Genomic DNA, 57298 nt, shown 5'->3' with positions numbered 1-57298 from the left:
CGACCGCCGGGTGGCCGGCCAGCACGCCCTCGATCTCAAGTGCCGAGATGTTCTCTGCGTTTCGGATGATCGCGTCTTTGATCCGCCCGGTGACGACGATGTTGCCGTCGTCATCGACGTGACCGAGATCGCCTGTGCGGAACCATCCGTCGGCGTCGAACGCGCCGGCGTCCAGCGCGGTGTCCACATACCCGAGGAAGCACTGCGGACCTTTGAGCCGCAGCTCCCCAACCTCGCCGCGCTTGACCGGCCGCTCCGCTTCGTCGACAACCCGTACCGTCACACCTGGCACCGGTTTGCCGACCGTGTAATCCAGGAGCTCCGCCGGGCCGTTCGGGGCCTGTGAAGTGGCCACCGGGAATTCCGTCAGGCCCCACGCGTTGGCCACACCGTCCACTGAAAAGGCTTGCCGCACTTGATTCCCCAGCTCCGCAGTGATCGGGGCGCCGCCACCGACGCAACCTCGTAGGGCGGGATACAGCGGCGTGTCGCCGTGCTCGGCCTGCGCGGCCATGAAAGCGACGAAAAACGGGGTTGCGCTGCCCAGCAAGGTGGGCCGGTGCGCCGCAATCGCGAAAGGTGTTGCGACAGGGTCGAACGAGTCGAAGAGCACCAGTCGCATGCCGGTGTGCAGTCCAGCGGCGAGCATGGCGGCACCCCCGATATGTGACACCGGAAACGCAATCGGATTGACGTCGCTGCTGGACGCGCCGACGATGCCGATGACCCCTGCCGAACCGGCCAGGACCGAGCGGTCGCAGTGCCGCGCGCCTTTCGGCGCTGCGGTCGTGCCCGACGAGTAGTAAATCCAGCGGGGGTCCTCGCCGCTGGTCGGCGCCGGCGGCAGCGCGGCCGGATCGCCCACGGGCAGCCGAAGACCGTCGCCGATCGGCGCATCGTGGTCGATGACGATGACTGACATCGGCCGCTCGCCGACGAGCTGATGCGCGAGCGCGGTATAGTCAAAATTTCGCCACAGTCCCGGCACGATGAGGACCTCGGTGTCGAGTTGCGTTGTCACATAACGTAACTCACTTTCACGCCAAATCGGCAGCACTGGGTTTTGAACCGCGCCGAGTCGAGTCAGCGCAACCATGACCACCATCGTCTCCAACGTGGTGGGAAGTTGCCAGGACACTACGGTGCCCGCACCGATCCCCTGCGCCGCCAACGCTGCAGCACACGTCAGCGCCGCTGTCCGCAGTTGCTCGCAGGACAGGCTGCGCCCGTAGTCATCGGCGAGGACAACACGGTCCGGATGCGCCCGCGCCGCGGTCTCGACCAAAGACCAATAGGTGGGCGCCAAACGCAGCTGACTCATCTGGTGGGCAAATGCAGTCGGCGTTTGGCAAGGATATTGCGCATCATCTCCGAGCTACCGCCCGAGATCGTGTAGGCGCGTGACCACAGCCAGCATTCACGTAGACGCTGTTTGGCCTCCTGCACGGCGGGTGCGGTATCGCCTACCGCTGTCGCGCACGCCGCCAGTTCCGCGCCATACGCCGCGACCTGATGATAGGTCTCGGCGAAGCTCAGCTTCGCGATCGAACCGTCACCGGGTTGTTCGTCACCCGATGTCAACCGCTCCACATGATCGTCGATGAAGGCCTTTGCCACTTCGACCTCGACTGCCAACTCGGCCACTTTCTGGCGGATGTCGGCGGACTCCAGCGCAGGCACGTCGTCAATGTACGCGTGGCGGGCAACCGCGACTAGATCGTCGATCAGAAGCTCCAGCAGAATCACGTTGCCGCCGATGCCGAATCGTTCAAAATCCAGGCCCGCCATGATGATCGACCAGCCTTGGCCTACCTCGCCGATCAGATTCTCGGGTCCGAGCCGGACTCCGGTGAGGAAGACCTCGTTGACTTCGATCGCATCGCCGATCGTGCGGATCGGTCGAACCTCGACACCGTCTGCATCGAGCGGCACCGTGAACACCGACAGGCCGTGGTGACGCGAGGATGCTGGGTCGGTACGGATCAAGGCAAGCCCCATGTCGGCCCAGTGGCCGTCGGTAATCCACGTCTTCTGCCCGTCGATGAGCCAGTCGCCATCGTCCTGCCTAACGCCACGACTGCGTATCGCTGCGATGTCACTGCCGGCATCGGGCTCGCTGAGCAATTGGCACCAAACGTGCTCACTGGCGCGGATCAGCGGCAGCAGCGTGCGCTTCTGCTCGTCGGAACCGAAGTGCAGCAGCACGTGTGCGGCCAGGTTGACCTGGTCGACAGGCCGCGGCGCGCGAGCACGCAAGATCTCCTCGCTCACAATTCGGTCGTGTAGCGGATGGTGGTCGGCGCGGCCGCCGTACTCGACCGGCCAGTCGGCGCCTATCAGGCCCGCCTCGAACAGACCCGCGAACCACCTGCGCAGCAAGGCTTCCTGTGCTGGCGTTTCCGGCGCCCGGTGTCCTTCGCGCGCCTCGATCGCAGGGGCATGCTCGGCGATGTGAGCCTTGACCCGATTCCTGAACTCGACCAGCTCCGTTTCTGAAGGTCGGTGACCGAAAGTGCTCACCAGCCCGACTCATTCGCCAGCAGCGCTCGACTAGAACGCGCGGTGCCCATCAGATGGGAGTTGGTGAACACCCGTCGCAGTTCGTAGTGCAGTGGGTACTCCCAGGTGAATCCGATTCCGCCAGACAACTGCATGCACTCATCCACGGCGGCTGTGGATTTCGCTGCGACGAACGCGTGTGCCGCGGCCGTGAGGGCAGTCGCTCTGACGTCGGCGACCGCGATCGCGCGAGCCGCCCTCATGACAACGGCTCGCGCTTTGACCACGAAAACCACTAGCTCGACCAGCCGATGCTGGATTGCCTGAAAACTGGCTATCGGGGCCCCGAAAGCCACGCGCTCCCTCAGGTACGCCGTCAGCCGCTCCACGGTCATCGACACCGCCCCAATGGAATCGGCAGAGATGAGCAGCTGAGCGACCCGGAGTAACTCCTGGGCCCGGTCGGGCGACCCGATCAACTCGCCGGGAGCGAGGTCGAAATCGGTGCGCCACACTGTTCTGTTGACGTCCAGCAGATCGTCATCCAGCACGAACTGCCCCGAAGCTAGCTCACTGAGAAGATGAATTCCGTTGGGATCCAACAGAAAAAGGAAATCGAGCTGATCAGCGCGGACGACCCGCGCATAGTCGTCAGCGATCGCGAAGCCCGCCGACGAACTGCCGGCCAGCAGGCCTGGCAACAGTTGCTCCCTGACCTGCTCCGGCGCCGAGGCAAGCGCAGCGGCGCCCATCGTGGTTCCAAACCATGCAGAGGCATCTTGCGCGCGCCCCAATTCCTCAGCCACGACGCATGTCTCGACCGGACGCCAGCCGGCACCGCCGAGCTCCTCGTCGACGAGCAAACCGGTCCAGTCCATCGCGGCGAGGTCCTTGACGGTGCCGCGCTCTCCCCGTTCGGCAAGAAATTCGCGCGCCGACAACCTCAAGAGTTCGAGGTCGACGTCGAGTGAGCCCTCGCCCGCCATGCAGCCGTCAGCCTCGGAAGAGCAACTGCTCGGCGTTATCGCGCATGATCCGCCGCTTCGCGGCGTCGTCTAGTGGATCGAGCAGCTTCACGAAGTCCGCGGGCTCGGCCATGCCTTCGGCGTGTGGGTAATCCGAGCCCATGACCAGGCAGTCGTCGTATCCCATGCTGGCGACGATCGCAGGGATGTCGTCCTCGGGATAGGGCACCACGCGAACGTGACGGCGGAAAATTGTCGACGGTCGCTCGGTCAGCTTCCCGCCGATCCACGGACCGTTGCGGCCCATGCCGCGGCTTTTGTCCATGTGTCTGACAAAGAACGGCACCCATTCCGCGCCGTGCTCAGCGACCAGGACGCTGAGGTTCGGGAAACGACCGAAGAGGTTGTCGAAGATCAGCGCCGACAACGTGTCCTCGATCGGCCGCTGTCCATAGATGTTCATCCACTGCCACGCCGACATGTGCCACGATGCGGGGTCGGAGTTTTGGCCCCACGCGGGCGAAATGGCGTCGAAATACCAGAACGGCATGATGTGGTAGACCAGCACGCAGCCAGCCTCCTGCAAGCGCGCGTAGATGGGGTCGAAGTACGGATCGCCAGGTGATCGACCGTACGCCGGACCGGTCGGCAACATGACAAACTTCGCGCCTTGGGCGATGATCGCCTCCGTCTCGGCGATCGCAGAATCCAAGTCGCGCAGCGACAACAGCGCCGTCGCGAAGATCTTGTCGTCGAAATTGAAGCCCCACTCCTCGTCGAACCACCGATTGAACGAACGCAGGTTCGCGTATAGCGCCTCGGTGTCGTCGACATAGTGTTCAGCCGCCAAGGCCATGCCGCTGGGATAGATGACCATCCGGTCGATGTTCTGCTCCGCCATGACCGATAGACGCGGGACGCGCGACACGAATTCCGGTTGCATGGGCTGCGGCTCGTAGGACTCCTCCGGGTTGCCCGAACCCATCTGTCGCAGCATCTCCTTGAGCGAACCGGGCCGGTAGGCGACATCCAATCCCAGACCGCCTTCACTGTTGAAGGTAGCCACGCGATGCCCCGCAAGGATCACCTCGACCCCGTCGGCACCGCGCACCGTCGTGATCGCCCGATCCCGAAACTTCTCCGGCAGATAGCGCGTGAATGCGTCCCGCGGTTCGTAGCAGTGGGTATCGCAGTCAAAGATGCCATAATCGAGTTTCGTCGTCACCACGTCGCTCCTTTGCGAGAATGCTTATTCTCTATTTCCAGAAAAGATACTATCCTCAACCGGCAATGACCATCCCGGGCCTACGGTGCCAGGAATACCCCGGCGGCGGCGTAAGCCGCCGACACCGGGACGCCCACGACAACATTGGCTCCCACAACGACCGTCGACTGAAAGGCCCAGAGCCATCAAAGCCATTGACGGACAACGGGATCAACGGATAGATGACTGAGTCCGACGACCTTCGCGGCGTGGTGCGCGAGTACCTGGCCGAGACGTCACCGAGCGAGACCGTCCGCAAGCTGATGCTGACCGAAACCGGCTACGACGAGGCCGCGTGGCTGCAGATGGCCCGTGAGTTGGGACTGCATGGCATCGCCGTTCCGGAGCGTTGGGGCGGCGCCGGCGCCGGCGTGGCCGAGTTGGCGGTGGTTTTCGAGGAAATGGGGCGCGCCCTGCTGTGCTCGCCCTTTTACGCCACCGTAGGCCTGGCCACGCAGGCGATCCTCGCCAGCGGCGACGACGAGGCCGCCGAACGGTTCATTCCCGGGTTCGTGGACGGCTCGACAACGGCAACGCTGATCCTGAACGGTCGACTGGACGTCTGGGATCCGGCGGCCGTGACGTTGCGGGCCGACCGGGACGGCGCCGGTCACCGGATCCAAGGTGAGGCTCCGCTGGTCATCGACGGCCATACCGCCGATGTCGTTCTGGCCGCAGCGAATACCGCCGCCGGGCTCTCGTTGTTCGCGGTGAACGCCCGATCAGCGGGGGTCACGCGCACGACACTTGCCGGGATCGACCGCACCCGCAAGCTCGCTCGGGTGCAGTTCGACAACGCGAGCGCGCAACTGATCGGAAGCGACGGCGGTGCAGCAGACTTCCTGACGCGCGCCTCGGACCTTGGCATCGTGGCGCTGGCGGCCGAACAGGTCGGCGCGGCGCAACGCTGCCTCGACATGGCTGTCGAATACGCGAAGAGCCGGATTCAGTTCGGTCGACCGATCGGAAGCTTTCAGGCGGTCAAGCATCGCTGCGCGGACATGCTGGTTCAGGTGGAGGGTGCCCGCTCAGCCGCGTCGCACGCCGCAGATATCGCCGACTCGGCCGGAGCCGACGACTTTGCGACGGCCGCGTCGGTCGCGAAACTGGCTTGTTCGGAAGCCCTGCTGCAGGCGGCGCTCGACAACATGCGCATCCACGGCGGCATCGGCTTCACCTGGGAACACGATGCCCACCTGTTCGTCCGGCGCGCCAAGGCCAGCCAGCTGATGTACGGCAGCCCCGATACCCATGCCGAGCGCCTGGCCATGCTCGTCTCCGAAGTGAAAGGACCCTTATGACCATTTCGTTTTCCCTCGAATTGCCCACTCAGCGCGTCGAGGCGGTCGAGGAATTCGTCACCGCCGACGCCATCGCGGACGTCGCGCGCGTGGCCGAAGAGGCCGGGTTCGCCGCGGTTCATGTGACCGACCACCCCGCGCCTGACGCGAAGTGGCTCGACCACGGCGGCCATCACGCCCTCGATCCGTTCGTCGCGCTGTCGTTCGCCGCCGCGGCCACCGCCGACATCAAGCTGCTGACGAACGTCTACATTGCCGCTTACCGCAACCCCTTTCTCGGGGCGAAGTCAGTGCAAAGTCTTGCCGCCCTGTCGAACGGGCGGCTCATCCTGGGTACTGCTGCGGGATACCTCAAACCCGAGTTCAAGGCGCTGGGAGTCGATTTCGACAACCGTGGCGCCCTGCTCGACGAGGCGCTCGACGTGCTGGATCAAGTACTCACTGGCGCCGATATCGCCTACGAGGGAACGTCGTTCGCGGCGCGCGGGGTTCGTCTGCGACCTCTGCCGGCCAGCCCCCCGCCCGTCTGGGTCGGCGGAAACAGCAAGCCCGCCGTTCGCCGGGCAGTGTCGCGTGCTCAGGGATGGGCGCCCTTCAACACGTTCGGCTATGCCACGGCCTCGCGTACCGCGGAGATCTCCACGATCGAGGACCTAGAACTCGCGATCGACTGGGCGCGGCGCTATGCGACCGAGATTGGCCGCACCGAGCCGCTGGACATCTGCTTTTCCGCCGGAAATCTGTTGGACGACAGCAGATCGGCCGACGAACGCCATGAGACCATTTCCAGGCTGGCCGCCGCCGGAGTGACCTGGCTGACCATCGCGCCACCGGGGGCGGACCGCGCCGAGCTGATCGAGCGTTCCCGCGCTTTCGCCAAGGAATTCATCACGGCGTGACCCGCCGTCAGCCCATCAGGCTGTCAGCGGCGAATGCGTCCACTCCGATCCGGCGATGGGCGAACAGCCACCGGCCTTGCACCGGGACGAGGACGTCTCGGTAGCGGCCCCAATGGTCGAGCCCGATGTCGGTGTGCACAGCGAAGTAGCTACTGACCTCGACCCTGTCGCGATCCACAGTCCCGAACCGGACGCTCGACACGTGATGCCGGACATGCGTCGGCGCGCGGCGCCCCGAGTTCGCGGGCCGGGTGACTGCGGCGCCGAGACCCGCCTCGATCTCAGCCGGACCCGTCAACGGCTCGCCACCGCCAGTGAATTCCAGCACGCCCGCGGCGTCGAAACACCCTGCCAGCGCATGGAGATCGAAGCGGTCCGTGGCCGCGGTGTAGTCGGCCAGGGTTTGACGCACCGACTCCCGCACCTCGAGCTCCCATGCCTCCACCCGGCCTCCTCACGCAAAGACTCAATCGGAACCAGCTTTTGAGTCACACGATAACGTGTGTTCTCATGCCGCAACCAAGCTTGCAAGACCTGCTCGACCCCGCCACCACCGCGCTCGTGACCCAGGAGTGCCAGGGCGGGGTGATTGGCCCCCAGGCCGGCCTGCCGTTCCTAGCCGAAGAGGCTCGGCGCGAAGCGATTCCCAACATTGCGAAGTTGATCGAGGCCGCCAGGGCGGCCGGAGTCGCCGTCGTGCATTGCCTCATCGAGAAACGCCCCGACAATCGCGGGTCCAACACCAATGCACGGCTGTTCATGGCCGGCACGTCGTTTGCCGCGGACTTGGCGCCTGGCAGCCCCGGCGCGTCAGTTCTGCCCGAGTTGGGACCCGCGCCGTCCGACCTCGTGCTCACTCGGACTCACGGTGTCGGACCCATGACCGGGACCGATCTCGACTCCGTGTTGAGGAATATGAACATCAAGACGATTGTGGGCGTTGGTGTTTCGGTTAATATCGCCATCCAGAACTTCGTGATGGACGCGGTCAACCGCAGCTATCAGTTCGTGCTGCCACGCGATGCGGTAAGCGGGTATCCGCGGGAGTACGCCGACTCCATCATCGACAACACCCTGGCACTGCTGGCCACCGTGACCACCACCGATGCCGTGGTCGGAGCGTGGCGACAGCCCGATGCCCCGTAACCCGATCTGGATGTTGCAAAGCGATGATGATAATGTCGTTCTCAATTAGCGTAAATGATCATATTCGCTGCTCAGGAGGAAAGTTCAATGTCTTCCCGTTCGTTACCGTACCCGGTCTTCGACATCGACAACCACATGTACGAGACCGAGGATGCGCTCACGAAGTACCTGCCGAAGGAGCATCGCGGAAAGGTCGGCTACGTCGAGGTAAACGGCAGGCCCAAACTGGTCGTCAAGGACCACATCAGCCACATGATTCCCAACCCGACGTTCGCGCGGGTTGCACGGCCGGGCAGTGCCGAAGACTACTTCCTGGGCAACAATCCCGATGGTCTGAACTTCCGTGAATTCATCGGTGAGGCAATGGATGTCATTCCGGCTTACCAGGAGCCCGCACCCCGCCTGGAGCTGATGGACGAACTGGGCATCGACCAGTGCGTGATGTACCCGACCCTCGCGAGCCTCATCGAGGAACGCACCACCGACGACGTCGTCCTCACCCACGCGATCATCCACGCACTCAACGAATGGATGCTCGAGCACTGGACGTTCAACTATCAGGACCGGATCTTTCCGACTCCGGTCATCTGCCTGCCGTTGGTGGACGAGGCCATCAAGGAACTGCATTGGTGCCGCGAGAACGGCATGAAGACGTTCCTGGTCCGTCCCGCACCGGTACCCAGCCGATTTGGTGGTTCGCGCTCGATGGGTCTGCCTGAGTTCGATCCGTTCTGGGAAGAAGTCGTCAACTCCGGCATGCCGGTCACCATGCACGCCTCCGACAGCGGCTACCAGAAGCACCTGATGGAGTGGGAGGGCGGCGACGAATACCTGTCGTTCAAGCCAAGTGCGCTCCGCGAGGTCGTGATGGGCCACCGGGCCATCGAGGACACCCTGGCCGCGATGATCTGCCACGGCGCGCTGTCGCGCTTCCCTGACCTGAAGATCTTTTGCGTCGAAAACGGCAGCGGCTGGGTGCGCAACCTACTCGAGCAGCTCAACACCGCGTACAAGATCATGCCCAAGGAGTTCGACGAGCATCCCGTCGAGGTGTTCAAGCGCAACATCTACATTCACCCGTTCCTCGAAGACGACGTCAAGAGCATCGTCGACATCATGGGCGAAGATCACGTGATGTTCGGCTCCGACTTCCCGCACCCCGAAGGCATCGGAGACCCGTTGAGTTTCGTCGACCGGCTCGACGGCATCTCGGAATCCGCCAAGGCAAAAATTATGGGTGGCAACGCGATTGAGCATCTGAAGCTCAAGGTCCCGGCATGACACAGGCCCCCGTGTCTCCGACAGAGTATGACGGGATCGCCGGCTTCGAGGCGCATGTCGGCCAACACCTTGGCTACAGCGACTGGCGTCAGATCACGCAGAAGGAAATCGATTTGTTCGCCGAGGCAACCGGCGACCACCAATGGATCCACGTCGATCCGGAGAAGGCCGCCAACGGCCCCTACGGCGCTACCATCGCGCACGGCTATCTCACCTTGTCGCTGGTACCTATTCTCGTGCAACAGATCTACCGGGTGACCGGTTTGTCGATGCAGGTGAACTACGGCTCGGACAAACTGCGCTTTCCCGCACCGGTGCCTGTCGACTCCCGCATCCGTGCAGGGGCGGAGCTCGTGAAGGTGGAGCGCAACGACAAGGGCGGACGCGCCACGGTACGGGTCACGGTTGAAGTCGAAGGAAGCGACCGGCCGGCGTGTGTCGTGGACACCATCGCCGCGATGATCGACGCCTGAAGACGCGGCTTGCTAGCCGTTGAGCAGCCGCTCGCCGATTACTCGCTCTTCGCGCAACTTCGCCAGTTCGTCAGCCGATAGCCCGAGAGCGCCGAGCACCTCGTCATTGTGTTGGCCGAGTGTCGGCGATGCCGTGCGGTGATGGTGCACCGGCCCGGGGCTGACCCGAAAAGGCCAGCCGGGGAATCTTTGTCGACCTGACAGCGGATGCTCGAGCTCCTCGTAGAAGCCACGAGCCTCGAGCTGGTCGACGTCATACATCCGATCCGCGGCAAGCAATCGCTCGGCGGACACACCCCGGCCGCGAAGGGTGTCGGCGACGTCATCCGGCGCACGCGTACCAGTCCACCGGGTGAGCACCTCGTCCAGCGCGTCGTGGTTGTCGAGGCGTGCCTCTTGCGAGGAGAACAACGGGTCGTCCTTCAGTTCCGGGCGGCCGATCAGATCGGTGACGGCCGCCCAGTCGGCGTCGTCGCGAACCGAAATGGCAACCCACTCGTCGTCGCTGGCCGGGTAGACCCCCTGCGCATAGGCGCGGTGCCGATTCCCCTCCCGCTCACGCACGCGATGTGTCAGCGAGTACTCGATAACGGGCTCCGCGGTCACGGCGGCACCGACTTCGATCTGAGCGGCCTCGATCAACTGCCCCTCGCCAGTGGTGCGCCGATGCTCGAGGGCGGCCAGCAGCGCAACACAGGCGTGCACGCCGGCGATCGGGTCGGCGGGTCCCTGCAGATTGCACGGCGGCCCGTCGGCGTACCCGGTCGACGCTGACATGCCCGACACCTGTTCAATGTTCAAGGCCCAGCCCACATAGTCGCGCCAAGGACCCCCGAGCCCGAAACCTGGCATCCGCACCATGATCACGTCGGGGTTGATGCGTGCGATGGATTCGTAGTCCAGTCCGAACTGCTCGACCACGCGCGGCGAGAAGTTCTCCACCACCACATCGGCTTCAGCGGCCAGTCGCAGCGCCAATTCGCGACCCGGCGCAGATGTGAGGTCCAGCGTGATGTCGCGCTTGTTGAGATTGGTTCCCTGCCATAGCGGCCCACACTCGTACCAGTCGTCGCCCGCACGCAACAGCGAACCCGAATAGCGATGCCCGTCGGGCCGCTGAATGGACTCGACCTTCACCACGTCCGCACCAAACGCGCCGAGGTAGCACGTCAGATACGCGCCGGCCCAGAAGGTGCTCAGGTCAAACACTTTCAGGCCGGTGAATGGCAGGGCGACGTCAACAGCGCCGTCCTTCGCGCGGGGCGCCGCGCGGTCGGACCATCCGGCGGGACGCGCGTCGGTGTGGATGGCGGGCGCGGGCAACGGCGGGGGGACCGGTGTTTTCGACAACCGGAACGGCGCGCCGGGCCTAGTGAATTGCCAAGCCTGCGACCCAGATTGGATGAAGAAGCCGCGCTCGGCGTACTGCGGACAATCCAGGATGGTGTCACCGTCGCAAATCGGTGCCGCTGGTATTCGCATCGCTTGGCTCAACTCGACCAATTCGGCCACCGGCATCGATTCGAGGAAGGGCTGGGCCTTGGCGAAAAACTCGTCGCGCTCCGGCCCGCCGAGCATGATCGCAAGCTGATGTTCGCCGAACTCGGGCAACCCGACCATTGCGCACACGTCCAGCCAGTGTTGACCGGTCAAGCAATTGATACCGATCCAGCCATCGGCCGCATGCACGATGCCCAGCATGGGCGCAGCTTTCGAATTAGTCGGCAGATCAAGGCTTTTCAGCCGCGCGGCCATCAGCATCGGATACGGCAGCGTCGACAGCAATGACTCGAACATCGAGACGTCTACCTCGACGGGTCGGTTCGTTCCCCCGGCAGCGACACGCAGCGCCGTGAGCGCGCCCAGCGCGGCGTATCCGCCGGCGATGTATTCCGGGATGCGGGCGCCGGCCTGCACCGGGGCCCGACCGGGTTCGCGCACGTTGATCCAGCCCGCCGCAGCCTGGAGAGTCAGTGGGGTCGTCACCCGGTCGCGCAGCGGCCCCTCCTGGCCAAAGCTCGAAATCCTGGTTACGACCAGATTCGGGTTGATCTGCTCAAGGGCGTCGGTGTCGAGCCCCCACTCGTGCCGCTCAGCTCCCCCGGCGGGTAGGTCCTCGATGAGAACATCTGCCTCGGAGATGAGGTGGTGGGCGGCCGCGAGGTCACTGTCGTCTGCGAAATTCAATATGAGTCCGCGTTTTCCAGCGTTCAGGTACTCAAACAACCCACTTTTGTCCGGATCGGGACCCCCTGGGGGAAATGGACCCCAGCGACGGAGCGGGTCACGGAGTGGTGGCTCGATCTTGTACACGTCGGCACCCAGGTCGACAAGAAGCTTTGCGCAGTAGGGCCCCGCTATTTCAGATGCCAGCTCGACGACCCGCAGACCCCGCAGGGGCCCGTTCACGCCGGTACCCCGATGGCCTTGGGCTCCATGTAGGCCCGCAATCCCATCACACCGCCCTCCCGGCCGATCCCGCTCTGTTTGAAGCCCCCGAACGGCGCGTCGCCGGGGATCGTGCCGTTGATCGATATCTGTCCGGTCCTGATCCGTCGGGCGATGGCGACCGCGCGCTCGACATCGCTCCCCCACACCGCTCCACCGAGACCGTAGGCCGAGTTGTTGGCAATGGCCACCGCGTGGTCGTCGTCGCGATACCGCAAGACCGTCAGCACGGGCCCGAACACCTCTTCCTGCGCGATGTAAGCATCGGCTGACGAACCCGTGAGAATGGTCGGCTCGAAGTAGAAGCCGCTGCTCAGATCTTTCGGGCGTTTTCCTCCAGCCACCACCGTCGCGCCGTCGGCTTCGGCTCGTTTGACGAATCCTTCGACCCGCTCGAGGTGTTCGCGGCTGATCAACGGCCCCATGGTGACCGCCGGATCGACCGGGTCACCGAGCACCACCCCGCGGGCCAACTCGGCGAGACGGCCCACAACGTCGTCGTGGATCGCGTCGGGCAGCAGCAACCTGCTGTTGAGAATGCACGCCTGTCCGGCATGCATCGTGCATCCCTCGAACAGCAGCCGCTGCAGCAGTTCGTCGGTGACGTCGACGTCAGGCAACAACACGGTCGCCGACTTGCCACCGCATTCCAGCAGCACCCGCTTCATGGTGGTTGCCGCGCCGGCCATGACATCGCGGCCCACTGCGGAGCTGCCAGTGAAGCTGACCATGTCGATCCTGGGATCCAGGGTCAGACTTCTACTGGCTTCGACGCCCGCCGGCGTCACGACGTTGACCACGCCAGGCGGGATGTCGGTATCTTCGTCGATGATGCGGGCCAGTGCCAGCCCTGCCAGAGGCGTCAGCGGTGAAGGCTTGAGCACCAGCGTATTTCCCGCCGCGAGTGCTGCGCCCAGCTTCATGACATTGAGCGTGTGGGGGAAGTTCCACGGTGTCATCGCCGCCACCACGCCGAGCGGTTCGTATCGCAGCAACGTGGTGCCCGCCGCACCCCACGCATCCATTGGCGCCTCGGCAGGCTCCACAGCGAGTTCGGCAGCATGACCGACCATGAACGCCGGACCGTCAACGTGAATCAGACGCTCGTTTGCTGCGCAACCCCATTCGGCTTGTGCCAGAGCGTAAATCTCCTCGCCCCGAGCCAGCAGAGCATCGCTAAGCTGTTGCAGGCATCGGGCCCGTTCGGCCGGTTCGGCCGCGGGCCATGGGCCAGTATCGAAAGCGGACCTCGCCGCCGCGACCGCGTCCTCGACCTGGGCGACGCTTGCATCGGGCGCCGTTCCGATCACTGCTTCGGTGGCGGGGTTGACCACGTCATATCGCCCACTGTCCGGGTCGGTCCAGTGGCCGTTGATGTAATGCCCGTACGCGTCGATAAGAGAAGCCGACCCGGCCATCGCCTACCTGCCTTCCTGATCGTGGTACGGCGCAGACAGACCGCAGTGAGAACTTACATACTCAGATTGTGTGTACACCGATTACCGTGGGGCCGTCAACGGAGTATTCACCATATCTTTAGCAGTTCGAGCGTGATTGACAGACTCATTCCGCGTCCTGTAGACACCATGGAAACGGACATTCTTACTTCATCTGTTCGACCGCCCTCGGCGGTTTCAAGGAAGGCATGCGGTGCCGATTACAACTGTTCCTTTACACTCCCCGGACTTCTACGCCGGGGATCCCTACCCGGTCTACCGGGAACTTCGCAACACAACGCCTGTCGTGTGGAACGACGTCACGAACTTCTGGGCGCTGTTGAAGTACGAGGACGTCCGCTACGTGTCGGGCCACCCCCTGACCTTCTCGTCGACCAAGGGCATTTCGATTCCCGACCCCAGCCAGCCCGAACCCGTTCAGGAGGGGAACCTGATCTTCACGGATCCTCCACGCCACCGGCAGCTCCGCAAGCTCATCAACTCCGGGTTCACCCGGCGGCAGGTGCAGTTGCTCGAGCCCAAGGTGCGCCAGATCGTGAAGGGCATTGTCGACGGCGTCGACACGTCACGGGAGTACGAGTTCGCCGAGGAGATCGCCGCACCGCTGCCCACCCGGCTGATCGCCGAAATGCTGGGCGCCCCACCGGAAGACTGGGAGCAATTCCGCGCCTGGTCCGATGCCGCAGTCGGTACCGCTGATCCCGACATCGAATTGGACTCGGTGGTCGCGCTTGGCGAGCTGTACGAATACTTCACCAAGCTCATTGCCGCCCGGCGATCCGGTGCGGTCAGCGGCCAAGACGATCTGCTGAGCATCCTGGCCGCCGCAGAAGTCGACGGCGAGCAACTCACCGACGCCGATCTGCTCAACTTCTCCTTTTTGCTGCTGGTCGCCGGCAACGAGACGACCCGCAACCTGATCGCATTGGGCACGCTCGCGCTGCTCGACCACCCCGAACAGCTGGCGCTGCTGCGCTCCGACCCGTCGTTGCTACCGAGCGCCGTTGAGGAGATGCTGCGATTCACCAGCCCGGTGACGCACATGGCCCGCTGCGCTACCTCGGATGTCGAGATCCGCGGCCAGCAGATCAAGGCCGGCGACACCGTCGTGATGCTCTACGGAGCCGCCAACCGCGACGAAGAGGTTTTCGGGCCTACGGCAGAAGAGTTCGACATTACCCGTAACCCCAACCCGCACATAGCATTCGGGGCCGGGGAACACGCCTGCCTGGGTGCACAGCTCGCGCGGCTGGAAGCGCGGGTGATGTTCGAGGTGCTGCTAGGCACCTATCCCACGATCGAGCTCACCGGTGACGTCACACGATTGCGCGCCACCATGGTGCCCGGCGTGAAGCGTATGCCGATTCGACTCGGAACGGGCAACTAATGGACTTTGACTACACACCCGAACAGGAGCAGCTCCGCAAGGACTACCGCACGCGCCTCGAGGCGGTGATGACTCCGGAGCGCCGCGCTGCTGTCGCCAAACTCACCGAGGGTGGCGAAGCGATGGCCGAGTGCCGGCGTGCGCTCGGCGACGCCGGGCTTCTCGGCGTCGCCTGGCCGGTCGAGTTCGGTGGTGGCGGGCTCACTGCGCTGGAGCAGTACATCTTCTCGGAGGAAGCCCGGAGAGTCAATGCGCCGCTGCCGATGATCACCCTGAACACGGTGGGCCCCACACTTATTCAGTACGGCACCGAGGAGCAGAAGGCCAAATTTCTCCCGGCAATCCTCAAGGGCACGGTCGACTTCGCAATCGGCTACTCCGAGCCTGGCGCGGGCAGCGACCTTGCATCGTTGCGCACCACCGCGGTTCGCGACGGGGACGAGTTCGTCATCAACGGCTCGAAGATGTTCACCAGCGGCGCCGAGTTCGCCGACTACATCTGGCTGGCGGCACGCACCGATGCAACCGCCAAGAAACACAAGGGGATCACCCTTTTCATCGTGCCGACCGACTCCCCCGGATTCTCCTGGAAGCCGCTGCACACTATGCCGGGCGTCTCGACCTACTACACGTTCTACGACGACGTCCGGGTCCCGGAGAGCGCGATTGTGCTCGGTGAGAATCAAGGCTGGACCCTGGTGACCAACCAGCTCAACTTGGAACGCGCCGCGCTCGGCAATCTCGGCGCTTTGGAGCCGCTGTTCCGCAAGACGCTCGAATGGGCGTCGACCACCCCGCTGGACGACGGCCTGGTGATCCAAAAGCCGTGGGTTCAACAGGCGCTGGCTCGAGTGGAAGCACAAGTCGCCGCATACCGTCTGCTGAATCTGCGGGTGAACGTGACCATGAGTTCCGGCGCGCTCGGCATGGGCGAGGCGTCCGCAGCCAAAGTGTTCGGCACCGAGCTCACCCAGCAGGTCGCCCGCGAACTTCTCGAAGTCGTAGGACAAGCCGGTGTACGCAACGACTCAGCGGCGCCGCTCAAAGGCGAGCTGGAAAGCGCATACCGCATGGCGGTCATCAACACATTCGGCGGCGGAGCCAACGAGCTTCAACGCGACATCATCGCGATGGCCGGTCTCGGGATGCCACGCGCACCCCGGGATATGCGGGCCAGCGCATCGGAGAAAGGAAACTCCAACCCGTGACCGAGACAAAGAAGGACGACCTTCGCGAACGCCTCGACGCGCTCATCGGGCAACCCATCAGCACCGGGGGGCCGGCCAAGGCTCCAGATCCGGTGAACGCGGCCATGATCCGACACTGGGCATACGCGTTGGACGACATGAACCCGGCATATCTGGACCCCGAGTTTGCCGCATCCTCTCGTTACGGCGGCCTCGTCTCGCCTCCTGTCATGCTGCAGTCCTGGACGATGGCGCCACCCAAGCTGGTCGGCATTCACGAGCGGGGCGGAGTTCCCGTCGTGCTCAAGGAGAACCCGCTGCAGTTCCTCACCGACGCGGGCTACACCGGGACGGTCGCCACAAACTCCGAGTTCGAAATGGAGCGCTACCCACGGATCGGCGACGACATCACGGCCGAGACGGTATTCGAGACGATCTCCGACGAGAAGAACACCGCAATAGGGAAAGGCTACTTCGTCACCTGGATCACCACCTACCGCGATCAGAACGGTGAAGTGATCGGCCGCCAGCGTTTTCGCACACTCCGATTCAAGACAGGAAGCTGATGGCCACCCGACTCGCGCCGTCGATCAGCCCGGACACCGAATTCTTCTGGTCGGGGCTCAAGGACCACAAGCTATTGATCCAGCGGTGCACTGACTGCAAGACCTTGCGAGTCCCGCCGCGTCCGATGTGCGGCAACTGCCAGTCGCTCGACTGGGATTCCGTCGAATCAACCGGGCGCGGAACAGTTTACAGCTTCGTGATGCCGCAGTACCCCCCGCTGCCCTTCCTCCAGTATCCCTATGTCGTGGCCCTCATCGAGCTGGACGAGGGCGTTCGCATCGTGTCAAACCTCTGCGATATCGACCCCTCGGACATCAAGGTCGGTATGCCCGTCGAAGTCTTTTACGAAAAATTCGAAGCGATCCCGAGCGGGGACGAGCTGGTGCTGCATCAGTTCCGCCCTGCCAGTTGACAAGCGAGGCATCGATCCAGCATGGACTTCTCCTTCACCGAAGAACAAGAAACCGTCGGCAAGGTCGCTCGCCAGCTCTTTGAACATCGCGCCACCCCCGAACATCTCAGCGACCTGGAGGCGGCAGAGATCCGCCACGACGCCGCCCTGTGGCGCGAGTTGGCCACATCGGATTTGCTGGGTATCGCGTTGCCCGAATCAGTCGGTGGCAGCGGGGGCGACTTCCTCGAACTGTGCGTGCTGCTCACCGAGGTCGGCTGGAGTGTCGCGCCCGTCCCCGTGTATGCCACTTTGGCACTCGGGGCGGATACCATTGCGCGGCACGGTGACTCGGCCCTCCAGCAGAGGTACCTTCCGAAGGTGGTCAGCGGCGACACAATCCTGACTGCCGCACTCGCCGAGCCGCATAACTCCGACCCGACAGCGCCGCGTACCACCGCACGCGCCGATGGCGACACCTGGATCCTGCACGGCAGCAAGGAGCTGGTGCCGGCAGCGCAACTCGCCGACGCCATCGTGGTGTCGGCGCGCGCCGACGACGGACCGGGTCTATTCATCGTCGACACAACGGCCGACGGCGTCACTGTGATCCCGGCAGGAACCACCAACGGTGAGCCCTACGCCGACGTCGAGCTCACCGGAGCCGTCGGATCCCGGCTCGAGGCCGGGGGGTCCGACGCCGTCGCCGAGCTGCACAACAGGGCACTCGTCGGACTGTGCGCCATCCAGGTCGGCGTGACCGAACGTGCGCTGAAACTCGCCGCCTCCTATACCAGCGAGCGCGAGCAATTCGGCAGGCCCATCGGTTCATTCCAGGCTGTCCAGCAACGGCTGGCCGACGCGTTCATCGACGTCGAGGCGATTCGCTGGACCACCTGGCACGCGGCGTGGCTCATCGCAGAAGGCCGGCCCGCGACCCGGGAATCGGCCATCGCCAAGTTCTGGGCGGCTGAGGCCGGGGCACGCGTCGTCGCATCCGCCCAACAGGTACACGGCGGCATGGGCATCGACGTCACGTACCCGTTGCACCGGTACTTCCTGTGGGCCAAGCAAATCGAGCTCGCACTCGGTTCTGCGCCCCAACAACTTGCAACCCTCGGCGCCGCTTACTCGGAAGGAATCCAATGACCTCCACTGTCGACCGCACGACTACCCTCGCCTGGAACACAATCGAGGTGGGAGACGAAGTCACCCCCTTGGACGTCCCGGTCACCACCACGCTGATCGTCGCCGGCGCCATCGCATCTCGTGACTACATGCCGGTACACCACGACCGCGACTTCGCCAATTCCCAAGGATCCAAGGACATTTTCCTCAACATCCTGACGACCAACGGGCTGTGCGTGAAATTCCTGCACGACTGGGCGGGCCCCGAGGCGATGGTCAAGAAGCTGGCCATTCGGCTGGGCGTACCGGCCTATCCGAACGATCCGCTGCGGTTCACCGGCTCGGTGACAGACAAGTCGTCGACCGGTGAAGAAGGCCTAGTCGAGGTTACCTTCAAGGGCACCAACAGCCTTGGCGACCACGTCTCGGGGACCGCGATACTCAGCCTGCTCGAAGGTGTGGATGCGTGAGCGACGGCATCGGCGGCAAAGCCGCCCTAGTCGGAATCGGCCAGACCGAGTTCTCCAAGGAGTCGGGCCGCAGCGAGATGCAGCTGGCGTGCGAGGCCGTCAAAGCCGCGATCGCTGACGCCGGCCTACGCCCCGCCGACATCGACGGCATGGTCACCTTCAGCGTCGACGACAACGAGGAGATCGAGGTCGCCCGCAACGTCGGCATCGGCGATCTGACGTTCTTCACCAGGGTTCCGCACGGAGGTGGGGCGGCCGCGGGGACGGTGATGCAGGCCGCGATGGCGGTGGCGACGGGGGTGGCAGAGGCAGTCGTGTGCTACCGCGCGTTCAACGAACGCTCCGGCTTTCGGTTCGGCGGAGCCGGCCGCCAGCCCGGTGTCACCCCGCTGTGGATGGCGCCTTATGCCCCGTTCGGTTTCATGACACCGGCCGCGTGGGTTGCCCTGCACGCGCAGCGTTACATGACGACCTACGGTGTGACGAACGCTGACTTCGGCAAGATCTCGGTGATCGATCGCAAGCACGCCGCCAAGAACCCCGACGCCTGGTTCTACGGCAAGCCGATAACCCTTGAGCAGCACCAACAATCGCGATGGATCATCGATCCCGTGCTGAGGTTGCTCGACTGCTGTCAGGAAAGCGACGGTGGCGTCGCGATGGTGGTTACCAGTGTGGAACGGGCGCGGGACCTGGCCAAGCCGCCCGCGGTTATCACCGCCGCCGCTCAGGGTGCAGCATACGACGGTGAGGTGATGACCAGTTACTACCGCGAGAGCATCACGGGACTGCCTGAGATGGGTGTTGTCGGAGACAAGCTATGGCGGGACTCCGGCCTGAAACCGCAGGACATTTCGACGGCGTTCCTCTACGACCACTTCACTCCTTTCGTGTTCACCCAGCTGGAGGAATTAGGGTTCTGCGGCCGCGGGGAAGCCAAAGACTTTGTCTCGGTGGAGGAGTTGTCGCTGGGCGGCAGGCTACCGATCAATACCAACGGCGGGTTGCTCGGTGAGGCGTACATCCACGGTATGAACGGCATCACCGAGGGCGTCCGGCAGGTACGCGGCACATCACATAATCAGGTCGACAACGTCGAGCACGTACTGGTCACATCGGGCACGGGAGTTCCGACGAGCGGTTTGATTCTCGCGCCCGATCACTGAGTATCGAGAGCGAGGCCCGATGACATACGCGACCGCGGTCGACACACACGCGGCGCTTATTTCGGCCGCTTTCAACTGTTTTCGCACGCACGGATTACAGAAGACGACCATCGTCGACATCGCACGCGCGGCCGAGGTGTCCCGGAGTACCTTCTACGAGTACTTCCGGGACAAGGAGACAATCCTCGAAGCTTGCGCGGAAGCGGCATCACAGAGCTTCTATCGCAAACTCGGCCGTGCGATCGACCGCCACGGCGGCAGCTCCCTCGAGGACAAGCTGGTTCGGGCCGGCGTCTTCGTGGCTCAGGCCCGGCGGGTTGTCGAGCCCGAACTGTATTTCGACCAAGAAGAGGTCAACCTGATGCTGACCAAGAACGCGTCGACACTGCTGCAGGAGTGCGGCGAATTCCTCGCGCCGTACGTGGCGGCTGCCAAGAGGACAGGAGAGATACGCAGCGACGTCGACATCCTCTCGGCAACGGAGTGGATCGCACGAATGTTGTTCTCGCTGTTCACGACTCCGTCGCCGAACATCGACATGACCGACGACGACATGGTGGCTGAGTTTGTCCGTTCCTATGTGGTGCGGGGCCTAGTCGCCGACCGAATCAAGCGGCGTTAGAAAGCCAGGCTGCCGTTGCGGAGAAAATTCACGGTGTAGGCCTCATACGTCAGGCCGCCGGGATCGAGGCCGATCAGCTCGAGGAACGGATACCACTGCCGGGAATCGACAAACCAGTCCCAGCGAACGATGTGGCCGTCTTCGTTTGTCCATACGTAATCCCACTCGTGAAGAGTGAGCACAGTCCCATCGGCCAGTGTTCCCGCGTAGGTGTCGCGGACTGCAAAGCCCCATTCGGCGGCAATGCAGTCGAACGGGGTGACGATACGAAAGTCGGGCATGTGCTTCCACCACATACGGAACTCGCAGGTAAGCATGTCTCCGTCGGGCGCGAACTTTTGCATCGCCGCCAAGACGTCATCGGAAGCCAAGTCGGCCATGCGGCTCTCGGAACCATCGTTGAACAGCGGGCACATCATGACGGCGTCGGGAGCGTAGATCCACTCGTCGCCGTAGCTGATCTTCTTGGCCTCCGGCGCCTTTGCATAGGTTTCCCATTTGGCGTGGGCGAGCCTGCGGTGCAGAGCAATTCGATCAGCAGGCATTGTCAGCAGCCTTGCGTATCGGCACGTTCGACCATCCGGATACGTTGGTCATCGCCACTCGCCGCAGCCCGCTGCGGTCGACTTCGAACTCGGGAACGAGATCGAGCAGCGCCTCCAGCGCGATGCGGCTCTCCATCCTGGCAAGCGCGGCCCCAAGACAGCTGTGGATGCCGTACCCGAACGCCAGGTTGAAACCCATCTTGCGCTCCCGGTCTATGTCCAGCCGATCCGGATCTGGGAACATCCGCTCGTCGCGCGTCGCCGAGCCCGTGACAAGCAAGACGGCGCTGCCCTCGGGAATCGTTCTGCCATGCAACGTGATATCTCGGGTAGCGGTGCGAACCTGGTACTGCGATGGCGCCTCGTAACGCAACAATTCTTCGATCGCGGCGGGAATCTTGCTGCGGTCGTCACGCAACTTTTGCCACTGGTCGGGAAAGTCGGCGAAGGCGACCATCGCATTGCCGACCAGCTTGGTCACGGTCTCCGCACCCGCTCCGCCAAGCATGGTTGCGAATCCGGTGATATCGACGTCGGTGAGCTTCTCAATCTGGCCGTCGCGCTCCACCTCGGTCTCGATGAGGCGGCTGATCATATCGTCGCGGGGTTCGGCGCGGCGCTGCTGCACGAGATCGTAGTAGTACAGCCCGGTCTTGATGGACGCATCGCGACCTGCGGCGGTGGTGGCGATCTCACCGGGATGGCGTTCGACCAGCAGATCAAGCCAACGACGAATCTGGTCGCGGTCTTGCTTCGGCACTCCCAGCATGGTCGTGATGACCTCGTTGGGGAACAGCGCCGAGAAATCGGCCACCACATCGAAGGAGGACGGGTCGAGCGCATCGATCCGTTCGTAGATCTTCTCGCGGACCATGTCTTCGAGCGCGGCGATGGCTCGCGGGGTGAAAACGTTACTCACGAGTCTGCGCATCTTCTGATGCTCGGGTGGATCCATCGAGATGATCACTTTGGGCAGCGGTATCGCGTCGTCGTGGGCCTGAACCATGTCCAGTGTCGCGCCCTTGGCCGACGAAAACAGTTCGTGGTCCTTGGTTGCCGGGGCGACGTCGTCGTAGCGGGTGAGGGCCCAGAAATCCCACTTCTCGCTGTAATACACCGGGGCCGTGTCGCGCAGGCGTCGGTAGGTGCCGTACGCGCCGTTGAAGAAATCTTCCGAGAAGGGGTCGAATTCCAGGGATTCTCCGGAGACAGTCTGCGGTGCAGCAGGACTCACAGTATCGCCCCGGTCTCTTTGTAATTCATGATGGTGTCCCAATCCAAGCCGGCGTCCATCAATACCTCCTCGGTATGCTGACCGTGCTCTGGTGCCCCCGGAGGGACGACCGCCCGTTCGTCGAACTGGACGGGATTGGTGGGCAACGCATACGGCGCACCGTTCATCGTGGTTGTGCTTGCGACATAGCCGTTCGCGGCGACAGCCGGGTCGTGACACAGCTCTGCCGGCGTCTGCACCACGCCCCAGGCGCCAGATATCCCCGCCAACTGTTCGCGCCATTCGGCAAGCGTGCGTTGGGCGAACACATCGTCCATGCGAGCGATGAGCTCGGCGCGATTGGCGAATCGCGCTGCCGGATCCGCGAATCGCGCGTCTTCGATCAGCTCGGAGAGGCCGATGGCGTGCATCGTCTCCGGGTAGAACTTGTCGAGTTGCAGCATCATCAACTGCACGTAACGGTCGTCCTTGGTTCGGTAGGTCCCAACGAGAGGATTGGGCGCATCGGCATGCCCGTACTTCGGGATCGAGCTGCCGCCATGGATCTGGCTGACCGCGACATCGGGGCTGAGGTTCCACGCGGCCAGGCCCAGCAGGGAGACGTCCACGACCGACCCCTCTCCGGTCGTGGCCTTCTTGTACAGCGCGGCCGCGATACCACCCGCAATCGTCATGCCCCCGAGCAAGTCTCCGAATGCGGGCCGCGACCGCACCAGCTCGTCGGCGTCCTCGGTGAGCATGGTCGCGATGCCGCCGCGGGCCCAGTAGGAGACACCGTCATAGCCCGGTTTGTCGGAGTCGGGGCCCTTCGGCCCGTGGCCCGACCCACGCACATAGACGATGCTCGGGTTCGCAGCCCTGATGTCGTCGACATCGATGCGCATCTTCTTGCGTCGACTCGGCAGATAGCTCGTGAGAAACACGTCGCACGTCGCAGCGAGCTTGTGAACGACGTCTTGTCCGCCGGGGGTGCTCAGGTCGATTCCGATCGACTTCTTCCCCCGATTTGGTATCTCGATCATGTAGTTGACGGTGCCGCCGCCCTCGTCGACGATGCCCATCGTGACGAGGCCACGCTGGGGGTCACCGCCCTCGCGTGGCTCGACCTTGATGACCTCGGCGCCCCATTCCGCCAGCACAGCCCCGGCCGACGGCACGAAGGTCCATGCGGCAACCTCAAGGACGCGGACGCCGCTGAGCACTTTGTCGACGGAAATGACGGCCTCCAATGGGTAGCAGCGATCCGATTGCGAACGCACGAATAGGATAGCAACGGCGGAAACGTCCGTTTACATGCAGCGAGAATGTCAGTTGCAGACAGGTTTGTAAACCTGTGTCGGCCACCAACGCGGCCGGATCAGAACGTCACGGACGTGCCGACAACCGTTCGGGCAGCGCGGGATCACCGCCGGCCCAGAAGGCGCGCCACGTCGGCATCCGCTGAGGCATGGCAGCGCGTAGCTCGACGTCCGGTGGCCAACGCATGAACTCCGGCCCTGGACGCTGCGTCACGTCCACTGAGTACCAGGGATGCTCCCGACGCCTGACGAAGCACCACTGGCCGTCGCGGCGTTCGTAGACGTCGTCGTAGCGCATCGTGATCACGTACCACCCGTCACCGTCTTCGTGTTCGGCGCGGCAATAGATGGCGCCGGTCGCGTGGTCGGCGTCGATGAAGTCGAACTGGTGCCCGCAAATCAGGTGGATGCTGCGGTAGAACCGCCGGAGGACGCGGTCGTACCACCGCTTCAACGCATCCCTGCCACACCCCTCTGCTCCGGCATCGACATCGTCGACGAACAGCGCGACCAGCGCGTCGAGATCGCGCGCATCCAGAGCCATCGCGTACCTGCTGGGCAATTGGCTTATCGCCAGGCTCGACTCCACCCGGTCCAAACGGCCAGCGGCATCCAGGGTCGTCGATTTTGTCGCCATGGCGAGATTGTAGGCGGCAGCCAGCTATCGAGAACTAATGTTCTCGTTTTCCGGAAACCCTACTATCCTGCGGTCATGCCCTTCCCGGTCATCTCTCCCACGATCCCTGCACTGGTGAGGTTTTGCGCGGCACGCTTCGGAGACAAGCCCTTCTTGATCGCCGACGGCCAGCAACTGAGCTATTTCGATCTCGACCGCCGCTCGGCAGCGCTGGCGACCGCGCTGTTGGCCAAGGGAATCGGCAAGGGCGATCATGTCGGTATCTTGATGCCGAACAGCATCGATTGGGCGTTGGCTTGGTTCGCCACCACGCGCATCGGCGCAGTCGCCGTTCCGCTCAACACCTTCTACAAGGCTTCCGAATTGGCTTGGACTGCCCGCCATGCCGATCTGCAGGCGATCTTGATGTGGTCGCAATTCCGCAATCACGATTTTCTCTCCCGCTTAGAGGAGGCGCTGCCCGGTCTGGCCGATCAGCACGAGCCGGGTCGTATTGCCGTGCGCCACGCGCCGTTCTTGCGGACCGTCGTGGTGTGGGGGCCCTCCGATCGGCCCTGGACAACGACGATCGATCCCAACCGCGTCATATCTGATAGCGACGCCGAGTTTCTCGTCGCGGCGGAGTCGTGCGTGACCCCGGCCGATGACGTGACGATCATCTATACCTCGGGCAGCACCGGCGACCCGAAAGGGCCCGTGCACAGTCACGGAGCGCTGATCCGCCACACCTACAACCTCACGTTCAGCTACGGCGTCACCCACGACGACGTGATGTTCACCGCCATGCCGTTCTTCTGGGTCGGAGGGCTGATCACGGGACTGCATGCGGTGATCCACCACGGTGCGACCTTGATCACCCAGCCGGCATTCGACGCGGCCGAGGCCCTGGAATTGATGGAGCATTACCGCGCCACCATCACGCTGGGCTGGCCGCAGCAGGGCAAGACGCTGGCGGAACATCCCGACTTCGCCGGCCGCGACTTGAGCTCGGTCCGACGCACCAGCATGCCGGCGATGGTTCCACCCGAGCGTCGCCCCAAGGGCCCCAACGCTTTAGGAATGACCGAGTTGTGCGGCAATCACATCGGAGTCGATCCCTATGTGCCGCAACCTCCAGATCGGTCTGAAACCGGTGGCGTGTCGATCGAGGGCCTGCATCATCTCCTGGTCGACCCGGACACCGGAGAGCCCGTACCCGATGGCACACCAGGCGAAATCTGGGTCCGCGGATACTCATTGATGCAGCGCTTGCACAAGCGCGAACGCGAGGACGTCTTCACCCCAGACGGCTACTACCGTACGGGCGATTGCGGTATCGAGGACGACGATGGCTGGATCCGGTTCACGGGCCGCCTCGGCGATCTCATCAAAACGAGCGGCGGCACCAACGTCACACCCAGTGAAGTCGAGCTGGCGCTGACCGAATGCGATGGCGTGCTCGAGGCGTATGTCGTGGGTGCCGAAAACGGTAGCGACGGAATGGTGGTCGCGGCCGCCGTGGTGCCGCGCGGCGAAGCGGCACTCGACGGCGAGTCCCTTCGGGGCCAGCTGCGCGACCGGTTATCGGCCTACAAAGTGCCCAAGTTCATTTGGGTGACCAGCAAGCAAGACCTGCCGTTCACGGCCACCGGGAAGGTCAAGAAGTCGGACCTGGCGCGGCAGCTCAGCGGGTTGCTCTCACACCGTTAAGGGGTGACGGGCTCGTCGTCCATGTTCGTGCTCATCAGCGTGACGGGGATGCCGAACAGCGGCTCGAGCTTGACCTCAGTCAGCTCGAAACCGTCGCCGTCATGCTGCTGGCGGAAGTCTGCTTGGACCCCGTATCGAGCGGCGATCTGTTCGCCTGCAACGCAATCCGTCGTACGCACCACTACGGAGAAAAGCCCGTCGCCGTTGCGGGCCAGGAAGTCAGCGGCCGTGCCCGGGCCGGTGGGCGCCGCGGAGGTGGGAGCGATGAGCTCAAAGCCGCGATCCCAATCCAGTCGGATCTGCAGGCCGAGATGCTCTAACTCGAATGCCTGGAACTGAAACCCGAGGGCGGTCAGGTAATCCGCGGCGCGGTCGAGTCGCTCGAGATCGATCGCAAACACGACATGGTGCAACAGCGGCGAGACCTGCGGCATGTCGATGACTGTACGGCGACCAGAAGCATATTTCCGCTTTTCGATAATAGGCATTCTCATTGCGGTAGATTCGCGGGTGCGGACCCCACTTCCGTGCAGAGAGGCGCTCCGTGGCACTCGAACAGTTCCAGCTGGATGGTCAGGTAGCAATCGTCACCGGAGCGGGACGCGGTGTCGGCGAAGGTATCGCCCGGGTACTTGCCGGGGCGGGCGCGACCGTGGTCGGCACAGCGCGCACGTCATCTGAGGTCGAGGCAACCATCGGCGACATCGAGGAGGCGGGCGGCCGAGGTCTCGCGATCACCGCCGACGCGCTCGAGCGCTCGGACAGCGAGCGAGTCGTCCAGGCTGCCGTCGACGCGTTCGGCCGCGTCGACATCCTGATCAACAACGTCGGTTTCGCAACCTACGGGCCATTCTTGAATCTGACCGACGACAACCTTCGGCAGACCTTCGACTACTGCGTGACATCTGCGTTCATCATGAGCCAGCTCGTCGTGCCGCACATGTTGAAGGTTGGGCGAGGCTCGATCGTCAACATCTCATCCGGAGCCAGTCGATTCGGAATCCGCGGGCTGCTGCCGTATTCGGTGGCCAAGGGTGGGCTCGAGGCCCTGACACGAGCCATGGCACAGGAGCTTGCACCCAAGATCCGCGTCAACGCGATCGCGTTGGGCGCCTTCATGACGACCGGGCTGCAATCGAGTTTCGACCTCATGCCGGGCTCCGAGGAGAAATTGAAAGAACTGACGCCGCTGCACCGCGTCGGCGACGTCGCAGACCTCGGCCGGCTGGCCTTATACCTGTCCACCCGTGACTGCTATGCCACGAGTTCGACCTTCGTCGTCGACGGAGGCCTTCAAGGGCCGAATTCTTCACTTCCGATACCGGACCTGTAACCCACCGCACCCACCGAAGGAGAAACATCGTGGCAGAAAAGGTCTTACGCGTAGCCGTGATATCGACCGGCGGTGTCGGCAGCATCGCAGTTCGCGCTATCCACCGCCGTGCGCACCTCGACCTCGTCGGAGTGTGGGTGCACAGTCCGGACAAGACGGGCCGAGATGCCGGTGAAGTCGTCGGCATGGGCAAAATCGGAGTGACGACCACCGCCGACCTCGACGACATCATCAAGCTAAAACCCGACTGTGTGGTGTATGCCGCTTTGGGCGCCGACATGGATGCGGCTGCCGTGCCCGATTATGTCCGTTTCCTCAAAGCCGGCATCAACGTTGTCACGACAAACACGCCCGGAATGATGTTCCCTGACAGATGGATTCCCGATCTAGCCGACCAGGTACGCGCCGCGGCGCTCGTCGGCGGTGTCACGATTTACACCTCGGGTATCGAACCGGGATTCGCCGGCGATCAGTTCGCCGTGCTGTTGTCGACCCTGTCGAACACCATCCGGTCGGTCCGCGCGCAGGAAATCTTCGACTACTCGGCCTACCCCAATGAATACTCGATGTTCGACGCGATGGGCTTCGGCCGTCCGCTCGACTTCACGCCGCTGCTTGAACTGGAAGGTGCGCAGCGATTCGCATGGGGACCACCTATCGGTCTGGTGGCACGAGCCCTCGGCGTCGAACTCGACGAGATCACCGAACGCTATGAGCGAGTGATCACTCCGCGCGACCTGCACGTGGCATGCGGATTGATTCCGGCCGGCACCTGCGGAGCCGTTCGCGCCGAGACGACCGGGGTCGTGGACGGCCACCCGGTCATCACCATCGAACACATCAACCGCATGGCCCCCGACCTGGCGCCCGAGTGGGCGTCGGCGCCGCACGGCACCTACCGCATCGTCATCGAGGGCGAACCGCACATCCACTGCGATCTTCGTTTCGGTACCGAACCGACCGCGCAGTCAGCGAACGATGATGCCATGGAAGCCACTGCCATGCGGGTGGTCAACGCCATCCCCTATGTCATCGATGCGGTACCGGGTATCGCGACGTCCCTGGACCTTCCGATTACGGCGCCTCGCAACGCCTTGGAATTCGACTAGACGGTGAACATCGGACCGCGAGGCGCGCCCCGCACCTCGTTGCCGCCGTCGATAGCAAAGCTCTGACCCGTTACCCAGCTCGACTCAGGCCCCGCCAGGTACCGCACGCCGGGCGCGATGTCGGCGGACACGCCTAGGCGGCCCAGCGGGACACGTTCGAGAAAGCTACTGGTCAACTCTTCCAGGTGGATGTAGCCCTGGGTGGTGGCCGCCTCGGTCAACCCGGGCCGGACGGCGTTGACGCGGATGCCTTTCGGACCCAATTCTGATGCGGCGACTCGAATCATCATCTCCAGCGCAGCTTTGCCCGCCGAGTAATGCCCCAGGCCCTCCATCGGGATCTTCGACGACGTCGACGAGATGAAGACGATCGATCCGCCGTTGGTCATCAGGGGCGCCGAGTAGCGCAGCGCCAGGAAATTCGACCGCAGGTTGCCCATCACGAAGTTGGTGAAGGTCGCCAGATCCTGCTGGATCAGCGGACCGGTGCCTCCGTTGGCTACCGTCCCCAGGACAATGTCCAAGCGCCCTCTGACGTCGTGGGCTGCCTGCGCCGCGGCCGCAACGGTGGCTTCGTCTTCGGGATCACCCTTCTGCACAACAACTTCCGTGTTCGGCGCGACGGCGAGAATACCCTCGCGTGCCGTGTCGAGGCGCTTGCTCGATCTGCCCAGGAGATACAACGCGGCGCCGTCGGCAGCCAACAACCTGGCACTCGCCTGCGCGATTCCGGCCGAGGCCCCCAAGACGAAGGCGGTCTGTCCCTCGAGTGCGCCCATGCGATCATTCCCTCTTCGTCGAGTCGCAGTGCAAGCAGCGGAAGAATACGGACGCCGACGCTACCACCGAACGAAATGCATATTCTCAATAACTGGCAAACAATATTCTCGCGACTCGGGAGTGTTGTAGCGTACCGGTGTGCCAGACATGACCGACAAGGTGGTACTCATCACCGGAGCCGCGCGTGGCCAGGGCCGAGCGCATGCGGTCCGATTAAGCGCCGATGGCGCGGACGTGATTCTGGTCGACATTGCCGGCCCACTGCCGTCAAGTGTCCCATACGATTCGGCGACGCCCGCGGACTTGGCGGAGACGGTCGAGCTCGTGGCGGCGAACGGTCGGCGCGCCGTCTCCGCGGTGGCCGATACCCGCGACCACGCTGCGCTGTGCGCCGCTGTGGACGAAGGAGTTGCGGAGCTGGGCCGGCTCGACGTGATCGTGGCGAATGCCGGGATTTGCTGCCCTGCGCCGTGGGACGCGGTGTCGCCCACCGATTTTCGGGACACCATCGATATCAATCTGGTGGGTACGTGGAATACGGTGATGGCCGGCGCCAAGCACGTCATTGCCGGTGGTCGCGGCGGGTCGATAATTCTCGTCGGATCGGTTGCCGGGCTGAAAGTCGAGCCGTTCATGGTGGCCTATACCGCCAGCAAGCACGGTGTTACCGGCCTTGCCCGATCGTTCGCGGTGGAACTCGGCCGCTACGGCATCCGGGTCAACAGCCTGCATCCCGGATCGGTCGCGACACCGATGGGTAGCGGTCGGATGATCGAGGCGATGCAGGAGGCGGCGGATTCCTACTCGCTTCCTCAATACGGCTTCAGCAAGCAATTGATACCCAATGCGGTGACGATGCCCGAGGACGTGGCTAACGCCGTTGCGTGGCTGGCCTCGGACGAGTCAAAGTTTGTTACCGCCGCTGCTATTTCCGTCGATGTCGGCGTTGCTCAGGCCTAGCAGGATCGCGCTGAGCTCGGCCGGCCGGGAGAAGAAGGGCGAGTGCCCACCGTCCAACTCGACGACCCGTGCGCCGATCCTGCCGACTGCGTTGCGGCGGGCCCACGCCTCCCCGACCGCGCGGTCGTCACGCATGAGGATGTAGACCGACGGGATATCGGGCCACCGATCGACCGGGCAGCGCTCGGTGAACACCGTGAAGGACTGATTCCGCAGATCGTCGAATGCTTGTCGCGCAGTGGATTCCGGGCAGTCGTGGTAGAAACCGTCGCGCACCGATTCCCAGGTGAGCCCAAATGGTCCCGTACCGTGCTCTTGTGGCTCGGGAAACGTGATCGCGTCGGGGTTCTCGGCGAGGTGTTCGATGAATGACTGCCCGGGTACCGGCAGCAGCCCGCCGACGAACACCATCTGGTGTACCGGGTATCGCGTAGCAACAACGGGTGCGCACAATCCCGAGATCGAATGTGCCACCAAGACAACGTTGTCCGATACCGAGTTCCCCCCGGATCTTTCGATCGCGCCGATCACGACCTGCGCCCATGTGAGTGCACCGGCCGAGTCGTCGTCGACTGGTAGATCTGGTGCGAGGACGCGATGCCCCCGCAGGGTGAGTTCCTTGGAGACCGCATCCCAACAGGAGCCGTGGTGTAGCCCGCCGTGCAGCAGGACGAACAATGCACTCACCTGTAGAACGGCCCCGGTTTGCCCGCTCTCTCGAGATGACCGTAGGGGTCGTAGACCTTGATGTCTGGAAAAGGGTTCTGCTCGTAGGCAGGTTGAGATAGTCCGGCGACGCGCAAGCCGGCCAGCACTGCCAGCGGCACCGCGAACGACACCAGCCCGACTGACACCGATACGAGGAGCTGACGGGTCAGGCTGACCTTGGTGGCGGCACCAGGCGACGGCAGTCGGCGGGCGATCCGGTTGATCAGCAGGAGATCACCGCCGTCGTCGCGAACGCACAGGACGGCGACCATCGCAAAGATGAACGCGTCGTACACCGCCATGATGAGCGGGAAATAGATGTGGCCGATGTGCAGGGTCGGCCCAACCGCTTCGGTGTAGTAGAAGATGCCGAACCTCATCCAGGTGAACTGAACGATCCCGTTGAGCGGGATGGCGATGACGAATGCGCCCAGGGCGACCGCGCTGAGCCGATGGCTCGCAAGCCATTTCGATCGCCCGGCCAGCGGGTCGACGATTCGGTCATGCAGTGCCAGCATCCCCATTCCGTTGAGAAGGTAGTAGGCCGCGTAACCACCGAGGAACGACAACGCGGGCTCCAGGTTCGGCGAGATATTGACGTAAGGCCATGACAAAGGGAAGTGCAGCATCCGCGGGTCGAAGATCGCGAACGTCGCCCAGTTGGCCAATGGATCCAGCGCGCCGGTCACCAGCCCCGCAAACGCGATCACCACGGTCCAATGGACCTGGCGGTGTCGAATCGAAAGCCACACCAGCGTTCCGATCAGACCTATCGCCATGGGAATGGAGCTGAGACCCACCGCCAGCGGCCAGTTGTCGAAGCCGAGAAACGGTGGATAGGGTGCGGGCCCGGGGTTGGGATTAGTGGTCCGCGGATCCCCGTGCGTGCCCGACTGCATGGTCGCGACGGTCACGATGGCGAACAGCAGGTATGCCGCGATGAACAGACCCCACCCAAGCCACCCGCGCGAAGGCGAAGCGCGGTCGCTGATCGGCTCTACCGAGCCTGAATCTGTTTGCGAATCAACGGTATTCGTCATGCGCTCGTCGCGGTAACTCCGGCTTGCGTCATCCGGTTCCCTTCATGCCCGCACACGATAAGAAATCCTCGAACCAACTGAGAATAGGCGTTATCGCAGGATGAGGACAAGCTTTCCGCCTGGTTGCTCAAATTTCAGTCCGCGCCCTCCGCCGGCTTCAAGCTGTTGCCTTTGATGACGGGCATGTTCGTCCACGTGCCCTGATCGTCGCGGTACCACCCGGCGGCGGCCAGCGCGCCGCCGTCGGCGTGTATCACGGTCCCGGAAACCCAGGCAGCCAGCGGGCTGGCGAGAAACAGTACACAGCCCGCGGTGTCCTGCGGGGTTCCGAAGCGGCCTAACGGAGTCCAGTGTGGGATGTGGTGTCGCTGCGACGGGTGGATCATGCGGTCGAGCGGGACCTGGGCGGTGTCGGTGGTCTCAGGCGCAACAGCGTTCACCCTGATGCCCTCGGGACCCAGCTCGAGGGCGAGGCTCATCGTGAATCCGGTCACCGCGGCTTTGAACGCGCCGTACACCGCGAATTGCGGTATGCCACGGAAGCCCTCGATCGACGACACATTCGTGATGCTCGCGCCGCGTTGCGCGGCGCGGAGAAGCGGCAGCATGGCACGCGTCACCGTGAAGATGTGTCTGAGATTGACCCGATAGATGTCATCGATCTGCTCATCAGTGAGGCGCTCGAACGGGGTGGGCCGCGTGACGAAGTGACCGACGTTGTTCACCAGCACGTCGAGGTGCCCGAACCGTTCGCTGACGGTATCGGCGAGTTTCGACACGTCGGCGCCGGACGTCGCATCGCCGGTGACGACGAGCGCACCGGCACCGAGCTGTTCCTGGAGTTTGTCGGCGCGCGCCGGGTCGACCTCCAGTGCGACAACAGACCCACCTAGGTCGACAAACGCGGCCGTGGTGGCTTGCCCGATTCCTGCGCCCGCGCCGGTTACCAGTACTACCTTGTCCTTGAAATCGATCACGTCGCCTCCTATGCGTGGGCCGTGAGATTGACCCACCCGATCCGAGAATGATTATTCTCACATGCAAGAATTCAGTGCTCGACTCTGCGTGAACGGTCGCGCAATGACACGAGGGGCAGTTCATGAACGACCGACACTCCAACATCACCGGCACGCGGATGCTGATCATCGGCGCATCGTCGGGCATCGGACAGGCGTTGGCCCGCGCCGCGCACTCCAGAGGGGCCAAGGTAGCCCTGGCCGCGCGGCGTCTGCACCTGCTGTCTGACCTAGCCGATGAGCTCGGGGGCTCGGCATACGAACTCGACGTCGCCGATCCACGCGCAATCGAATCCGTCATCGCTGACGTCGCCGCCGACTTAGGCACGCTGGATGCGGTGATATTCACCAGTGCCGTGGTGCCCTTCGCGCTCATCGACGAAACCGACGTGGAAACCTGGCTGCACGCCTACGCCGTCAACGCCGTGGGTGCCTCCCACGTCCTGCGGACGGTCCTCCCCCACCTCAACGACAACGCCACCATCGTCGTCGCGTCGAGCCACGACGTCGGCCGGCCCCGCGTAGGCGTGGCCGCCTATCACGCCAGCAAGGCCGCGCTCGACGAGATCCTGAGATCCTGGCGAGCCGAACATCCCGACCTCGCCGTCATCCGGGTGAGCGTCGGGCCGACCAAGGACACCGAAATTCTGCGCGGCGCCGATCGAGACCTGCTCGCCGACCTGTATCGGTCCTGGGCGCAGGAAGGCCAGATTCCGAGCAACATGTCTGGCGTCTCCGATGTGGCCAATGCGATGTTGTCGCTTGTCGCTATGTCGCGCGCGAATCCGACGGTGGTCAGCGAGATCGTCCATCTTGCACCGCGAATCATCAAAGGCCACTAGACAGTCATAGGTAAGGCTAAAAGAGGACGACTCTATGGAGCTTGGTTTCAACGGCGCGACGGCAGTCGTGACCGGAGGTAGCAAGGGTATGGGCTTGGCGATCGCCGAGAGTCTGGGAGCCGAGGGCGCTGCGGTGGCGATCATGGCGCGCGGCCGCTCGGCGTTGGATTCGGCGGCAGAGCGCATCCGCAACGCCGGCGCCCCCCAAGTGCTCGCGCTCAGCGTTGATATGTCCGATGCCGACTCCATCTCCTCGGCCTTTGCGTCCGTCGGCGATGCCTGGGGCACCTTGAACGCATTGGTACATACTGTCGGCCCGGGCGCCGGTGCATTCGACGATCTCGACGACGACGATTGGTACGCCGCGTTCGATCTGGGCACGCTTTCTGCCGTGCGCTCGGTGCGGGCTGCGCTCCCGATGCTGCGATCCGCTGACTGGGCCCGCATCGTTACTCTCTCGGCGCACTCGATCCAGCGCCAGAGCGCTCGCCTCGTCGCCTACACGGCCGCCAAATCGGCGCTGTCTAGCTTTACCAAGAATCTATCCAAAAGCCTTGGTACCGAAGGAATTCTGGTCAACTGTGTGTGCCCGGGCACCATCGTGACGGCAAGTTTCACCGAGATACTCCGCGAGACGCTCGCCGCGGATGGGCTTGACTCCTCGGACCCGAAGGACGTGATGACGTGGGTCGAGAGGACTTACGGTCATCCGTGCGATATCGGTCGCGCTGGCTTGCCCGAAGAGATCGCGTCGGTGACCACGTATCTGGCTTCACGCCGCAATGGCTACGTGACCGGGGCGACGGTCAACGTCGACGGCGGGTCAGACTTCATCTGACCCGCGCTCAGCCGTTCTTCGCCGGAATCGCGTCTTCCGGATGATCAGCCCACTGCGCCTGGTGGCGCCCCATGGTCATAGCGCCGTTCCACCCGCCGTCAGTCCACAAGATCGCTCCACCTACATAGCTCAGACGCGGGCTGCCCAGGCAGACCAGCGGCCAGGCCTGCTCTTCAGGAGTGGAATAGCGCCCGACTGGTCCCACCGACTGGTCGACGAGTTCCTTGCCGGCGAAGTCTTGGAATGCCGGCATCATCGCCGTCTCGGTCGGTCCGGGATTGATGCAGTTGACGCGGATGCCGTCGCGCGCCAGCACCGGATACCACCAACCGACCCAGGCGTCGATGACGTATTTGGAGTAGGCGTAGCCGCTCCATGACCACGTCTTCTCGTTGGCCTTCAACCAGTCGACAGCAGCGTCGAATCCATCGGTCTCCAGAAGCTGGGTGATCACGCTGACGTGATCCTGCCAGCCAATCGCCGCCGAGGACGAGATGACGCTGATGGCAGATCCTTTCGGCATCTTCGGGACCAGCTGTTCGGCAAGGTGGCGGGCGCCGACGAAGTTCACCAGCATGGTGTCCAGCTCACTGAATGGCGGACCGGGCAACCCGGCGCAGCTGAACAGGCCGTCCACGGGCCCGTCGATGGAGGCGGCGACGTCTTCGATGTTCGCCCGGTCGCGCAGGTCGATCTGCAGAGCCCGGTCGGCCTGCACGCTGGTCGGCTTGATGTCGAGTGCCGTCACGTGCGCGCCGAGATCAACGAGGATCCGGGCGGCTGCTTCACCCATCCCGGACGCGGCACCGGTGACCACCACGTGTTTGCCTTCGTACCCCAGCGCATCGTTCACGAACGGTTCCTTCCACGGCACTGATGACATTGAGAACATCACCTGATGAATTACGAGAACATACGTTATCACCACGGCTAGAGTAGAAATCTTCGCGAGGCGTTGAGAGGAGCCCACGAATTGGCTGCGAGCTCCCAACGGCTTCGAATCATCCAGTGGGCGACCGGCGCGGTGGGCACCGAGATGATCAATACGATCCTCGACTATCGTCCCGACCTAGAGCTGGTCGGAGCACGCGTCTATTCCGATTTCAAGAACGGTGTCGACATCGGCACACTTGTCGATCGGGACCCGATCGGGGTCACCGCGACCACCGACGTCGACGAAATCCTGGCAATGAACGCCGATCTCGTTCTGTACGCTCCGTCGTTTACGAATCTCGACGACGTCTGCGCTCTGCTGGAGAGCGGGAAGAATGTCGCGACCGTCTCGTTTCTGTTTCATCCCAGGCGCATCGACGACGCCGACCGTCGGCGACTGCTGGCGGCCTGCCAGAAGGGCAACAGCACGATTCATGCCAGTGGCCTCAACCCCGGCAACCTGTCCGGTGTGCTGCCCTTGGCGCTGTCGGGGATGAGCCGTTCCATCGATCGGTTTACCCTCCAAGAGCGCGCTGACTGGTCGCTGTGGGAGAGCACCGACATCACCTTCGACGGAATGTGGTTCGGGCGGCCGCCCGAGGACATCACCCCGACGGCGAATGACTTTCTGACGTTCAACACCGCCCTTTTCACTCAGCAGACCTGGTTTATCGCCGATAGCTTGAACGCGAGCATCGACGACGTCACGGTAAGCGTCGATGCCGTGCCGGCCACTAAGGACTTTGAGATCTTCGGCCATAAGGTGCGCGCAGGCACAACGGCCGGGCAGCGGTGGAACTTCGTCGGATACCGCAAAGGTGAACCGCTCATCGAGTTCGAGACGCTGTGGACGGTCGGGGGTGAATATCCAGAGCATTGGCCCAAACCAGAGGATGGCTGGACCCTGACGCTCGAGGGGGACCCCTCCATGCGAGTGCACTTTTTCTGCCTGGCGAGCTACTCCCGTCCGGCTTCGGTCGAGGAGCATGTGCGGGCTGGCCTGGTCGCGGTTGCGCTGCAGGTCGTCAACGCGATACCGGCAATTTGTTCCGCACCAGCGGGCTTCGCGACGATGGCCGATCTGCCTCTGATCCGCAGCTACACCGGATTCGGCGACGGGCTGGTCTCGGGCTGACCGGGGCACGCGTCCGTCAGCAACGGTTCCGCGCTCAGCGCATATTCCATTTCGTCGAAGATGCTGCCCGGGACCAGAAGTCCCGACGGATCGAGGATCTGGTCAAGGTTGGCAGCGACGTCCTCGGCGTCGAAGGTCCCCCCGGGACCGCACCAGCCCCGTGTGACGCCGATCTGCAACGCGGCCACCCTGCCGCGAAATGCGCTGAGCACCCGATGCGTCAGCGTGCAGCGCTCGCTGGCAAGGTACGCGACAACCGGCGCAACTTGATCGAGTCGCAACGTGGCTAGGAATTCTCGCGCTTCGGCGGTCGTGCCGGCCTCCCCCATAAGAGCCGCTGCCATTCGGGTATCACCCATAGGCATAATGGCATTGGCCTTGATGCCGTAAGCCGATCCCTCGAGCGCCGCGACATTCATCAAGCCGAGCATCCCCGTCTTCGCCGTGGCGTAGCCCGTCAAACCCGGCTGTCCGAAGACGCCCGCGGCGGAGGACACGAACACCAGTCGCCCGTATCCGGCGGAGCGCATTACCGCGAAACCCGGTCGGACAACGTGGAAAGCAGCCAGGAGGTGGTGGCGCAGCAGCGCTTCGAAGCGGTCCGTGGGCCATGCGGATATCGGGTCGTCGTGAATGATGCCGGCGTTGGCGACAACTGCATCCAGACGGCCGAACTCCTCCACCGCGAGGTCGACGGCGGCCTGCCCGCCCGATTCCGTGCTGGCGTCGGACACACACGCCACCGCCCGCCCGCCCGCCTCACGAATGATGCGGGCGACATCGTTGGCAGGCTCCGTGTTCCCCCCGCTGCCGTCGGTCTCGGCGCCGTTGTCATGAACCACCACGGCGGCTCCACGGCGGGCCATCTCGAGGCAGTACGCTTCGCCGAGTCCGCGACCGCCGCCCGTAACCAGAACAACCCGGTCGGTGAACGAGATCATCCTTCGCGCAGGCGATCTCGCGGCGAGGACAGCGCCCCGCGCTCCGTCCAGTGCGCAACGAACGGGGATATCGTCGACAGGTCATAGAGGCCCGGGTCCGCCGCGATCACGGCCGGGATGGCGTTGATGGCGTGCATGGCGGTCGCCAGGCAGCCCTGCTCGGCGTGGTCCTCCTCGTGCGAGCCGATCACGAGATGCAGATTCATGTTGGGTTTGCCATGGAAGGTGACCTCGTACCCGACGTCCGTCGGCCAGTCGGGGGCCAAATCATCGGCCATCCTGGTGAGATGTTCGACGGCGATTGTCGTTGGGCCACAGTCGACTTCAACACCGAATCGCATGGCGCCCACGGTTCCCGCGGGAATCTCGCCTGCGGCCACCGTGAGCGCTCGCGGCGTCGTCACGACCTCCCGGAAACCCTCAACCGAACGAATCTGTAGCCCGAGCGCCTGGGCGAGCACGGTCGCGCTGCCGATCCACGCGCTCGCGGCGTAATCGGTATTGGTCAGCAACGGTGTGGTGTCGTCCGGGGCATGGCCAAAACCCATCGCGTTGAAGATCAGGTCATGGCTGGCGTAAGTCGAGTAGTTCAGCACTTCTCGCACCTCGATCCGCGTGGTGCGCTGGGTCAGCCGGGCTAGGATCGGCGCCAGCGACTCCCCGATGAAGCCCGGGTAAAGGCCGAGTCCCAGAAATGATGAACTGCCTGCGCGACAAGCCTTTTCAATGTCGTCGGCCAGCACTTCGTGCAGCGAGCGGGGGTGGATGAAGCGACTGCCGGTGGCCACCACATTCTTCCCCGACGCCAGCAGCTCGCAGACATCAGCGAAGCAGCCGGGCGTGTCGGTCTCGACCTTGCCCATGTAGAGCACCACGTCGGCGTCGGTGCCGATGACGGAATCGCGGTCATCGGAGGTCAGGACGCCGACGTCGGGGGCGCCGCATAGTGCGCCGGCGTCGAGACCCGCTTTTGCCGGGTCATACACCCGCACCCCAACCAGTTTCAGATCGGGCCGTTCCACGACGTGCCGGAGTGACATCATTCCGGTCACGCCGGTCGCCCACTGGATCACGCGAGTCATGTCAGGCAATCTCCTTAATCCCACACCACGTCGAGGCGCGGTGGTGAGCGGAACATCGTTCCGGTGACGTAGGGCGCCGGCGCGTCAGGGTCGAGGCGTAGGCCCGGCAATTCGTCGAAGAGTGCGTTGAAGATCTTGGTGCTCTCCAGACGGGCCAGATGCATGCCCAGGCATACGTGCGCGCCATGGCCAAACCCGATGTGCGGCTTGCGGTCCCGAAAGATGTTGAAGGACTCCGCGTCGTCCCAGCGGGTTTCGTCGTGGTTGGCGCTGCCGAGGTTCACCATCATCGTCGAACCCTTGGGGATATCCAGACCGAAGAACGTGGTGTCGGTGCTGACTTCGCGGATGAAGTTCAGCAGCGGGGTCTCCCACCTAATCCCCTCCTCGATCGCCTGCGGCAAGAGACTGCGGTCGTCACGGACCGCGTCGAGTTGGTCGGTGTGGGTCAACAACCCCAGCGCGAGGCTGGCCGTCGATCGCGAGGTCGTCTCTGCGCCCGCGGGCAGGAGATTGCGCATGAATCCGTAGATCTGCTCGTCCGACATCTTGACGCCGTCGATCTCGGCCTGCGACAGGATGGTCACCATGTCGTCTTTCGGTGACTTGCGCCGATCGGCGAGTATTCCGATGAAGTAGTCCTTCATCTGCGCCGAGGCTTTCATCGCGGTATCCATGTCGCCGCGAAAGCCCAGCAGGTCGATCGCCAATCGGTGAAACTCACCGATATCCGATTCGGGCAACCCGAGCAGGGCCGCGATGATCCGCACAGGAATGGGCATGAACACCGCATCGACCAAATCGACGCGGCGGTCGTTGCGAAACTTCGCAATCGTGCGGTCCACCAGGGGACCGACAAGCTCGGTGTCCCAACGCTTCATCGACGAGCGGGCGAACGCGAACTCGTGCAGCCGGCGGTAAACCGCATGCTCGGGCTCCTGCATCTCGAGGATCGTCGGGCCCTGTAGCGGGCGCACCATGTCCTCATAGATGCGGGTGCTGAACGTGATGTTGTCGGTGAACACGCCTTTGACCGCATCGAATGAATACGCCGTGAACGTCTTCTTGCCGTCGGGCCCGTCCTCGGGAACACCCATCTCGGGCCAACCCGGGTGAACCGCCGCCTTCAGACGCAGCTCACGCAGCAGCGGGTAAGGGGTCGCGTCACCGTCGGCACCCATTCCCGCGTTGAACTTCTCCTGCGCCTCGCGGATGCGCTGTTCGATGTCGTCAGTAACCGCCGGCTCCGCCATGAGTCACCTCCCGTACAGCCCTCAACCTACATACTGTTGGTTGCAAACGTACATGATGTACCTTGAACCAACCAGCGACCTCATAAGATCGCGAAAGTGCAACCTGGAGTATTCGATTGGCTACACGAGTCGTGCAGTGGGCAACCGGCGCCGTCGGCCGCGCCGCACTGCGGGAGCTCATCGAGAATCCGCATTATCAGCTGGTAGGGGTACTGGTGTACGACCCGGCTAAGGCCGGCCTAGACGCCGGTGCGCTGTGCGGTCTTCCGCCGACGACGGGGGTCATTGCTACGGCGGACAAAGACGAGATCATCGCGTTGCATGCCGATGTCGTCGTGCACGCGGCCAGCAAGGCACACGCCATCGAGACGAACGCCGAGGACATCTGCCGCCTGCTCGCGGCCGGAAGCACCGTCATCACGACGACGTCGTACAACCACCTGCCCACCTACGGCGCCGACACCGAGGCAGCGTTCATCGACGCCTGCCGACAGGGCAGGTCACGATTCCACGCCGCGGGCGAGAACCCCGGATTCATGTTCGAACGACTTGTCGCGACGGTGACCGGACTGAGCAAGACCATCGATCGAATCGACCTCTACGAGGCCACTGACGTGTCAGCGGTCGACAGCCGTCCGATGCTCGTCGACCTCATGGGTATGGGCAGGCCACCGGAAGACGTCAGCGTCGACTCCCCGATCATCAAAAAGCTGGACCTTGCCTACCGCCAGGCGCTCAACGCCACCGCCGACGTCCTCGGGATCACCTTGTCGCACATCGACGTGGCGGTAGACGCCACCACGCTATCCCACGACATCGAGGTCCTCGCCGGCACAATCAAGGCAGGAACTGTTGTCGGACAGCGGTTCTCGTGGGTCGGGCACTGGTCGGGCCGCCCCTTACTGGCCATCCACGAAGAGTGGGTGCTGACCCGCGACCTTCCCCAGTGGGGCATGGTGCCGCTGGCGCCGGGTGAAAAAGCGCCGCTGATCCGCGCCGTCATCACCGGTGAGCCGAGTTTCGAACTGCAGCTCGACGTGGGTTCGCAGACTGCGACGTCGGCGGGCCAGCATGCGATGCCGGGCCATCTGATGATCGCGATGGGCGCGGTGCGGGCAATCCCCTATGTGCTCGCGCACCCCCCCGGCGTCGTGACCGCGCCGGTCTTCGGAGCGATTCAGTTAGCCTGAGCCGCGACTGACCGCCCGCGCGATGTGATCGCTGGGCGCGGAGTGAAAGACGTGAGCGCTTCCATCGGGCAGCACGCGACGGGCTATGAGGTAGTCCGAACCCATCCACCCCTGGCGGATGTAGCGGCCGAATCGGAGAAACGTGCCCGGGGCGCCGCTGGCCGACGGGACGAGCTTCACCTGCTCCATCCCGCCTTTCACCCCTTCCCCGGTCAGCGGGCGCGCAGCGGCGAGGCCGCGCACGATTACGGTGGCCGCGTCGTGGGAAAGGCCCGGCATCGAGTGGCCGGGCCGGCGACCGTATCGGGCTTCGAAGCGGTCGAGGAACGCCTGGCCGACGGTGTTGCGTTCGTCGTAGCTGTCCAAACCGATCCAGCCCGAGAGGTGGCGCATCCACTCGGCATTGATGTGCGCCATCTCGAAGGCCGTCGTGGTGTACCGGGGCGGATCCCAGCCCGCGGCCAGCAGCGCGTCGGTAAAGCCCCACAGTCCATGCCCGAAACCGACATGAACCAGAGCGTCGGGCTGCGCAGCGCGCAAGGTCTCAACTGCCTCCGATTTGTCGGCTTCGACTTGGGGAATCGCCACGGCGGCAACGACTTTCAAGCCCGCCGCGTCGTAGGCTCGCTGCGCGAAGGCGAGATATTCCTTGCCGATCAGCGACGTCTCGTAGGCGATGGCGATCCGCGAGCGACGGTCGCCGATCATGACCGCGGCCAACATCACCGGCTCCTCGGCCATCGAGCCGTTGTTCAGCGCGAAGCACCATTCGCCGAGCGCACCCTCCGACCCCGACAGGGTCACGATCGGAACCCGCGCGGTGGCATCGACGTGGGACCTCAGCGGGACGACGTTGTCCGACACCCAGGGCCCGTAGATCGCAAGACACCCCTCGGCCACCAGCTCGTCAAAGGCCCGCTCGACGGCGAGATAGGTGCCGTTGGGCAATCCGACCACGTTGCGGGTGACCAGTTCGATCGGCCGGTCGATCAGCCCGGCGGACAACGCTTCGTCCATGACGAGCCGCAGGGCGTCAAGAGAGTCGTTGTGCGTTTTGCCGGCGGTCGGATAGTCATTGAGCAGGCCGACTTTCAGCGGCGCCACCGAACCGTATGCATGAACCTCGTCGTCTGCCATAGCGGCAACATACATGACGAAGGTTGCTACTATCGTCGCATGGCGAAGCGTGGCGGAGCAGACCGGGACCGGCGTGCCCGTGGCGATCAAACTCGCCGTGCCCTGGTCGACGCCGGTCGAGAACTGTTCGTAGAACACGGGTTTTTCAACACCAGCATCAACGATCTCGTCACGACATCGGGCGTCGGCACCCGCGGGGCCTTCTACCACCATTTCAAAGACAAGGCCGAACTGTTCCGAGCCGTGTTCGAAGATGTCGAGAACGACCTGACGCTGCGGTCGATCGCGGCTCCGCCGCAGGGCGCCGACGCGTGGGAGCGGCTCACGACCGGTCTGCACGGATTCCTGGCAGCAGCACAGGAACCCGCCGTCCAGCGGGTGATGCTCGTCGACGGGCCGGTGGTGCTCGGCTGGCAAACCCTGCGCGAAATTCAAGAGGGCAACAGCATCGCGCTGATCAACGAGGTGATACGCGAGGCGATCGCAGAGGGCGTGATCGACGATCAACCCGTTGCCGAGCTGACCCATATGATCGTCGCAGCGCTCGAGGAGGCCTCGCTGCTCGTTGCGCACGCCGCCGATCCCAACAAGGCGCGCCGGCGGGCAGCCAAGATCCTCGACCGTCTCCTGCTCGCTTTCGCAGTCGAACCCCGAGACGCTTTGCGGCGGTGATTTTCTGGCGGACAGTTGTGAACTACTCGCGCTCGAATGAAAACGTATATTTACGCTAATCGAATATAGCCCCTCTGCATTACTGATAATGTCGCTCTCAACTCTGTGCAAGGAGACCCATGCAGCCCGAAGACATGATCCTGGTGAGCGTCGACGACCATCTGGTGGAGCCGCCAAACCTCTTCGAGGGCAGGGTCGCCAAAAAATACGCGGACGAGGCACCCCGAGTCATCCGACAGCCCAACGGCTCGGAAGTGTGGACATTCAACGGCGCGATCGTTCCTAACATCGGCCTCAACGCCGTGGCGGGCCGCCCCCGCGAGGAGTACGGCATCGAACCGACCGCCTTCGACGAGATGCGGCCCGGCTGCTACGACATCCACGAGCGGATCAAAGACATGGATGCCGGCGGCGTACTCGGATCGATGTGCTTCCCGTCCTTCCCCGGCTTCGCCGGCAGACTGTTCGCCACCCACGCCGACAAAGACCTCGCGCTCGCCGTCACGCAGGCCTACAACGATTGGCACATCGACGAGTGGTGCGGGTCCTACCCCGGGCGCTTCCTGCCGATGGGGCTACCCGTGTTGTGGGACCCAGAGTTGTGCGCCAAGGAGATCCGCCGTAACGCCGAAAAGGGCTGCCATTCGGTGACATTCACCGAAAACCCCGCCACCCTCGGATTTCCCAGCTTCCACGACGACTACTGGGACCCGATGTGGCGAGCGCTGTCGGACACCGACACCGTGCTCTCCGTTCACCTCGGCTCGTCGGGCAAGATCACGATGACCGCCGACAACGCACCCATCGACGTGATGATCACGTTGCAGCCGATGAACGTCTGTTCGGCGGCCGCCGACCTGTTGTGGTCGCGGGTGATCAAAGAGTTTCCGAACGTCCGCTTCGCGCTCTCCGAAGGCGGGACCGGCTGGATCCCGTACTTCATCGATCGTCTCGACCGCACCTACGAGATGCATCACCTGTGGACCGGGCAGGACTTCGGCGACCGGCTACCCAGCGAGATCTTCCGGGAACGATTCCTCACCTGCTTCATCGCCGATCCGATCGGTATCAAGCTGCGCCACGACATCGGCATCGACAACATCGCCTGGGAATGCGACTACCCGCACTCCGACTCGTCGTGGCCATCGGCAGCCGAGGAACTCGCCTACGTGATGACCGGCCTGCCCGACGACGAGATCAACAAGATCACCTACGAGAACGCCTGCCGGTGGTACTCGTTCGACCCCTTCGAACACCGCACCCGCGACCAGTGCACTGTCGGCGCGTTGCGCGCGGAAGCCGGTGGCCACGACGTCGAGATCCGCAGCTTCGACTACGGCCGATTCGAGCGCACCGCGGGTGCGACTCTTGGCTCAGTTAGCGCCAAACTCAATGTCTGACAACGGAAACCAGCCAGTGCGGGTCGCGGTCGTCGGTGCCTCTGCTGGCCTTGGCCGGTGCATTGGCACCGGACTCGCCCAGCGCGGCGCGCATGTCGCGCTGCTGGCACGTCGGTACGACCGATTGGTCGAGGCTGCCAAGGAAGCAGGCAATGGCGCGGTGGCCGTAGCCTGCGATGTCACCCAGGCCGACACCTGCGAGAGAGCGATCTCCGAAGTAGTCGGAGCGCTCGGGGGTCTCGATGCCTTGGTGTACACGACCGGCATGGGAGTGCTCTCGCCATTGCGGGATATGACCGCCGAGCAGTGGGCGCAATTGTTCGCCACCAATGTCACCGGCGCATCCCTGGTGACCGCGGCGGCCGCGCCACACCTCGCCGCCGCCGCGGGTACGGCGGTCTACCTGTCCTCATTGAGCGCGTCCTACACAACGCCGTGGCCCATGCTCGGGGCCTACTCGGTGACCAAATCCGCCCTCGACAAGCTCGTCGAAGCTTGGCGCATCGAACATCCAGAGATCGGCTTCACCCGTCTCGCAGTAGGCGACAGCCTCGGCGGCAAAGGCGACGCCCAGACCGAGTTCAACAAAAGCTGGGACCCCGACGCTCTGGAATCCGCCATCAGGTACTGGATGGACAACAAGTACATGATGGGCGGCCTCGTCGACGCCGAGCATCTGACCGACGTCGTCGACTCCGTTATCCGTTGCGGCAACAGTAGTTTCATTCCCTATCTTACCCTGGCTCCCCGCACCTCCGACGCAGTGAAGGAACTTCGGCAATGGTGAACCACGAATCCCGAATGCTGATCGACGGCAAGCTCGTCGAATCCGAGACCGGTCGCCAGTTCGACAACATCAATCCGGCCACCGAAGAGGTCATCGGCAGCACCTGCGACGCAACTCGCGCCGACATGGAGCGCGCAATTGCGGCGGCGCGACACGCATTCGACAACACCGATTGGTCACGCAACGGCGAAGCCCGCGCCGCCGGCTTGCGCCAACTCCAAGATGCGCTCCAAGCCGAGCGCGAAGACCTCCGCAGCGAGCTCATCTCGGAAGTCGGATGTCCCCTGCTTTCCACCTACGGACCGCAACTCGACGTTCCCCTCAACGAAGCCCTCAGCTGGCCAGCCGACATGATCAGTCAATTCGCCTGGAAGCGTTCACTTCCCGACAAGGACGCGTTCGGCATGGGAAGCCTCACGACGCGTGAAGTCTGGAAGGAGCCGATCGGCGTCGTGGGTGTCATCACGCCGTGGAACTTCCCGCTCGAGATCATCCTCAACAAGATCGGCCCCATTCTCGCGATGGGCAACACCTGCGTGCTTAAACCCGCACCGGACACACCCTGGAACGCCACCCGCATCGGACGCATTATCGCCGAACAGACCGACATTCCGCCCGGCGTCATCAACATCGTCCCGTCCTCGGACCACCTTGTCGGAGAGGTTATTTCAACCTCGCCGCTGGTCGACATGGTTGCCTTCACCGGCTCGACAGCCACCGGTAGGCGGGTCATGGCTGCGGCGGCCGCAACGGTGAAACCCACCTTCCTCGAACTCGGCGGCAAGTCCGTCTATCTGGTTCTTGACGAGGACGGCGACATCGGTGGCGCGGTCGGCGGCAGCGCCTTCATCTGCATGCACGCCGGGCAAGGTTGCGCGATGCCCACCCGCCTGCTGGTGCCCAACTCGCGCTACGACGAAGCGGTCGAGATCGTCACGGCGGCAATGGAGAAGAACAAATACGGTGACCCCACCGACCCGTCAGTGCTGCAGGGACCGTTGGTGTCCAAGAAGCAGCACGAGCGAGTCCTGGGCTACATCGACAAGGGTCGGCAGGAAGGTGCCCGGCTGGTTACCGGCGGCGGGGTGCCCAAGCATCTGCCCAAGGGCTACTTCGTCGAACCGACCGTGTTCGCGAACGTCGACAACAAGATGACGATCGCCCAGGAGGAGATCTTCGGTCCGGTGCTGTCGGTGATCGGGTTCGACGGCGACGACGACGCCGTGCGGATTGCCAACGAATCCATCTACGGGCTGTCGGGGGTCGTGTTCGCCAACGACCTCGAGCGTGCGAAGTCCGTGGCGAGCCGGATCAGAACCGGCACGCTCGGAATCAACGGTGGACTCTGGTACGGCGCAGACGCGCCGTTCGGTGGCTACAAGCAATCGGGCATCGGACGGCAATGCGGCATCGAGGGACTCGAAATCTTCACTGAGACAAAGACCGTCGGCTGGCCGGCCGCGTAACCGAACTTTCTCCAACGAAAGAGGCACGATGAAGTCGAAAGCAGCGGTGTTGCGCGGCGTCGGTATTGACTGGGAGGTCACCGAAGTTGACCTCGACCCTCCTCATGCGGGCGAAGTTCTGGTCAAGATGGCTTATGCCGGCATCTGCCACTCCGACGAGCACTTCTACACCGGTGACAGTGTGCCGGGCGAGGACATGGAAGAAATGATGAGGGCCGCTGGCGTCACCGTGCCGGAGTGGTTCCCCATGCTCGGTGGCCATGAGGGCTCCGGCGTCGTCGAGGCGGTTGGCCCTGAGGTCCACACGCTCGCACCCGGGGACCATGTCGCGGTCTCGTTCTTCCCGGCATGCGGTCGGTGTCGTTGGTGCGTGACTGGCCACACCTATCTGTGCGACGTCGGCGCCGACATCTACAGCAAGGCGATGACGACCGACGGCACCTGCCGACGCCACCTCGGCGATGAGGACCTCATGGCGATGATGCAGGTCGGCACGTTCTCCGAATTGGTTGTGGCGTCGGAGCGCTCGCTAGTCAAAATTAACGACTGGATCCCCCTGGAAGCCGCATCGCTGGTTTCCTGTGGTGTGACAACAGGTTTCGGTTCAGGTTCGGTCGCCGCCGGGACCGAGGCCGGCGACACTGTGGTGGTGATTGGGGTTGGCGGCATTGGGATGAACGCGGTTCAGGGCGCCAAGGTCGCCGGAGCCAAACACATCGTCGCCGTCGACCCCAGCGACATCAAGCGAAGCCTCGCGCCGACTTTCGGCGCAACCCATACCGCCGTCGACGCCGGTGCCGCGCTCGAGCTGGTCAAGGAGATCACCTGGGGCGTCATGGCCGACCGGGTCGTCCTGACCCCCGGCGTCGTGCCACCGGACCTGATCATGCTCGGGATGATGTTGCTACGGAAGGGCGGCACGTGCGTGCTGACCGGCATGGCCAAGATCACCGACATGAACGTCCCCCTGATTTTGACCGATATGGTCAGCTCCTGCAAAACGCTGAAGGGCGTGCTCTACGGCGAGATGAACCCGCGCGAGGCGATGCCCAAACTGTTGTCGATGTACGAGGCGGGCCAGATCAAGCTCGACGAACTGGTCACGCAGACATACAAACTCGACGACATCAACGAGGCCATGAAAGACCTTCGTGCCGGGAAGAACATCCGCGGGGTCATCGCGTTCGAGTAGGTCGGAATGCCGAAACGTTTCACGTCTTGCGTTGGACCAGCATGACGCTTGACGGCACTCCCCACCGGTACTGACAGCGGCGGCTAGAACAACGTTGTCATCGTCGGCGGCTACCGCCGTGACTATCGCGTCGACAACGATCCGTGCCCAGTCCTCGGTGCCACCATTCCCGGTCATCGACCGGCAGATCTGGTGCAACCGCGTCCCGTCCGTGGCCACGCAGAACCACCACCGGTGTAGGTTCCCATTCCGTGTGTCATCGCGCGACTCTGTGACCAGCTGCGATCGGTGGCGTCTCACACGATGGCATCTGGGATTTGTCTCAAGCTCATGTCATTTCTCCAGACAGCCTCACCTGGATTCGACAGCCTCGCCGACCGGCCGTCCTCGACTATCACACCGTCACACGACATCGCGACGCCGGCAAGACGCTTACCTACAACGTAACGCTGCGAGAGCCCGGGTGCCCGGTAACGTCATAGCTGGTAACACATGTGCATCCGGTGTCGAGCAATCCAGCATCTTTGTTCATGTTCTCGTCGCCTTCGTACGGTGGTTATGGGAGGGCTTCGTCATCCTCAGACCCAGGCACACTCCCGCCAGCAACACCGACACATCAGGATTCGGGGCGGCATGCCAAGCTCCGTGCACGAAAACGACCGAATGCCGACGTTTTTGAGTGGGCCTTACGGGTGTGGTTCCGTAGACCGCGGCGGTTCGTCGAACGTGTTGGGCCTCCTCATTCCCGGTGTCGGGCACGAGATGATGCTCTAACCTCAGTGAGGGGCGGTCTCCGAGCTAATTGACTCCTGCCTTTGGGCCGGCTCTAGACTTCATGGTCAGCTCTGATGAATTGTGCAGCCAGCTCGCCGATAACGACGCACGGTGCCATGGTGTTGGCCGTGCTGATACGCGGGATCACGGAGGCATCGGCGACGCGTAGGCCCTCGATGCCGTAGACCTTCAGGTGTCCGTCGACTACCGACATCGAGTCGCGCCCCATCTTTGCGGTACCGCATTCATGCCAGTAGGTGGTGACGGCGTCGCGCAGATAGGTCTCCAACTCGGTGCCGGTCAGGTCGCCGGGCATGACCTCGCGCGCGACGAAAGGCCGAAGCTCTCGGGAGTTGCCGATCTCACGCAAAGTTTCGATGCACGCGATCGCGGTCTTGAAGTCTTCGGGATCTGATAGCGCGCCAGCTTCGATTCGGATGGGATCGGTCGGGTCGGGGCCGGACAACCAGAGTCGACCGCGACTGTAGGGGTGTGTTGGCGCGCCGAACAACGTCCAACCACTCTGCGGCAGACTGTATTTCGCAGCGTTTTCTACTGTGGTTTTCGGGAATGGGCCTGAGCATGCGAACAGGTCCGGACCCTGGACATCGGCAGCGCCGGAATCCCAAAACAACGCCGACCCCACCTGAGTGCTGCCCTGGATGGTCTCGGGAAACTCCCACACACAGTCGAACCCATAGTGGTCTTGAAGGTTGCGTCCGACCCCGGGCAGGTGCTGACGAACGGACACGCCAACTCGATGCAATTCATCTTGATCGCCAATGCCGGAGTGCATGAGCACCTTGGGCGTGTGAAAGGCACCAAGTGACAGCACGACCTCGGCGCTGGCCGGCACCTGGTGGACCGCGCCTTGATGGACGACCTCGACACCGGTGGCACGGTTGCCGTCGAAGAGCACGCGGGTGACCATCGCGTGCGGCACCACGGTCAGATTCGGCTGCCGCTGATGCGGGGCGATGTACGTGCCAAACACCGATAGGCGTTTGTCGTCACGACAGCGCAGGTCGACGATGGCAGCGCCGCGCGTCTCCTCCATCAGGCGGCCGTTGGCGCTTTGATACGTCGGAATGCCCAGTGCCCTCGCGGCTTCCAGCGTTGCTGCGGCGAGCGGATGCACATCGGGCGCCGGTTGTACGAACACCGGCCCGCCCCTGCCCCGATGATTTGGCTCACCGACGCCATGCCAATCTTCGATCCGGCGATACAAATCAAGGACGTTTTCGTATCCCCAGGCCGGCTCGCCGGATTCAGAAGCGTAGTGGTCCCAGTCGCTCCGGTGCCCGCGCGCCCAGATCATGAGGTTGATACTGGACCCGCCACCGAGCACTTTGCCCATCGAGAACGCGATCGCGCGCCCATGAAGCCGACGGTCAGGGTCGGAGAGGAATCCCCAATCTCGTTCGCTCCCAAGGTTCGATGGCCACTGACTTGCCTCGGTCACGCTGGGGACGTCATCCCTGCCACCGGCCTCCAACAGTAAGACCTTGATGTCGGGATTTTCGGCCAACCGACCGGCGATCACCGACCCTGACGACCCAGCACCGCAGACGATAATGTCGTAATCGTACCGCTGCTCCAGCACAGTATCCACAGAGCTCCCCTGATCATCCTTGCGTGTACGTTTATATAGACGTGTCGAAAGCTCCTGTGGTTCAACATCGCTCGAGATATGTGCGGCCCGCTCCTCTTCGCTGGACGAGCGGCATACCGACGCATGTCCGGGCCAACAATGCGAAAAAGCGCCGCCCGCAACGGTTTTAGGTGTCCCAAATGCCTGTCGTACCGAGTAGGGACACTAATTGCCAAGCCCCCGAGCATCTGCTGCTGATAACTGCAGCCCTGGGGCGTGGGTCGCCACTTCAGTGGTCATCACACTTTCGGTCGGTGGCGCCGGGACACGGCCGCGCTCTACTGGGCGGCCGCGGCCGTGGTGAGGCCATCGGTTCCAGCGGCGGCATGTCGCTAGGCCACCGCCGTTTTACGTCCCAACGTCAATCGCAGCCAGCGGCCCATTTCGGTAATCGCGCGGTCCACCTCGTCAACGTGACCGGCTCCCATGATGAAGGAATGCTGGCCCTGCTCGACCTTTCTGACGATGACGTCGTTACCCGCCTCCTTTGCCTTTTGGGAGAAAGCGATGGCATCCGAGGCGAGCAGTTCGTACTCGCCGTAGTACACCGCAATGGGAGGCAACCCGGACAGGTCGGCTGCCAGCAGGTGTACCCGCGGGTCGGTGTACTCCACGTCGGTTCCATCGAGCCAGCACGACCGGAATAGCTCGAGCAATCCCAGCGTGAGCAGCTTATCCCGCTCGGCGTTGGTCTTGATGGACTCTCCCGACAGCGTAACGTCAGTCCACGGCGAAATGGACAAGACGGCGCCGGGCAGTGCCTCACCGCGATCTCGCAGGCGCAGCGCAAGTTCGACTGCGAGATAGCCGCCGATCGAGTGTCCAACACTGGCTATCTTGTTCGGGTGGTAGCCCTGGTCGAGCAGCCAGCGGTAGGCGCTTTCCACGTCTTCGACTTGCGCCGGGTACTTGTGTTCCGGGGAGCGCCGGTAGTTCAGTACTAGTGAGCGCGCGCCAGCCGCCTTCGCGAGGTGCCCCGCTGCCTTCCGGTCGGAATGCATCGACATCAGCACGCTGCCACCCATATGCGTGTGCAGCAACACTGAGTCGGGATCACCGTCCACAGGGATGCACCACAAGGCCTCCACCCCGCCAGCGTCCACCTCGGCATAGGTGACGCCTTCGGGTTCCTTCGTTGCCAGATGGACGTTCTCGGTGACGTCGCGGATCGTCTCGAGCTCAAAGTTGGGATTCGAAGATCGCCTCCCGATCTCCGCCAAGAACTCGGCGAAATCGACCGCCTGCTTGCTTGCCATCCAGCTTCCTTCCATCGTGAATTATTGGATAACGGTCACGATATAACGACCGCTATCTGATGGCCAGCCCTAATCAGCCATACCCGCGAGGTATGAGCGGACGCCCGATTCGGTATTGGACGACATCCGGTGCATTGTGGAAACGTCGTGGCGGCAACCTATTTCGAGGAGTGGTGAGGAGTGCTGCGCGAGGACGTCGCGATCGATGCCGAGGGAGCCATTCTCCACGCGTGGTGGTACCACGGGCGGCGGGAGCGCCGAGCGGGGACGGCGAGTTCCTGTGTGGTCATGGCGCACGGGTGGACGTCAACGAAGAAGATGCACCTCGAGAAATTCGCCGAGGTGTTCGCATCAGTGGGACTCTGCGTGCTGGTCTTCGACCATCGGGGCTGGGGAGAGTCGGGGACAGCGCCCGGCAAGCCACGCCACGAAGTCGACCCATGGGAGCAGGTCCGTGACTACCAGCATGCAATCACGTACGCGCAGAACCGATCCGAGGTCAACCCCGATCGTATCGGCGTCTGGGGAACGAGCTTCTCGGCGGCGCATGCGTTCGTTGTCGCCGCGATCGACCGGCGAGTGCAGGCCGTTTGCGGCCAAATGCCGTTCATCAGCGGCCGGGCGACTTACGCCAACCTCGCCCGGGTCAACAATCAGGTGGTCGGTCCCCAGCGGTTCACCGCGGACCGGCGCGCTCGCGCTCGCGGCGCTCCACCGGAAATGGTGCCAGTCGTCGGGGCGGACCCGACCACGCTGGTGGGCCTGCCCACTTCGGACGCCTACGCGTACTTCACCGAGGCGCGCGCGACGCTGGATCCGCAATGGCCCAACGAAGTGTCGTTGCGAAGCGTGGACAACTTCTACGGGTACGAACCGGCGCGCTACCTGCCCGACATCACACCGACACCGCTGCTGATGATCGTCGGTCGCGAGGACGGCTTGACCAGTGGAAACCTGGCGGCGGCCGCGTACCAGACCGCAGCCGAACCGAAAAAGATCGTGTTCGTGCCCGGGGGCCACTTTGCGGCGTACACCGGCGACGGGTTCGCACTGGCGGCCGGTGCCGCCCGGGACTGGTACGCGACGCACCTCGGCTAGGAGGACTATTCGTCAAACGATCCATGTCGGTCAGATGGCGGTGACTTCGGAATCTGCTATCGCCGATGGTGAGGACGTTGACCACGTCCTGGTCGAGCGGCGAATCATCGATGCCGATAGCCGCTGCCCTGGATCGAGCACTCTGAGCCCGCATGCCGCCTCCGGTCATTTGCATCGCTTGCCGGGTGAAATGAGCCTGTCCGCGGTCTTGTTCGCGGCGTCGAGCACCTCGGCTTGCGTGGCGGGGTCCGACATCGCGCGCGAAATCGACACTGCCCCCACCATCAACGCGACAAGGCTCCACGCGCGGCCTTCCGGGTCCGCGCCGTCAAATAGCTCTGCCATCCGGTCCGCCAGCCCGGCGATTCTGCGTTCGTACGCTTCCCGAGTGGATGCTCCCGAGCGCGCCACGTCGGCGCTGAGGGTTGGCATCACGCATCCGTCGCCCGGATTATCCACGTGCTCGGCGCTAAGGTATTCCGCGACAAATGCTTTCAGCTTCGCCTTGCGTTCGGCTCTCGTGCCCCATTTCGTGTCGGAAACGAAGGGCTCACCGACGGCGGCCTCGACAATCGCCTCAAGCATCGCTTCTTTGTTGGCGAAGTTTGAATAGAAGGCCCCTGAGGTCACGTCCGCCCCGGCGGCCAGCCCGTCCACCCCGATCCCGTGGAAGCCCGCGACCTTCATCGAGCGCGTGCCCGCACGGAGTAACGCGGCGCGCGCCTTCGCCTTCTGGTCTGCCGGATATCTCATGAATGAACCCTCATAATATAACTATCGGTATCTTACGCTTGCGAGGTCGGATCGATCGTCTGTCCGGCACAGGCCAGCGCGGCTGTGATGAAGTCGTCGCGCGCCGCGTCAGTGACCGTGGCGTCCCACGCCAGCACCACCCGGCTGGGAGCGAGGCCTTCGGCTGGCACTACGCGCAGGTCTGGCCGCCGGTAGGACCCGGCCGTTGACCGGGGCAGCACTGCGAAACCGGCACCGGCCGCGACTAATTCGAGCTTCTGCTCTACCCCGCTGACCGACGACCGCACCGCCGCGCGGCGCAACTCGGGGCTGGCGATGGCGTACCACTCGGGCACCGATGCCGGATTCTGCAGCAACCGCCGCGACGCCAGATCGTCCAGCGATACCGACGGCCGCTCGGCCAGAGGATCACCGGCGCGCAGCACTACGTCGCGCGGCTCCTCAAGGAGCGGCGTTGTCGCCAGGCCCGACAGGTCGAATGGCGAGCGTGCGTAGACCACCTGCACCTCGCGGCGGCGGATCACTTCGGCCTGCTCGTTCCAGGTCACCGGCACGATCACCGTGCGCCGCGCCGGGTCGCCCGCCTCGAACGCCCGGGCAGCAGCGGTCGCCAACAGCCCGGGCAGTACCCCGACCGTGACCACGACGGCAGGGGCTTCGGCCCGCGCTAACCGCTGCCGCAGCGCCTGCACTTCCGTGAGCAAGAAACGGCCGTCGTCGAGTAGCCGCACCCCAGCAGGAGTCAGCGTTGTCCCGCGGGTGCCCCGGTTGAGCAACGTGACTCCCAGCTCGTGCTCGAGCGCGCGAATTTGGCGCGACAGCACCGGTTGGGCGATGTGCAGGCGTGCCGCGGCCCGGCCAAAGTTGAGTTCCTCCGCCACGGCGATGAAGTAGCGCAGCTTGCGCATATCCAGGTCTACTGTAGCCATACCCAGAGGGTATCGCCGCGGGACGAAAAGGGTGTTGGACGAGCGGAGCCTCCTCCTTGACCCTGAATGCATGAGTCTGCACAACCAACGTGTCCTGATCATCGGGGGGACATCGGGCATCGGCCTGGCCGTGGCTGCGGCGGCCGCCGAGCGTGGCGCCACCCCCGTCGTCGCCTCGCGCCGGACGCCGAGCGTGGAGCGCGCGCTGGACTCGCTGCCAGTTGGCGCGGTCGGCGCCACCGTTGAACTTACCGACCCCGCGTCCATCGAGCGGCTGGCCGAACGGGTCGGCGCGGTCGACCACCTCGTCTACACCGCGGGCGAGCCGCTGGAGATGGTGCCGCTGACCGGACTGACACCGGACGTTATCGCCGCCTTCTACCAAACCCGCTTCATCGGCGCGTGCAGCGCGGCTCGGGTGCTCGGCCCGCTCCTACCCGCGGGCGGTTCGATCACGCTGACCAGCGGGTCGGCCGCCGAGCAGCCGGAATTCGGCGCGTTGCCGGTAAGTCTTTGCGGCGCAATGAATGCGCTGACCGCCGCTCTGGCGGTCGAGCTGGCGCCAGTGCGGGTGAATGCTGTCGCCCCAGGCGTGGTGCGCTCGCCGCTGTGGGACAACATGGGCAGGAAGGACCGCGACGCGATGTTCGCTGCCACAGCAGAACGGATCCCGCTGAGCAGGATCGCCGAGATCGACGAGGTGGCACGGGCCTACCTGTACTGCATCGAGCAGACATACTCCACCGGAGCGGTCGTCAAGGTCGACGGCGGCAGCGTCCTTGTCTAGGCCTAGGTGGCCGCAAACATCCAACATGTGGCAGGCCCGCACGCAGGTGTCGCGGCCTTTGAAGCGATCGCCACCGCATCAAATTTGCCTGATATGCCCGACAACCGTTCCTGAAGCCGCCCGGAGGCATCGTGAATCCGAATACCTCTGCCCACAACCACATTGCCATCATTGGCACGGGATTTGGTGGCCTCGCCGTCGCCCTCCGGCTGCAGCGATCCGGATTTAATGACTTCGTGCTCCTCGAGCGCGCCGCTGACATCGGTGGCGTCTGGCGCGACAACACCTATCCGGGTGCCGCGGTCGACGTGCAGTGCCAGCTGTACTCATTGTCGTCCGCGCTTAACCCGCAGTGGCACAACCTGTTCGCCAAGCAGCCCGAGATTTGGGATTACTTGCATGACGTCGTACGACGGTTCGAGTTACTCCCCCACCTCATGCTCAACTGCGCAGTTGAACGGCTGGATTGGGATCCGGTCGAACAGCTCTGGCGCATGCAGACAGCGCGGGGAAAACGGACCGCTACCCATGTCGTCGTTGCCACGGGGGCGCTCGCGGAACCCAACATTCCAACGATTGCAGGCATGGACGGCTTTGCCGGAGCCATGTTCCACTCCGCCCGGTGGGACCACAACATCGACTTGGCCGGCAAACGCGTCGCCGTCATAGGAACAGGCGCTTCAGCCGCGCAGTTCATCCCGGCCCTACAGCCAACCGTCACTCAGCTGACGGTATTTCAGCGCACTCCCGCATGGGTACTACCGCGGCACGACCGAGCGATAAGCGCCCGCGCGCAAAGACTATTGGGCGCCCTACCCGTGCTGCAACGGATCCAGCGGCTGCACATCTACCTAAAGCGGGAGCAGCTTCTGCTCGGCTTCCGTCATCCCGCATTTCAGAAACCGGCCGAATTCATGGCTCGCAAACACCTCAAGTCACAAGTCAAAGATTCAGACCTTCGAGCAAAGCTGCTTCCCGACTATCGGCTGGGCTGCAAACGCGTGCTGATCTCCGACGACTACCCAGCTGCGCTTGCCAAGGAGAACGTCACGCTGGTCACCGACCGTATCCGTGAGGTCACTTCAGACGGCATCATCGACGACGCCGGTACGCAACACAGAGTCGACGCGATCATTCTCGGCACGGGATTCAAGACAGGTCGGTTGCCGCTGACCGATCGCATCTACGGCGTCGACGAGACGAGCATGGCAGCGAGCTGGGCGGGCAATCCCACCGCCTACCTGGGCACCACAGTCGCAGGCTTCCCGAACTGCTATCTGATCAACGGGCCCAACATCGGCCTCGGACACTCGTCGATGATTTACATGTACGAGTCCCAAGCCAACTACATTGCGTCGGCGCTCAGCTATGCGCGCGCTCATTCCGTCACCGCCCTCGAGCCGACCGCCGAAGCTCAAGACGCCTTCACCGCCAAGGTGGATCGCCTCAGCATCGGAACCGTATGGACAAGCGGAGGCTGCAGAAGTTGGTACTTAAACATCAACGGCCGCAACACCAATCTTTGGCCCGGCAACACCTTCAGCTATCGCAGGATGACTCGGCGCTTCAACCCTGACCATTACGTGGTGGATCGCCGGCTCGACCTCTCTCGATGTCGTCGTGATCAAGGCGGCATCGCAACAGATTACGCCAACGCCGGTAAAGAGCGACGTCGTACGTGCTGAACATGATCGACAACGCTCGCAGTTTGAGGCGCTCGTGTCCTGGCGTCCAACCCGAGGCCACGGAGTCGCCTGCCGATGCGACGGCTTGGCACCTGCTCGATTTCAACATGTGTTTCGTCAGCCCGCTCCAAGAGCTGTTGACGTTCAATGCAACTCGCGCTCCACAGTCCCGCCAACTTGTGCGGATCGCGGGCAGGGATCCCCCGTTCCGCCGCGAGTCCCCGGCACAAGTTTATCGGTATCGAGCACACTAAGGAGCAACGATGGATGTTGGCGAAGTCCCAACAGGTGTGGGGTGGACGGGTCTTATGACCGCGTACAGCCGGGCGCAGGAGTCATTGAGGAATGACCGTATGTTTATGGATCCGCTAGCTGCTGCGGTCGTTAGCGCGGCGAATATTGTTGCGCCCCGAGGAGATATGGGCTTCCCCCGAAATCGTGGAGGCATTCTTTATGCTGCCTCCGACTGGATGGCAGCGATCTTTTCGTACTCGATT

Annotated in this window: 55 protein-coding genes (1 of these 55 cut by a window edge); 30 read left to right on the top strand and 25 right to left on the bottom strand. The window is 63.6% G+C overall.

The genetic code is table 11. The annotated features are described in order from the left end of the window. The 4 genes in view from A5658_RS09010 to A5658_RS08995 are tightly spaced (at most 7 nt apart) and all read right to left on the bottom strand, a layout consistent with a single transcriptional unit that may run on beyond the window. On the bottom strand, positions 1–1321 hold the 5' portion of the coding sequence (locus tag A5658_RS09010; RefSeq protein WP_067333149.1) for a class I adenylate-forming enzyme family protein. Its footprint begins 236 nt before the window's first position; 1321 of the gene's 1557 nt are visible here — the first part of the coding sequence; it begins with the start codon at positions 1319–1321; its stop codon lies beyond the left edge, outside the window. After that, a complete protein-coding gene (locus A5658_RS09005) occupies positions 1318–2520 on the bottom strand; it encodes an acyl-CoA dehydrogenase family protein (RefSeq protein ID WP_067333148.1) in 1203 nt (400 codons plus the stop codon). Before A5658_RS09005 ends, A5658_RS09010 begins: the two co-directional genes overlap by 4 nt. Further along, positions 2517–3485 (bottom strand): acyl-CoA dehydrogenase family protein, encoded by a 969-nt coding sequence (locus tag A5658_RS09000; protein ID WP_067333147.1) that lies wholly within the window; start codon positions 3483–3485, stop codon positions 2517–2519. The genes A5658_RS09005 and A5658_RS09000 overlap by 4 nt, the downstream gene beginning before the upstream one ends. 7 nt (positions 3486–3492) lie before the next feature. After that, on the bottom strand, positions 3493–4689 hold the full coding sequence (locus tag A5658_RS08995) for an amidohydrolase family protein (RefSeq protein ID WP_067333212.1): 1197 nt from the start codon (positions 4687–4689) through the stop codon (positions 3493–3495). Between the two features lie 221 nt (positions 4690–4910). On the opposite strand from A5658_RS08995, the gene A5658_RS08990 reads away from it, so the two are divergent. Further along, positions 4911–6029 (top strand): acyl-CoA dehydrogenase family protein, encoded by a 1119-nt coding sequence (locus A5658_RS08990; RefSeq protein WP_067333146.1) that lies wholly within the window; start codon positions 4911–4913, stop codon positions 6027–6029. Then, complete coding sequence (locus tag A5658_RS08985; RefSeq protein WP_067333145.1) at positions 6026–6928, top strand: TIGR03619 family F420-dependent LLM class oxidoreductase; 903 nt, start codon at positions 6026–6028, stop codon at positions 6926–6928. Before A5658_RS08990 ends, A5658_RS08985 begins: the two co-directional genes overlap by 4 nt. A gap of 7 nt (positions 6929–6935) precedes the next feature. On the opposite strand, the gene A5658_RS08980 is transcribed toward A5658_RS08985, so the two are convergent. After that, positions 6936–7373, bottom strand: a complete 438-nt coding sequence (locus A5658_RS08980) for a nuclear transport factor 2 family protein (RefSeq protein ID WP_067333144.1) — start codon at positions 7371–7373, stop codon at positions 6936–6938. A 65-nt stretch (positions 7374–7438) separates the two neighbouring features. On the opposite strand from A5658_RS08980, the gene A5658_RS08975 reads away from it, so the two are divergent. The 3 genes from A5658_RS08975 (at position 7439) to A5658_RS08965 (ending at position 9828) form a co-directional block, all read left to right on the top strand. Then, positions 7439–8074, top strand: coding sequence for a cysteine hydrolase (locus A5658_RS08975; RefSeq protein WP_067333143.1), 636 nt, complete (start codon positions 7439–7441; stop codon positions 8072–8074). An 87-nt stretch (positions 8075–8161) separates the two neighbouring features. Continuing rightward, the gene (locus A5658_RS08970; RefSeq protein WP_067333142.1) at positions 8162–9355 is read left to right on the top strand and encodes an amidohydrolase family protein; all 1194 of its coding nucleotides are present in this window, start codon (positions 8162–8164) and stop codon (positions 9353–9355) included. After that, positions 9352–9828, top strand: coding sequence for a MaoC family dehydratase (locus A5658_RS08965; RefSeq protein ID WP_067333141.1), 477 nt, complete (start codon positions 9352–9354; stop codon positions 9826–9828). The genes A5658_RS08970 and A5658_RS08965 overlap by 4 nt, the downstream gene beginning before the upstream one ends. Positions 9829–9840: 12 nt before the next feature. Here A5658_RS08965 and A5658_RS08960 read toward each other — a convergent pair whose 3' ends face one another. Both A5658_RS08960 and A5658_RS08955 read right to left on the bottom strand, forming a co-directional pair. Beyond that, a complete protein-coding gene (locus A5658_RS08960) occupies positions 9841–12237 on the bottom strand; it encodes a CaiB/BaiF CoA-transferase family protein (protein WP_067333140.1) in 2397 nt (798 codons plus the stop codon). Next, positions 12234–13694, bottom strand: a complete 1461-nt coding sequence (locus A5658_RS08955) for an aldehyde dehydrogenase family protein (RefSeq protein WP_067333139.1) — start codon at positions 13692–13694, stop codon at positions 12234–12236. Before A5658_RS08955 ends, A5658_RS08960 begins: the two co-directional genes overlap by 4 nt. 232 nt (positions 13695–13926) lie before the next feature. Here A5658_RS08955 and A5658_RS08950 point away from each other — a divergent pair, with 232 nt between their 5' ends. Genes A5658_RS08950 through A5658_RS08915 form a run of 8 tightly spaced genes read left to right on the top strand, consistent with a single transcriptional unit; the run spans position 13927 to position 20651 of the window. After that, complete coding sequence (locus A5658_RS08950; RefSeq protein ID WP_067333138.1) at positions 13927–15120, top strand: cytochrome P450; 1194 nt, start codon at positions 13927–13929, stop codon at positions 15118–15120. Further along, positions 15120–16328 (top strand): acyl-CoA dehydrogenase family protein, encoded by a 1209-nt coding sequence (locus A5658_RS08945; RefSeq protein WP_067333137.1) that lies wholly within the window; start codon positions 15120–15122, stop codon positions 16326–16328. Before A5658_RS08950 ends, A5658_RS08945 begins: the two co-directional genes overlap by 1 nt. Next, complete coding sequence (locus A5658_RS08940) at positions 16325–16873, top strand: MaoC family dehydratase N-terminal domain-containing protein (protein ID WP_067333136.1); 549 nt, start codon at positions 16325–16327, stop codon at positions 16871–16873. The genes A5658_RS08945 and A5658_RS08940 overlap by 4 nt, the downstream gene beginning before the upstream one ends. Then, entirely contained in the window at positions 16873–17286 is a 414-nt protein-coding gene (locus A5658_RS08935; protein WP_067333135.1) for a Zn-ribbon domain-containing OB-fold protein, read from the top strand. The genes A5658_RS08940 and A5658_RS08935 overlap by 1 nt, the downstream gene beginning before the upstream one ends. A 21-nt stretch (positions 17287–17307) precedes the next feature. Further along, a complete protein-coding gene (locus A5658_RS08930; RefSeq protein ID WP_067333134.1) occupies positions 17308–18414 on the top strand; it encodes an acyl-CoA dehydrogenase family protein in 1107 nt (368 codons plus the stop codon). Beyond that, positions 18411–18863, top strand: a complete 453-nt coding sequence (locus A5658_RS08925; RefSeq protein WP_067333133.1) for a MaoC family dehydratase — start codon at positions 18411–18413, stop codon at positions 18861–18863. Before A5658_RS08930 ends, A5658_RS08925 begins: the two co-directional genes overlap by 4 nt. After that, the gene (locus tag A5658_RS08920) at positions 18860–20029 is read left to right on the top strand and encodes a lipid-transfer protein (RefSeq protein WP_067333132.1); all 1170 of its coding nucleotides are present in this window, start codon (positions 18860–18862) and stop codon (positions 20027–20029) included. The genes A5658_RS08925 and A5658_RS08920 overlap by 4 nt, the downstream gene beginning before the upstream one ends. Positions 20030–20048: 19 nt before the next feature. Further along, entirely contained in the window at positions 20049–20651 is a 603-nt protein-coding gene (locus tag A5658_RS08915; protein WP_067333131.1) for a TetR/AcrR family transcriptional regulator, read from the top strand. Here the strand turns inward: A5658_RS08915 and A5658_RS08910 are convergent. From A5658_RS08910 to A5658_RS08895, 4 genes are all read right to left on the bottom strand, one after another. Next, the gene (locus A5658_RS08910) at positions 20648–21196 is read right to left on the bottom strand and encodes a hypothetical protein (RefSeq protein ID WP_067333130.1); all 549 of its coding nucleotides are present in this window, start codon (positions 21194–21196) and stop codon (positions 20648–20650) included. The two genes, A5658_RS08915 and A5658_RS08910, sit on opposite strands and share 4 nt — an antisense overlap. Beyond that, on the bottom strand, positions 21186–22430 hold the full coding sequence (locus A5658_RS08905) for a cytochrome P450 (RefSeq protein WP_067333129.1): 1245 nt from the start codon (positions 22428–22430) through the stop codon (positions 21186–21188). Before A5658_RS08905 ends, A5658_RS08910 begins: the two co-directional genes overlap by 11 nt. Continuing rightward, positions 22427–23659 carry a CaiB/BaiF CoA-transferase family protein gene (locus tag A5658_RS08900; protein ID WP_067333128.1) on the bottom strand — a complete coding sequence of 411 codons (1233 nt, stop codon included), beginning with the start codon at positions 23657–23659 and terminating at the stop codon, positions 22427–22429. The genes A5658_RS08905 and A5658_RS08900 overlap by 4 nt, the downstream gene beginning before the upstream one ends. A 136-nt stretch (positions 23660–23795) precedes the next feature. Then, complete coding sequence (locus A5658_RS08895; RefSeq protein WP_082993040.1) at positions 23796–24326, bottom strand: nuclear transport factor 2 family protein; 531 nt, start codon at positions 24324–24326, stop codon at positions 23796–23798. Positions 24327–24440: 114 nt separating this feature from the next. Between A5658_RS08895 and A5658_RS08890 the strand changes: the two genes are divergently transcribed. Continuing rightward, positions 24441–26054, top strand: coding sequence for a class I adenylate-forming enzyme family protein (locus tag A5658_RS08890; RefSeq protein WP_067333126.1), 1614 nt, complete (start codon positions 24441–24443; stop codon positions 26052–26054). On the opposite strand, the gene A5658_RS08885 is transcribed toward A5658_RS08890, so the two are convergent. Then, positions 26051–26542 (bottom strand): VOC family protein, encoded by a 492-nt coding sequence (locus tag A5658_RS08885; RefSeq protein ID WP_231997254.1) that lies wholly within the window; start codon positions 26540–26542, stop codon positions 26051–26053. The two genes, A5658_RS08890 and A5658_RS08885, sit on opposite strands and share 4 nt — an antisense overlap. Positions 26543–26598: 56 nt before the next feature. Here A5658_RS08885 and A5658_RS08880 point away from each other — a divergent pair, with 56 nt between their 5' ends. Next, on the top strand, positions 26599–27387 hold the full coding sequence (locus A5658_RS08880; protein WP_067333124.1) for an SDR family NAD(P)-dependent oxidoreductase: 789 nt from the start codon (positions 26599–26601) through the stop codon (positions 27385–27387). Positions 27388–27413: 26 nt separating this feature from the next. Further along, positions 27414–28496, top strand: coding sequence for a dihydrodipicolinate reductase (locus A5658_RS08875; RefSeq protein ID WP_197503085.1), 1083 nt, complete (start codon positions 27414–27416; stop codon positions 28494–28496). Here A5658_RS08875 and A5658_RS08870 read toward each other — a convergent pair. Beyond that, on the bottom strand, positions 28493–29275 hold the full coding sequence (locus A5658_RS08870) for an SDR family NAD(P)-dependent oxidoreductase (RefSeq protein WP_067333122.1): 783 nt from the start codon (positions 29273–29275) through the stop codon (positions 28493–28495). The two genes, A5658_RS08875 and A5658_RS08870, sit on opposite strands and share 4 nt — an antisense overlap. Before the next feature lie 148 nt (positions 29276–29423). Between A5658_RS08870 and A5658_RS08865 the strand changes: the two genes are divergently transcribed. Next, complete coding sequence (locus tag A5658_RS08865; RefSeq protein ID WP_067333121.1) at positions 29424–30236, top strand: mycofactocin-coupled SDR family oxidoreductase; 813 nt, start codon at positions 29424–29426, stop codon at positions 30234–30236. Here A5658_RS08865 and A5658_RS08860 read toward each other — a convergent pair. The 3 genes from A5658_RS08860 to A5658_RS08850 form a co-directional block, all read right to left on the bottom strand. Then, positions 30180–30923, bottom strand: coding sequence for an alpha/beta fold hydrolase (locus A5658_RS08860; protein ID WP_231997253.1), 744 nt, complete (start codon positions 30921–30923; stop codon positions 30180–30182). The two genes, A5658_RS08865 and A5658_RS08860, sit on opposite strands and share 57 nt — an antisense overlap. Next, positions 30920–31984, bottom strand: a complete 1065-nt coding sequence (locus A5658_RS08855; protein ID WP_067333120.1) for a spirocyclase AveC family protein — start codon at positions 31982–31984, stop codon at positions 30920–30922. The genes A5658_RS08860 and A5658_RS08855 overlap by 4 nt, the downstream gene beginning before the upstream one ends. Positions 31985–32118: 134 nt before the next feature. After that, on the bottom strand, positions 32119–32961 hold the full coding sequence (locus tag A5658_RS08850) for an SDR family NAD(P)-dependent oxidoreductase (RefSeq protein WP_067333119.1): 843 nt from the start codon (positions 32959–32961) through the stop codon (positions 32119–32121). A 122-nt stretch (positions 32962–33083) separates the two neighbouring features. Between A5658_RS08850 and A5658_RS08845 the strand changes: the two genes are divergently transcribed. Together A5658_RS08845 and A5658_RS08840 are read left to right on the top strand one after the other, a co-directional pair. Continuing rightward, entirely contained in the window at positions 33084–33842 is a 759-nt protein-coding gene (locus A5658_RS08845; protein WP_067333118.1) for an SDR family oxidoreductase, read from the top strand. A 34-nt stretch (positions 33843–33876) separates the two neighbouring features. Then, positions 33877–34680 (top strand): SDR family NAD(P)-dependent oxidoreductase, encoded by an 804-nt coding sequence (locus tag A5658_RS08840; protein ID WP_067333117.1) that lies wholly within the window; start codon positions 33877–33879, stop codon positions 34678–34680. Positions 34681–34687: 7 nt separating this feature from the next. Here the strand turns inward: A5658_RS08840 and A5658_RS08835 are convergent, their stop codons facing one another. Beyond that, the gene (locus tag A5658_RS08835) at positions 34688–35533 is read right to left on the bottom strand and encodes an SDR family oxidoreductase (protein ID WP_067333210.1); all 846 of its coding nucleotides are present in this window, start codon (positions 35531–35533) and stop codon (positions 34688–34690) included. A gap of 183 nt (positions 35534–35716) precedes the next feature. Between A5658_RS08835 and A5658_RS08830 the strand changes: the two genes are divergently transcribed. Then, positions 35717–36748 carry a dihydrodipicolinate reductase gene (locus A5658_RS08830; protein WP_067333207.1) on the top strand — a complete coding sequence of 344 codons (1032 nt, stop codon included), beginning with the start codon at positions 35717–35719 and terminating at the stop codon, positions 36746–36748. Here A5658_RS08830 and A5658_RS08825 read toward each other — a convergent pair. Genes A5658_RS08825 through A5658_RS08815 form a run of 3 tightly spaced genes read right to left on the bottom strand, consistent with a single transcriptional unit; the run spans position 36712 to position 40024 of the window. Next, positions 36712–37689 carry an SDR family NAD(P)-dependent oxidoreductase gene (locus tag A5658_RS08825; protein ID WP_067333116.1) on the bottom strand — a complete coding sequence of 326 codons (978 nt, stop codon included), beginning with the start codon at positions 37687–37689 and terminating at the stop codon, positions 36712–36714. The two genes, A5658_RS08830 and A5658_RS08825, sit on opposite strands and share 37 nt — an antisense overlap. Beyond that, entirely contained in the window at positions 37686–38771 is a 1086-nt protein-coding gene (locus A5658_RS08820) for a dihydrodipicolinate reductase (protein WP_067333115.1), read from the bottom strand. Before A5658_RS08820 ends, A5658_RS08825 begins: the two co-directional genes overlap by 4 nt. A 14-nt stretch (positions 38772–38785) precedes the next feature. Continuing rightward, a complete protein-coding gene (locus A5658_RS08815; RefSeq protein WP_067333114.1) occupies positions 38786–40024 on the bottom strand; it encodes a cytochrome P450 in 1239 nt (412 codons plus the stop codon). 131 nt (positions 40025–40155) lie between these two features. On the opposite strand from A5658_RS08815, the gene A5658_RS08810 reads away from it, so the two are divergent. Next, positions 40156–41214, top strand: a complete 1059-nt coding sequence (locus A5658_RS08810) for a dihydrodipicolinate synthase (RefSeq protein WP_067333113.1) — start codon at positions 40156–40158, stop codon at positions 41212–41214. On the opposite strand, the gene A5658_RS08805 is transcribed toward A5658_RS08810, so the two are convergent. Beyond that, on the bottom strand, positions 41206–42351 hold the full coding sequence (locus A5658_RS08805) for an ABC transporter substrate-binding protein (RefSeq protein WP_067333112.1): 1146 nt from the start codon (positions 42349–42351) through the stop codon (positions 41206–41208). The two genes, A5658_RS08810 and A5658_RS08805, sit on opposite strands and share 9 nt — an antisense overlap. 39 nt (positions 42352–42390) lie before the next feature. Between A5658_RS08805 and A5658_RS08800 the strand changes: the two genes are divergently transcribed. From A5658_RS08800 to A5658_RS08780, 5 genes are all read left to right on the top strand, one after another. Continuing rightward, positions 42391–43023 (top strand): TetR/AcrR family transcriptional regulator, encoded by a 633-nt coding sequence (locus A5658_RS08800; protein WP_067333111.1) that lies wholly within the window; start codon positions 42391–42393, stop codon positions 43021–43023. Between the two features lie 119 nt (positions 43024–43142). After that, on the top strand, positions 43143–44423 hold the full coding sequence (locus A5658_RS08795; RefSeq protein WP_067333110.1) for an amidohydrolase family protein: 1281 nt from the start codon (positions 43143–43145) through the stop codon (positions 44421–44423). Then, positions 44416–45210: an SDR family oxidoreductase gene (locus A5658_RS08790; RefSeq protein WP_067333109.1), complete on the top strand. Its 795-nt coding sequence runs from the start codon at positions 44416–44418 to the stop codon at positions 45208–45210. Before A5658_RS08795 ends, A5658_RS08790 begins: the two co-directional genes overlap by 8 nt. After that, a complete protein-coding gene (locus A5658_RS08785; protein ID WP_067333108.1) occupies positions 45204–46676 on the top strand; it encodes an aldehyde dehydrogenase family protein in 1473 nt (490 codons plus the stop codon). Before A5658_RS08790 ends, A5658_RS08785 begins: the two co-directional genes overlap by 7 nt. 28 nt (positions 46677–46704) lie before the next feature. Continuing rightward, positions 46705–47868, top strand: a complete 1164-nt coding sequence (locus A5658_RS08780) for an NDMA-dependent alcohol dehydrogenase (protein WP_067333107.1) — start codon at positions 46705–46707, stop codon at positions 47866–47868. A gap of 826 nt (positions 47869–48694) precedes the next feature. On the opposite strand, the gene A5658_RS08775 is transcribed toward A5658_RS08780, so the two are convergent. Together A5658_RS08775 and A5658_RS08770 are read right to left on the bottom strand one after the other, a co-directional pair. Beyond that, on the bottom strand, positions 48695–50254 hold the full coding sequence (locus A5658_RS08775) for a GMC family oxidoreductase (protein ID WP_156751330.1): 1560 nt from the start codon (positions 50252–50254) through the stop codon (positions 48695–48697). Between the two features lie 371 nt (positions 50255–50625). Next, on the bottom strand, positions 50626–51549 hold the full coding sequence (locus A5658_RS08770; protein ID WP_067333205.1) for an alpha/beta hydrolase: 924 nt from the start codon (positions 51547–51549) through the stop codon (positions 50626–50628). Between the two features lie 180 nt (positions 51550–51729). Here A5658_RS08770 and A5658_RS08765 point away from each other — a divergent pair, with 180 nt between their 5' ends. Next, positions 51730–52647, top strand: coding sequence for an alpha/beta hydrolase (locus A5658_RS08765; RefSeq protein ID WP_231997251.1), 918 nt, complete (start codon positions 51730–51732; stop codon positions 52645–52647). 165 nt (positions 52648–52812) lie between these two features. Here the strand turns inward: A5658_RS08765 and A5658_RS08760 are convergent, their stop codons facing one another. After that, positions 52813–53400 carry a TetR/AcrR family transcriptional regulator gene (locus tag A5658_RS08760; RefSeq protein ID WP_067333105.1) on the bottom strand — a complete coding sequence of 196 codons (588 nt, stop codon included), beginning with the start codon at positions 53398–53400 and terminating at the stop codon, positions 52813–52815. A gap of 32 nt (positions 53401–53432) precedes the next feature. Beyond that, positions 53433–54329: a LysR family transcriptional regulator gene (locus A5658_RS08755; protein WP_067333104.1), complete on the bottom strand. Its 897-nt coding sequence runs from the start codon at positions 54327–54329 to the stop codon at positions 53433–53435. Between the two features lie 70 nt (positions 54330–54399). Between A5658_RS08755 and A5658_RS08750 the strand changes: the two genes are divergently transcribed. The 3 genes from A5658_RS08750 to A5658_RS28710 all read left to right on the top strand — a co-directional run. Further along, positions 54400–55116, top strand: coding sequence for an SDR family oxidoreductase (locus A5658_RS08750; RefSeq protein ID WP_067333103.1), 717 nt, complete (start codon positions 54400–54402; stop codon positions 55114–55116). A gap of 131 nt (positions 55117–55247) precedes the next feature. Then, on the top strand, positions 55248–56801 hold the full coding sequence (locus A5658_RS08745) for an NAD(P)/FAD-dependent oxidoreductase (RefSeq protein WP_067333102.1): 1554 nt from the start codon (positions 55248–55250) through the stop codon (positions 56799–56801). Between the two features lie 263 nt (positions 56802–57064). Beyond that, positions 57065–57298: hypothetical protein (locus tag A5658_RS28710; RefSeq protein ID WP_369830499.1), on the top strand; the 234-nt coding region annotated here is incomplete at its 3' end.

The organism is Mycobacterium sp. 1245111.1 (assembly GCF_001673405.1).
In the GTDB taxonomy this organism is placed as follows: Bacteria; Actinomycetota; Actinomycetes; order Mycobacteriales; family Mycobacteriaceae; genus Mycobacterium.
The sequence above is the reverse complement of the archived record's forward strand: the minus strand, read 5'-3'. Positions and strand labels throughout refer to the sequence as shown.

Bases quoted from the DNA above. Each gene is read 5' to 3' on its own strand.
- A5658_RS09000 (WP_067333147.1), bottom strand. From the start codon at position 3,485: ATGGCGGGCGAGGGCTCACTCGACGTCGACCTCGAACTCTTGAGGTTG.
- A5658_RS08990 (WP_067333146.1), top strand. From the start codon at position 4,911: ATGACTGAGTCCGACGACCTTCGCGGCGTGGTGCGCGAGTACCTGGCC.
- A5658_RS08985 (WP_067333145.1), top strand. From the start codon at position 6,026: ATGACCATTTCGTTTTCCCTCGAATTGCCCACTCAGCGCGTCGAGGCG.
- A5658_RS08975 (WP_067333143.1), top strand. From the start codon at position 7,439: ATGCCGCAACCAAGCTTGCAAGACCTGCTCGACCCCGCCACCACCGCG.
- A5658_RS08970 (WP_067333142.1), top strand. From the start codon at position 8,162: ATGTCTTCCCGTTCGTTACCGTACCCGGTCTTCGACATCGACAACCAC.
- A5658_RS08965 (WP_067333141.1), top strand. From the start codon at position 9,352: ATGACACAGGCCCCCGTGTCTCCGACAGAGTATGACGGGATCGCCGGC.
- A5658_RS08955 (WP_067333139.1), bottom strand. From the start codon at position 13,694: ATGGCCGGGTCGGCTTCTCTTATCGACGCGTACGGGCATTACATCAAC.
- A5658_RS08945 (WP_067333137.1), top strand. From the start codon at position 15,120: ATGGACTTTGACTACACACCCGAACAGGAGCAGCTCCGCAAGGACTAC.
- A5658_RS08935 (WP_067333135.1), top strand. From the start codon at position 16,873: ATGGCCACCCGACTCGCGCCGTCGATCAGCCCGGACACCGAATTCTTC.
- A5658_RS08930 (WP_067333134.1), top strand. From the start codon at position 17,308: ATGGACTTCTCCTTCACCGAAGAACAAGAAACCGTCGGCAAGGTCGCT.
- A5658_RS08925 (WP_067333133.1), top strand. From the start codon at position 18,411: ATGACCTCCACTGTCGACCGCACGACTACCCTCGCCTGGAACACAATC.
- A5658_RS08915 (WP_067333131.1), top strand. From the start codon at position 20,049: ATGACATACGCGACCGCGGTCGACACACACGCGGCGCTTATTTCGGCC.
- A5658_RS08910 (WP_067333130.1), bottom strand. From the start codon at position 21,196: ATGCCTGCTGATCGAATTGCTCTGCACCGCAGGCTCGCCCACGCCAAA.
- A5658_RS08890 (WP_067333126.1), top strand. From the start codon at position 24,441: ATGCCCTTCCCGGTCATCTCTCCCACGATCCCTGCACTGGTGAGGTTT.
- A5658_RS08885 (WP_231997254.1), bottom strand. From the start codon at position 26,542: ATGCCTATTATCGAAAAGCGGAAATATGCTTCTGGTCGCCGTACAGTC.
- A5658_RS08870 (WP_067333122.1), bottom strand. From the start codon at position 29,275: ATGGGCGCACTCGAGGGACAGACCGCCTTCGTCTTGGGGGCCTCGGCC.
- A5658_RS08865 (WP_067333121.1), top strand. From the start codon at position 29,424: ATGACCGACAAGGTGGTACTCATCACCGGAGCCGCGCGTGGCCAGGGC.
- A5658_RS08855 (WP_067333120.1), bottom strand. From the start codon at position 31,984: ATGACGAATACCGTTGATTCGCAAACAGATTCAGGCTCGGTAGAGCCG.
- A5658_RS08845 (WP_067333118.1), top strand. From the start codon at position 33,084: ATGAACGACCGACACTCCAACATCACCGGCACGCGGATGCTGATCATC.
- A5658_RS08840 (WP_067333117.1), top strand. From the start codon at position 33,877: ATGGAGCTTGGTTTCAACGGCGCGACGGCAGTCGTGACCGGAGGTAGC.
- A5658_RS08830 (WP_067333207.1), top strand. From the start codon at position 35,717: ATGATCAATACGATCCTCGACTATCGTCCCGACCTAGAGCTGGTCGGA.
- A5658_RS08825 (WP_067333116.1), bottom strand. From the start codon at position 37,689: ATGATCTCGTTCACCGACCGGGTTGTTCTGGTTACGGGCGGCGGTCGC.
- A5658_RS08820 (WP_067333115.1), bottom strand. From the start codon at position 38,771: ATGACTCGCGTGATCCAGTGGGCGACCGGCGTGACCGGAATGATGTCA.
- A5658_RS08815 (WP_067333114.1), bottom strand. From the start codon at position 40,024: ATGGCGGAGCCGGCGGTTACTGACGACATCGAACAGCGCATCCGCGAG.
- A5658_RS08805 (WP_067333112.1), bottom strand. From the start codon at position 42,351: ATGGCAGACGACGAGGTTCATGCATACGGTTCGGTGGCGCCGCTGAAA.
- A5658_RS08800 (WP_067333111.1), top strand. From the start codon at position 42,391: ATGGCGAAGCGTGGCGGAGCAGACCGGGACCGGCGTGCCCGTGGCGAT.
- A5658_RS08795 (WP_067333110.1), top strand. From the start codon at position 43,143: ATGCAGCCCGAAGACATGATCCTGGTGAGCGTCGACGACCATCTGGTG.
- A5658_RS08790 (WP_067333109.1), top strand. From the start codon at position 44,416: ATGTCTGACAACGGAAACCAGCCAGTGCGGGTCGCGGTCGTCGGTGCC.
- A5658_RS08785 (WP_067333108.1), top strand. From the start codon at position 45,204: ATGGTGAACCACGAATCCCGAATGCTGATCGACGGCAAGCTCGTCGAA.
- A5658_RS08780 (WP_067333107.1), top strand. From the start codon at position 46,705: ATGAAGTCGAAAGCAGCGGTGTTGCGCGGCGTCGGTATTGACTGGGAG.
- A5658_RS08770 (WP_067333205.1), bottom strand. From the start codon at position 51,549: ATGGCAAGCAAGCAGGCGGTCGATTTCGCCGAGTTCTTGGCGGAGATC.
- A5658_RS08760 (WP_067333105.1), bottom strand. From the start codon at position 53,400: ATGAGATATCCGGCAGACCAGAAGGCGAAGGCGCGCGCCGCGTTACTC.
- A5658_RS08755 (WP_067333104.1), bottom strand. From the start codon at position 54,329: ATGGCTACAGTAGACCTGGATATGCGCAAGCTGCGCTACTTCATCGCC.
- A5658_RS08750 (WP_067333103.1), top strand. From the start codon at position 54,400: ATGAGTCTGCACAACCAACGTGTCCTGATCATCGGGGGGACATCGGGC.